Consider the following 57671-nt stretch of genomic DNA (forward strand, 5'->3'; position numbering starts at 1 on the left):
TCCGTAATGGCGGCCAATCTTTTGGCCCAACGATTTCCGTTTTGACTGGCCCAGTATCACCGTTATGCTTGGCCCAATGACTACCGTATTAGACACCATTTGATCCATCCATTTGATTTAACAAATGAATGGATCAAACGGGCAATATATAATCCCTTAATATTATTAAACACATTGTAAAAAAAGATTTAATGAATTATCATTTAAGGTTACGTTCTGGGGATAATCATTGTTTATTTAGTTATCAGTTTTTCAGGTAAACAAAGTATTTACCGGCAGCTGGCTGCGGCGCTGTTGTAGTTAATGCATTTGCGATGTAGCTTCTCAATCTGACACTTATAAAAGTTAGCTGGACGGGGGGAGAACCGGGACCCACATATACCAAAATTGCACAGATTATAAAACCTGTGGTACAAGTAGGTTTTATTATGATAAGTATATAATTAGCCGGTAAAGTGGGGTCAGGATTAGCACCTGGCACATAGGCATACCAATATCTAGGCATATAATAGGATACTTTTATACATCAAAAGTATCTCAAAACTTTAAGTTACGCCTACTCTGTTGCCAGGATTTTCGGCTTCCTCCTTATCACCTCAAACCTGCTGTTGTTGATTTTCCTGCAAAAAATCAGGCTGTCTCGGCGTACCAGAAGCAGGCACCGCAGACATTCGTACTTCCAGTGGCACCGGCGGAAAATCCGAAGCAGGTTGTCCTTTTCCTTTTGCCAGTGCCCTGATGATATAAAACAGTAATCCTGGTGTACCTTCTAAATCTGGTCGTCTCTCAGGGTCATCAGGAATTTCGTCAGCGAAGACAGCAGCTAAATAAGGGCCATCTACAGTATCCGGAGCTTTTTCTAAAATAGTATAACTATCAGGATCACAAATGTCCAGTTCATTATTAATAAATTGGTACCAAGGCATAAGGTTATATTTTAATATTAAGCCTACTCTGTTTCAGGGTTTTCGGCATGTCCCTCAAATTCCACATCCATCCAGTTTGAAGCATTTTTTTTATGTCTCGGATCTTCAAATGGTTTCAGTGTAGTATTATTTGCATGTAGCGTGGCAATAAAGCCTTCGGAATAATCATGTGCAATTATTTTAGCACCTTTATTCCATACATAATCATAATCTTCCCCAATGTTCACATCTCTAAAAGGATGTTTTTCCCAGAATGATCTGCGGTACGCCAGCGTAGCGCCGGATAACCAGGGTTCTTTTGTATTAGGATTTTCATAATTCCAGAATTTCTTGACTAAAGGAGAGAAAAACATAATCTTATTCAATCCGCAGATATCTGCATCGGAGCTTTCCAGTACAGTTAATTGTCTGCTGATCCAGTCGTGTGCATACCAGTCATCGTCATCCCAGTGCATAATGATCTCACCTCTGGATTTTTCACACGCATAATTGCGTTTTTTTCCAATACTGCCAATAGGTTCAGAATAGAAATATTTGATCCGGTGATGATCAGGTAACAGATGCCCTACAGATTCCTTTCCGTCATCTATAATTACCAGCTCTGCATTTCTAAAAGTCTGATTTAGAAAATGGCCGACCGCTAAAGGGACAAAATTAGGCCTGTTAGCCGTCAGCATGATACAGGATACATAAGGTGTCATGATTCAGTTTCTTGAGTTGGTTCTTTCCATCCTACGGCCTGTTTTTTATGTTTTGGATTCTCTACAGGTTTGATACTAGTATTATGTGCATGAAGAATAGCTACAAATCCATGGATATAATCCATCGCAAAGATTTTTGCGCCGGAATTCCAGACAAAGTCATAGTCTTCTCCAACCTGGATATCGATAAAAGGATGTTTTTCCCAAAAGTATTTGCGGTAGGCCATGGTAGCCCCGCATAACCAGGGTTTTTCTTGATCAGTATCCATATACATCCATCTTTTTTCTATGGAAGGGGAATAGAAAATCACCTGGTTCAGGCCGGTTATATCTGCACCAGATTTGTTCTGAGCTTCAACTTGCCGGCTGATCCAGTCTGGAGCATACCAGTCATCATCATCCCAATGCATGATAAATTCACCTTCGGCTTTTTCGCAGGCTTTATTTCTTTTGATCCCGATAGTGCCAATAGGTTCAGAATAGAAATACTTGATCTTCGGGTTGTCAGGAATGAGCGAATAAGCGGGCTCTTTGCCATCATCGATGATCACCAGCTCTGCATTCGGGTAATCCTGTGCTAAAAAATATTGAATAGCAAAAGGAATATATTTTTGCCTGTTGGCAGTAGGCATGATACAGGATACAAGTGGTAGTTCAATCATAAATATTGTGTTTTTTGTTGAAATTAAAATTAGAAAAAATAGAAGTGCAGCAACAGGGCCAGCTGTCCCATAAAGCAGATGAGTAAGTTTAGTGCTTCATTTTCTTATTAACTTGTAAGAACTAATCAAGCCAGGATTGTCTACATAAAACCCTAAATTCCATATGGATAACAAAAAGAATATCGATATCATTATTTTGAGTTATGCACAGAATGATGAATTAAAAGCAGTTACTGTTGACTGTATTCGGTCTTTAATCAAATCAGACGATCCTGAGGAGATTAAATTCAACATCATAGTAATTGAGTCACAAAAGCAATTGAAGCCTTTCCAGTATGAGGGTACCACTACAATATACCCGGATACAGAGTTTGGGTATAACAGGTATATGAACATTGGCATTGAGATGACTTCGTCACCTTTTATCTGTCTATGTAACAACGACCTGATCTTTCATGCCCAATGGGCTACCAATATGTTAAAGGCCTTTGAGCTTTATGATCTCCCGAGCGGTTCCCCGGCTTGTTCAATACACCATCCCACAGTAGGATTTAAACTCGATGGACGTATTTATTACGGTTACCGGACCAGGCACGAAATTGCCGGCTGGTGTCTTTTTTTTAAAAGGGATATTTTAAGGCTTACCGGAAAACTGGATGAGAACTTCAGGTTCTGGGCAGCAGATGATGATTATGCAACGATATTAAGGATTCTGAATCTAAGGCATGCGCTGGTTACCTCTTCTATTGTAGACCATGTCAAAAGCAAAACCTTAGAGAATCAAACAGAAGAGAGGCAGGAAGAACTTACTTTTGGACAGGTCTTTTATTACGAGAAAAAATGGAATTACCGTTTGGGCGCAAGATGGGTACCGGTTACATTAGTCTAGGCTAATCAATTTTTTAATGGTGTTAGCTGTCTCATCGTCTAACACCTCGCTTTTTTTGATAAAATATTCAAAATGTGTGTAGTTCCAGGTGTTTTCCCCATGGTAGATATAAATATAGAGAAAAGGTACTGCATCTATATGGTATAAAATCTTTCTGGCGTCCAGAAATTTAATGATATGGGTATCTTCTCCTTTATCCAGATGTGCATACTGATTTTGAAAGATGATTTCCTTTCTGCACATCAAACTGCCATCCCAGGTATAAGGGAAGGATAAATAGGCTTTTCCTGAAGTAAAATCATACAGCAGCACCCTTGTTAAGATACTTGCCTGGTAACCCTGACCTGTGGTTTGCATGCTATTGTATTGATAAGATAACCGGCTACCATGATACCAGTCATCATCATCCCAGATACAAATATAATCGCCGCTGCATTCCGCTATGGCTTCATTCCTGGCATTACCCACCGTTTCATCATTATTACGTTCCACCCTCAAAATATTAAGTTCTACCTGGTGCAGAACATGATTGATAACCATCGGTGTCTGTTTATCATTTTTAGGATAAGAAATCACCAGTTCCTTATTGGGATAATTTTGTGCTGCAAAGCAGGATATTGCCCTTTGTAGGACGATCGGCCGGTTGTTAGTGATACAGATACAGGAGATTAAAGGATAGGGTAAACTCATCATAATAGTTTTAATTAATGTTTCAGATATACAAACTTCCTTGCATTGTAAGGTTCAGCGGGCTGTATCATACGTGTAACCAGCGCCTCTTTAATATACTCCTGAAGGTTGGACGATAGTGGATCTGCCGGGTGCATTCCATTGTCTGTAGCATATATTGCACAGATCTGCGTGCCGCAAAGGCAGTCATGTTTAATAGTTATCCTGTAATAGGATAAGACATCGAGTGGGTCGCTTCCAATAAACGCGTACCATGATTTTGACATAATTTAAGTATTGTTTTCCGGCATAAAATTATAGAATTGATCATCGAAGGGCAGGGGCAGATGTCCCATAATCTTTGACGGCATCCTAAGATGGATTTGGTCAAATGTCCCAAAAAGCAAAATAGGGGTTCAAAAGTTTCTTTTCTTGGTAACTTGGGTTAACTAAATAAACCTTGAACCGCATTACTATGAAATTAATAGAGAAAATTGATCGTCATGAAGTCCTCAGGCGATGGGCAGTAGGTGAAGTCTATTCTGAATTTTTTAATCCCTTATATGAATCTAACCGTGAAGAAACACTGTCAATGCTGTTGTCAGGCAGTCATTATCTGGAAAGGGAAGGTATCAGTAATGTATTGGAATTTAAACAGGGACTGGTAGATTCAATATCGTTATATATCAACTGGTACAGGGCGCTTCTGGAAATCAATAAGTCAGACCTGGACATGGTGTATACCCTGCAGCTGCCTGGATGGGAGAGGAATACCGAGGGATCATTTTTAATTTCTGATGCCGCCAGGAATATACATCAGGTACCCTACCTGGATAAGAGAGTAACTTCTATTTATACCGCTCTTAAAAATAAAGAAGTTAAACTGGAGGGAATTACGCTCTTAGCAGTAGATAAGGTAGGGCCATATGTGGCCGTAGAAGGAACCGGGAGATTGACCAGTATCTATATGGCGCAGCAGCTGGAGCATTTAGACCTGATCGATCAAAATAGCGTGGAGGTTACGCTGGGTATATATTAATAGCTGAGAAATACTTATGGAGAATAAAATTATGGTAGATATGATCATTTTGAGTTATGCGCAAAATGAAGAACTAAAGTTAATGACAGAAAACTGTATCCATTCCCTGGTAGCTTCGGAAGACCCGGAGCATATTCAATTTAATATAATAGTTATCGAATCAGAGAAGGGTATCGCACCGTATCAATATGAAAATACTACTACGGTTTATCCTGATGAAATTTTCGGTTACCACAGGTATATGAACATTGGAATCAATATGACTTCATCCCCGTACGTTTGTTTATGTAACAATGACCTGATTTTTCATTCCTTGTGGGCAACCGAAATACTGAAAGCATTTTCTAAGTACTACGACCTCTCCAGCGCTTCTCCGTATTGCTCAATCCATCACAAAAAAATGGGATTTAATATGAATAATGGCATTTATCCGGGTTACCGCATACGTTATGAGGTTGCCGGATGGTGTATTTTTATGAAGCGGGATATCCTGTTAACGACAGGAAAATTAGATGAGAATTATGAATTCTGGTGTGCAGATAACGATTACGCCAATACTTTATATGTGCTCAGGATCGGTCATGCCCTGATCTCTACTTCTATTGTAGATCATCTGGAAAGCCAGACCTTAAACAGCCAGACTCAGGAACGCCAGGATGAACTCACGTCCGAAGAATTCTTTTATTACGAAAAGAAATGGAATCTCCGTTTAGGCACAGATTGGGAGAAGTTTAGCTAACTTCTCTTATGTCTTGGGTTCTCAAAGTATTTAACAGTCGTATTATGAGGATGTAATATGGCAACAAAGCCATCTATATAATCATGAGCAAAGGTTTTTGCTCCGGATTTCTTTATGAAATCGTCATCTTCTGCAGTCTGCATATCTTTAAACGGATGCTGTTCCCAGAATGATTTTCTATAACAGATGGTAGCGCCGTTTAGCCATCCCGGAGTATTAGGGTTATTCCTGTTAAGTGCAGTGCCTTTCCAAAAGGTATCAGTTACGGCTGAAAAGAAATTTACATGTTCGATTCCACAAATATCTGCTGATGAACTAAGAAGATAATCTACTTGTTTACTGATCCAGTCAGGAGCGCGCCAGTCGTCATCATCCCAATGCATGATCACCTCTCCATTTGCACGTTCACAAGCATAATTGCGCTTAAGTCCCGTTGTTCCTATAGGGGGTACATAAAAATAATATATTCTAGGATCATCTGGCAGGAGTTGAAAGATTGATTCTTTGCCGTCATCAATAATAATCAGTTCCGCATTAGGATAATCCTGCTCCAAAAAATTATTTAGCGCATAGGGAATATATTTTTGCCTGTTGGCTGTAGGCATGATACAAGATACCAGGGGTTGTTCCGTCATTGTTTTTTTAAATTAGAAATGAAATTTTTTGTCTGGAGTCAGATGCTCAATACACAAGCTCGATCTGTTGTTCGTAATAAATACGGATATTTTGTGCAGTTTCTTGATCTAACTGTTGGCTTCTGCTGGAGAAAAAATGATAATAGGAGTGATCAAGCGCATTTTTTCCATGATAAACAAATATATAGAGATACGGTGCATCATCAATTTTCTGTAATAGCTTGATTGATTCCAGCGATTTTAACAATGAGGTGTCTTCAGCAATGTTTGTGTTGGAGTAGGGATATCGTATGATCAAATCCTTTCTGCAGATCAGGCTGCCACCCCAATAGGAGGGAAAAGAACTATAGGCTTTTTGGGTATTAGCATTATACAGGAGAATATGGGACAGGATACCTGCCTGGAAATATTTACCCTGACCCTGAAGGCTGTTAAACTGGTGTGCCAGCCTATTCGTATAATATATGTCGTCATCATCCCAGGTACAAATATAATCACCCTCGCAATGATGGATCGCCAGATTTTTTGCTTTTCCGATAGAATCAGAAGCATTCCGTTCAACAGGTATAATATTAAGGTCAGAAGTTTCCAATAGCCTGTTTAACAGGTTTTTGGTTGCTATATCAGTGCTGGGGTAAGAGATCACCAATTCCCTGTTGGGATAATTTTGGGCGTCGAAATTGACAATAGCCTTTAAGAGTAACGATGGCCTGTTATCTGTAATGCATAAACAGGACACCAGTGGATGTGTGAGTTTTACCTTCATAGAACTTTCGCTTTTTTGTGTCTTGGATTTTCAAATTCTCTGATAACCGTATTTTTGGGATGTAAAAGACATACAAAGCCATCCCGGTAATCATGTATGTAAAGCTTTGCCCCGTTGTTTTGTATAAAGTCGTCATCTTCGCCCCGCTGCAGATCCTTAAACGGATGTTTTTCCCAGAATGATTTCTGATAGGCCATGGTGGCGCCATGAACCCAGTTCATAGGATTGGGCATGCCCTCGTATTGCCTTAAAACAGTGAAAAACTTGTTGGTAATGGGAATATAGTAGTGTACATGCTGGATACCACAGATATCTGCCCCCGAGGATAATAAAAAATGTACCTGCGCGCTGATCCAGTCTTCAGCATGCCAATCGTCGTCATCCCAGTGTACGATAATCTGGCCATTCGATTTCTCACAGGCGTAATTTCTTTTCAAGCCAATACTTCCAACAGGGTCAGTATAATAATACCAGATCAAAGGATGTTCCGGTATGAGGTGTGCTACCGATTCTTTTCCGTCATCAATAACGATCAGTTCTGCATTTGGATAATCCTGCTGTAAAAAATACCTGATTGCAAAGGGAACATACTTTTCCCTATTTGCTGTAGGCATGATACAAGATACTAGAGGAGGGTTCATAACTGCTTTGTTTTGCTCATCAATTTAGATAGGATTAGACTTTTAGGCTAGGGCCAGCTGTCCCATAATCTGTATACTGATTATTTTGAGAAGCTTAATTTTTAACTTAGGTATAAGCAATTTTATAAAATTATGAAGGTTAAATTTTTTTCTGACTACGAGCGTTCTGAAAATTTGTTACGCCGGTTCACCGCCAATTACAGGGTATATGATAATGAAATAACGTTTACCACAGCCGATGATTACGATTTTGCAGTGGCTTTTAACCGTTCGGATGAAACGATCAGGCAAGGGGCAAAGATCATTACTGTGATTCAGGAGCCATCCTGGAGCGAAGCTCATCAGTATAAGACTTTTCTCAGGGGTAGCGACTATATCATTGTACATGACACTGATCTTTTTGAACGGACTAACGGCGTAAAACTTGGAGGTAAAATAATTGAATCACCGTCCTATATGTTTTATGACGACCGTATCCACCATTCTTTTTTTGCCCATACAGAAGATATTAAAAAACAGAAGAAGCTGTCAATGATCGTTTCTGCATTGTATTTCAGCCATGCCAATTACCGCAAACGAATTGCTGTGCTGAGTAAGATCCTGGACTCAGATCTGGATATTGATATCTACGGAAGAGGATTCAATATATCTGATCCGAGATACAAAGGTCAAATACAGTATAAACATACTGCACTTTTGCCTTATGAATATTCCATCGCCATAGAAAACTGCAATGAGAAGAATTACATTTCTGAAAAATTTGTGGATTGTACCCTCTGTAATACGATGCCCATCTATAATGGTGCGCCAAACATTTCTGATGTGTACGATGACCGGTATTTCAGAACGATAAATATTGATAGCCCCGGGATTGTTGATGAGATCAGAGAGATCATATCCGAACCTGCACCAGCATCGGCAGTGAACAGGGAGATTTATTTTGACAGGTATAATTTGTACACCAAACTAAAGGAAATTATTTTCAATGATTGACCCTTTAAGAGATGGGTTAAATAGAGGAGGTAATCATGAATGGGTACAAGCATATGGTCATGCTGGAAAGCTGCGATTGCACGTTATATGTGTTATGGTGGAAGCTGGAAAATAATATAATTTCACAGGGTAACTAATACACCAATTATTATCTCTACATTTGTGCTTTAATTATAATAAAAATACAATGCAAGAAGGAGTAGTAAAATTTTTTAATGAAACTAAAGGTTTCGGATTTATTGTACCAGCTAATGGTGATAGTGAAATCTTTGTTCATTCAACAGGCCTGATGGCTAGCATCCGTGAGAACGATAAAGTTACTTATGATGTAGAAGATGGCCGTAAAGGTCTTAACGCAGTTAATGTTCAGTTAGTATAACTATACAGTATATTAATTAAAAAACCGGCTATTCACATAGCCGGTTTTTTTTATGGGCGAATATTCTTTTTATGTCTTGGATTTTCAAAGGCCTTTATTGTTGTATTCTCAGCATGTAGAATAGCTACAAACCCATTGATATAATCATGCGCAAATACTTTTGCCCCCGGTTGCTGGATGAAATCATCATCTTCCCCGGTTTGCAAGTCCTTAAACGGATGCTTTTTCCAATAGGTTTTCCAATATCCTAATGTTGCTCCATTCAGCCACACTCTTGAATTGGGATTATTTCTATTATGGGCATCTCCCTGCCAGAACTTGTTCATTATGGGAGAAAAATAGTGTACATGCCTGATACCCGTAATGTCTGCACCTGTTGTAAACAGGAAGTTCACCTGCTGGCTGATCCAGTCCGGAGCATGCCAGTCGTCATCATCCCAATGCATGATGATATCTCCCTCAGTCAGCCCAATTGCCACATTTCTTTTGATACCTATGGTTCCTAGCGGGTCATAATAGTAATACCTGATCCGGTCGTCTGCCTGGATCATATCTTTTATCGATGCTTTTCCATCATCAATAATCACCAGTTCTTTATTGGGATAATTCTGCTGTATAAAATAGTCTATTGCAAAGGGGATATATTTTTCCCTGTTGGCAGTAGGCATAATACATGATACCAGGGGTAGATTCATAGTTTTTTTAAGACAAATTAAGAAGGTTTGTCTGGTGATACCAGAGACAAAAGTCCCATAATGGGAGTATGCATTTAAGCTTAATAAACTATGCTTAAATTAGAAATGACCAATATGTTAATCAATGACGATCAAGTTTTTTTCTAACTACAGCTCTTCTGAAAGTCTGTTAAAAAGATTTATGGCTAATTATGTTGTTCAGGACAATTTACTGGATTTCACAATAGCAGAAAATTATGATTATGCAGTAGTCTTTAACCGGACGGATGAATTTATCCTCCCGTCTGCAAAAATAATTACAGTTATCCAGGAGCCGTCCTGGAGCAAAGTTCATGAAAATCCTTCCTTCCTGACCGGGAGTGATTACCTTATTATTCATGATGCAGAACTGTTTGAGCGGTCGCTGGGCTTGAAATTAGGAGGCCAGGTGATTGAATCCCCATCTTATATGTTTTACGATGACAAGGTGGATAAATCATTTTTTCATTATGCTGCGAGTACCGCTAAAGTAAAGAAATTATCAATTATCATATCCTATCTCAATAAGCCCACCGGCATTTATCAGAAGCGTTTCGGACTACTGAACAAAATATTGGAATCAGATCTTGACATAGATATCTATGGCTGGAGATTATCAATAGATGACCGTAGGTTTAAAGGATATGTGGATTACAAGTTCACAGCTTTACTGCCTTATGAGTACTCCATAGCAATAGAAAATTCTGAAGAGAAAAATTACATCACCGAAAAGTTTGTGGATTGTGTGCTTTGCAATACCGTACCGATATACCATGGGGCTCCAAATGTCAGTGAGGTGTACAATAACAGATATTTTAGAAAGATAAATCTGGATAGTCCAACGGTGATTGATGATATCAAACAGATTATAGCTGAGCCGCCACCATATAGTACGGTTAACAAAGCATTATATTTTAATAAATACAACTTGTACAGGAAGTTGAAGGAAATCATTCTTCCTGGCACTCCCTGAACATCCGCAATTCGACAAATAAGAATTTGCTTGTAAGCATCTATAACCTATAAAATAATACGAATGAAAAAATACCTAATCAGTTATGGCGATGATGCTTTTGCATCACAAAGAGAATTTTTTAGAGAGACCGCGCTGGCATCAGCATTTTTTGATGAGGTCACCATATTTACCCGTGGTGATATCAGGCAGGATTTTGCTGACCAGGTTGGTGAAACACTGGATCTTCGCAGAGGTGGGGGATACTGGTTGTGGAAACCATATTTCGTGAAGAAGGTGCTGGATAAAATTGAAGAAAATGATGTTCTGGTATATTGTGATGCGGGATGTATGATTAACATATCCGGAAAAGAACGTTTCAATGAGTATTTGAATATGCTGGCCGAGTCACCAACAGGAACTATAGATTTCGAACTGCCCCACAAAGAGTATGAATATACAAAACGCGAGGTGTTTGACTATTTCGATTCCTCAGAAGAAACCATTAATTCCAACCAGCTGATGGCTACAGTGGTAATTTTGAAAAAATGTGCCTATACCACTATGTTGGTTAATGAGTGGTACGAAGCTGCCTGCGATAACCCATTTCTGTTTACTGATGAGCTGATCGTACTTCCACAGCATGAGAATTTCATTTCCAACCGATATGACCAAAGTGTATTTAGTATTATTCGCAAAGAATACGGGGCTAATATTATTCCTGATGAGACATATTTTTTAGACTTTTTGCGGGAAGGGTTAAGGTTCCCTTTCTGGGCAACAAGGCTTAGGAGATAGAAACAGAAATTATTTGTATTTAATATTCGCAGGCGATGCTGCCGCTAAAACATTTTAACTTGATATAACTGTCTTTTAGATATTTATGCTTCTTTTTTTAGAGGTTATATCTCTATATATTCGTACAACCAAATATTAAAACATGAAACCATTAGTAACAATAATATTGTTATTTCAGTTAACGCTTTCTTTAGCTCAGAACAAGATTGCATCCCTGCCTGTATGGAAAGACGATAAAAATAAAATTAAATCAGACTGGCTGCTGAATAAGACCACTGCCCGGGCTGAAATTTACCAAAGTGCAGATCACAAGAACATCATTTTAGACAATGGGCTGCTTAAACGATCTTTCCGTTTACAGCCCAACCTTGCCTGTACCGATTTTAGCAACCTTAGCAATGGTCAGCAGCTTTTAAGAGCAGTAAGTGCTGAAGCAAGACTTACTATTAACGGCAAAATCTATAATGTTGGCGGATTGTACGGCCAAAAGGAAAAAGCATATTTAAAAGAAGAATGGATTGATAGTTTAACCTCTAAAGCTGCTGATTTTCAGTATAAATCTTATGCAGTATCGGCTATCACTCCATATGTAAACTGGAAATATACTGGTAAGCTATGGGCCGCCAATAAATTACAGCCTGCAGGTAAAATGCTGAGCTTACAATTTGAATCTGATTTGCCTGCATTGAAAGGCATCATTGTAGCGGTCAATTATGAACTGTATGACGGTATTCCTCTGGTTTGTAAATGGATTAAAATTGATAACAAAAGTTCGGTAAAGATAAAACTGGATAAAGTGGTAAATGAAATTCTGGCTGCTCATGAAGAGGAATCTTCCGTTGAAGGGGCTGCCTCAAAAATGATGACACCTCATGGAATATATGTAGAGAGCAATTACGCCTATAATAATGCGATGAATGCGCGTCTTTCCGATCAGACTACCAATTGGAAGACCGATTCAACTTATACCTCGCAGGTAAGTTATTTGTTAAAGACGCCTTGTTTACTGGAAGTTTATCCGCCTGTCGGCCCTGGCATAGAACTGTCCGACGGGCAAAGTTTTAAATCGATCAGAACTAACGAATTATTATTGGATAGTTACGACAGAGAGCGCAATGGACTTGGACAGCGAATGATGTACCGTAAACTCGCACCGTGGGCCACTCAAAACCCGATATATTTATTTGTTAAGAGTTTTGACGAAAGGATATTCAAAAATGCCGTAGATCAGTGCGCAGCTGTGGGTTACGAAATGCTGATCATTAGTTTTCACACCGGCTTTAATATGGAAGATATTTCTGAAGGAAATATTAAGTATTGCAAGGAACTTGCAGATTACGCCCACAGTAAAGGAATACAGGTGGGGGGCTATTCCTTACTGGCCAGCAGAAGAATCAGCGATGCTGAAGACGTAATTGATCCTAAAACAGGTAAGCCGGATGTGCATGCAATGTATGGGAAGTCGCCTTGCCTGGGGAGTAAATGGGGACTTGAATATTTTCGCAAATTGAAAGAGTTCCTCAAAAGAACGGGCTTCGATGAATTTGATCAGGATGGTGCTTATCCTGGAGATGTTTGTGCCTCCACTACACACCCTGGTCATAAAGGGTTAGATGATTCCCAATGGACTCAAATTGAGTTGCAAAAGGAATATTACAGATGGTGTGCCGAAAATGGAATATTTGTAAATACTCCGGATTGGTATTTCCTGGATGGTGGAAGTAAATGTGCGCTGGGATACAGGGAAGTCAACTTCTCTTTACCGCGCGCTCAGCAGATTATACTTAACCGTCAGAATATCTATGACGCTACCTGGGAGAAAATGCCCTCTATGGGATGGGGGTTTGTGCCATTGACCCAGTATCATGGGGGCGGTGCCGCGGCAACTCTAGAGCCGATGTCTGAGCATCTCGATGCATATGAGCAATTGATGATGCAATACTTCGGTTCTGGCGTCCAGGCATGTTACCTTGGTACAAGATTATACGACACTGATCAAACGAAAAAACTGGTGACTGACGTAATTACCTGGTATAAGAAATACCGTACAATATTGAATTCGCAGATTATCCATTTGCGAAGGGCTGATGGAAGAGACTGGGATGGTATCTTACATGTTGATCCTAATGGAAAGGAAAAAGGTTTGGCGATGTTATACAATCCGTTAAATGAACCGATCACCAGAAAGGTAAGCCTGCCACTTTATTATACCGGTTTAAAAGGTAAAGCAGCTATCAGGGATAAGGAAGGAATCTCCAAACCCTATTCCATTGATAAGGATAATAACGTAATTTACGATGTAGTGATTCCGGCTAATGGTTATACCTGGCTCGTGATCGAATAGATAATTTTAACATCTACCTATAAAACGCATCGGCAAATCTGCCGGTGCGTTTTTGTTTCAACCCCATGATAAACAGAATAAGGGTTAGTTGAGGTATGAGGCTTCGGAGCTGTAATAATTTCATATAAGTATTACAGCAATTCCCGTTTGTAGATTTCATCTGAAATTATGCAAAACAGAAGATATCCAACGGGACAAAAGTCACAATTTAAGCACTGCCTGCATCAGGGCAGTGCTTAAATCAAATGTTTACCTGGCGTTCTTCGTCACCAGCTTGATTTGGGCAACATAACCACCACTGCCAGCCATTTTAATAGTAACCGAACCTCTTGAATTAACGATCTGTTTGTTTTTCACAAGTATCGTAGGGTTAGTGCCAGCATCCTTTGCGTCGGTCCAGGAGGTCAGTTCATATACCCCTTTAGGAAGAAAATTCAGCTTAATCTTCAATACCCTTGGCAAACTGTTTGTCATTGCTCCAATAAAATAGTCATTTCCCGTTCTTTTGACCAATGCAATGTGTTCTCCCGGATAACCAGACAATACATGGATATCGTCCCAAACCGTAGGTACAACCTTCAGGAAATCTGCCCCAGGCTGATTCAATATATTATCAGGGTGTTCACAATTCACCGTCAAAGGGCTTTCATAGATGACAAACTTGGACAACTCTGCACAGCGTGTATTCATTACTTTGGTCGGAAGAGAGCCCTCCTTGAATTGTGCTTTGGTTATATTTAAGAATCCTCCCGGAGTATAATCCATTTGTCCGGCAAGCATCCGGGTGAAGGGCAGCGTCACATTATGTTCTGGTAATAACTTGGTGGAGAATTTTGACCATTCTTCGCCCATGACCCCTTCGCGGGTGATCATGTTCGGATAGGTCCTGATGATCCCGTCCGGTTTATAGGCTCCGTGGAAGTCAACCAGCAGGTGATGCGCTGCGGCTTCTTCGATGATCTTTTTGTACCAGTTTACCATTTCCTGATCGTCACGGTCCATAAAGTCAATTTTGATACCAGCAACGCCCCATTTCTCATATAAAGCGAAAGCTTCTTTAAAGTTGTTCTTCCTGTTTACATCTGAGCTGTAGATCCAAAGCCATAAGCGAACATTTTTTTGTTTGGCATAGTTTAAAAGCTCCGGCATGTCCAGTTGCGGGGCAGCTTTGGTAATATCAGCTTCTGTTTTATTAAATGCCCCGTACCACTGCCAGTCTACAATCATATAAGGCCATCCCTGTGCTGATGCCAGATCGATATATTGTTTAATAGTAGGCATATCCTGTTTCACTTCTCCGCTCCACCAGTGATCCCAGGCGCTCATCCCGGGTTTGATCCATGAGACATCTTTTAATACGCATGGATCGTTTAGATTTTGTATGATTTCTGATTCAATCAGGCTGCCTGGTGTTTTTCCCAGCATGATCACCCGCCATGGGGTATATAAATTATCGGAGAAGCGTGCTTTGATCCCGTCTTCCAGTTCAAAAGGCAGAGGAGATAGTTTCGTAACAAGGTTAACCTTGTTGGTGACGCCCTGTCTGTCCATGCCAATATAAAAACCGGGATAGTTATCAATTTTGGCCTCAGTTATCGCTGCATAATGAGTTTTGTCAACCTCCACCAGGAAAGGCAACCCTGCCTTTGTTAAAGGATCTATTGAACTTAATAGTTTTGGCAGGAACTGTTCTTCCTGTGGCGAAGAGTATTTTTTGTAATCTGCTACCCATCCTTTAGGATCACCTGAAAAGGAAAATCCGGTAAGTTCTTTGGTGATGTTCCTGTTGCCAATTCTGGCTTCTGGGAACAACTGGTACCTGAACGCAACACCGTCATCATAAGCGCGCAGTTCTATGTTTATTTTCCTTCGCAATTCGGATCTCTCTATAAAACTAAGCTGAAGGGATTTATAGTGATCTTTAACCTTTTCGTGTTTCGATCTGATAACAGGTGTCCATGTTTCGTTGAATTCTGCCTCTTTTTGATTGACAAGCTGAAGATCTGATCCCATATCAGGCTCATTCTGGAATTTAAAGCCCATAGGGGAGCTCATGATGATTAGCTTGTCTTTCATCAGCACCCGGTAAGTCAGTTTGTCCTGATTTTTAACTTCAATGTGGATGTCGCCCGATGGCGAAGTAAGTGTTATCGTTTGTGCATAGCTGAGTGCAGAGCTGGCGCCCAACAGTAAACAGAGCGTAAATTGTTTGATCATACGTAAGCTTAAATATTTGGTTATCCATTAGATAATGGTTTATAAAAATAAAGAATATCCATCTTTCATTAATGTTATGAAATGATTTTGCCCTTAAGTGCATTTGCGGACGTGGAATAAGCGAAACATTGATTACTGGTTAACATTCGATAACTGAATTTCTGTCATCTGTTCGATCACTATTTTGGGTCAATCTGCTAAGAATTTACAACGACCACCAGGTTTAACCCTCGTCTCTGAAAAATTCAAAAATTATCTCAAAATAATTTTCTTCACTTATACTATTGCTAAAACAGTTTAACATCAACCAACTGTTATACAATAATTTATAGCTATTTGTTGTTGTGGATTAACTATATATATTCGTTTAAACAATTAAAATTAAACAAACAATAATCAGCTCTAAAACGGCAATAATATGAAGAAATATTTAATTAGTTACGGTTGTGAAAGGTTTAGCCTGCAACGAGAATTATTTCGGGCGCTGGCAGTTTCCTCTGAATTTTTTGATGAGGTAAACGTATTCACTCCTGAAGATTTTGATATCGAGTTTGCCTCAAAAATGAGGAATACGCTAACGCTAACCAAGGGTGGAGGTTTCTGGTTATGGAAGCCTTATTTCATCAAAAAGATGCTGGATCAAATTGAAGAGGGTGATGTACTGGTCTACTGTGGTGCAAACTGTGTGGTCAACTCCTGGGGCAAACCCCGTTTCGATGGCTACGTAGAACGTCTGCTTGCTTCTGAAACCGGCTCCCTGGCTTTTGAGCTGCCATACAAAGAAAGTGAATATACAAAAATGGAAGTGTTTGAGCACTTCAATACATCAGACGAGCTGAGGAACTCGAAACAGCTGATGGCTACCATCCTGATGCTGAAGAAGTGCCCGCATACCACAATGATGGTGGATAAATGGTATGATACCGCTTGTGCACATCCTTCTTTATTTACTGATGAACTGCGGATACTGCCTCAGGATAGTGATTTTATTGCCCATCGTTATGACCAAAGCATATTCAGCGTGATCCGTAAGATGTATGGCGCTGAAATTATCCCGATGAACGAGTACTTTTTCGACTTCATCAGAGAATGCAATACTTTCCCGTTCTGGGCTACTTCAAGGAGCCAGCCATAAGCTTTTTCTAATAGAAATAAATACTTATAGTATGCGTTTGGCTTCATCTGTGCTTGTGAGCCCGTGGTAGGTCTGATGAAGGTACGAGGCCAGGCCGAGATATCACCCCAAAACTCGGACTTGCCACGTTTCTACCACGTAATAACCTCGGACCCACAGGCCGGAAACAAGCCAGAAGTAGGCCAAAACAAACTGGAAACAATAAAGCCTGCGGTTACTATTCTGGCTGCTGCGTCCTAATAATTAACCTGTTGATTAACAGATGAAAAAAAAATTCTAAGAACATATATTACCTGTTTTGTTTTTCAAAATAACTTTTTATATTTGAGTAACAGGATGATCAGTGTTCAGAATAACATCCCTGAGGTATCGTATAGCATACATCATAAAAAGAAAAAGTTCTGCTCCCTGAGGACTTGCTAACTAAAATTCAATCAGTTTGGTACGCAGGGAGCAGTTCTTTTTCGATCAGAAGATTTCCAGTGCATTCTGGATTTCCTGGTAGATCTTCTTCAAATCTTCATCACTGATACAATAGGGTGGTAAAATGTAGATCACATTTCCTAACGGGCGCATCAGGATTCCTTTATCCATGAAATAATCATATAGCAGGTTTCTGAGTTTAGAAAAGTAGGAAGTGCCAGATTCAGTCTGCCATTCTATCGCGATGATCGTCCCGGTTTGGCGCACAGCCGCAACTTTCTGGTGACCGCAGATTTTCAGCGAAAACTCGGCGTGCCTGTTACAAATCCTGCGGATGTTATCCTGCGCTTCGTGCTGTAACAATAGCTCTATACTAGCCAAAGCTGCGGTGCAGGCCAGAGGGTTTGCTGTAAAGGAATGACCATGGAATAAAGTCTTCAGTTTATCCTCCGACAAAAATGCGTTGTATATGTCCTCAGTACAAGTTGTGACCCCTAATGGCATCGTTCCCCCGGTAAGCCCTTTGGAGAAACACATCACATCGGGCTGTGTTTTTAAATGATCAGCAGCAAAATTCTTCCCTGTGCGGCCAAAACCTGTAAATACCTCATCCTGTATCATCAGAACGCCTTCTTCCAGGCAATGTGCCATCAGCTGATCCAATGCCGGAGCTTCGTACATCAGCATTCCTGCAGATCCCTGAACCAACGGTTCGTAAACGAAACATGCCAGTTCGGCGGCATGAACAGAGATAATTTCTTTCAGAACAGGCAGATTTTCTTCCGTAGGTGTATCAATAAAAATCACTTCGAACAAAAGATTATCGAATGGAGCCGTCCATGCGCTTCTTCCGCTGACAGACATGGCGCCAAAAGTGTCCCCGTGATAGCCATTGTTAAAGGCCAGTACTTTTTTTCTGGACTTTCCTTTGTTAAACCAGTACTGTACGCACATCTTCAGGGCAACCTCCACCGCGGTGGAGCCATTGTCAGTATAAAAAACTTTCTTTTGCCCCTCAGGAAGAATGGCCAGCAGGTTCTCCGCAAGGGCAATCGCCGGTTCATGAGTGAAGCCGGCGAAGATCACCTGGTCTAATTGCTGCAGTTGGGCAGTTACGCGTTCTACGATATAAGGGTGACTGTGTCCATGCAGCGTAACCCACCATGAAGAGACCGCATCGATATAGCGGCAGCCTTCTTCGTCATACAGGTATGCGCCTTTCCCACTTAAGACCGGGAGCGGTGGTCTGGCATTAAGTTGCTGTGTATAAGGATGCCATATACTTTCAGCATCTCTTTGAGTTAAGGTCATTGAACAGGTATTACTTGAACTGATTTGTCTTTCACCATTGGTTTTAATCCCAGCAGGTCGAACATCTTTTTGTCGTCATCCAGTCTCGGGTTTGGCGTAACCAGCAGTTCTTCGCTTTCGCTGGTGAAGATAGAATTTGCTCCGGCCATGAAACACCAGGATTGCTCTTCGGTGCTCATCTCGGCACGGCCTGCACTGAGCCTCACCATGGATTTCGGCATCAGGATCCTTGCGGTAGCGATCATCCTCACCATTTCCCAGGAATCAACTTTAGGAAGGTCGGCCAGCGGCGTGCCTTTTACGCGGGCCAGTGCATTAACCGGTACGGATTCAGGATGTTGGGGTAAGTTGGATAAAGTATGGAGCATATTGATCCGGTCGGCATGGGTTTCTCCAAGGCCAATGATTCCGCCGGAACAAACGCTGATTCCCGCTTTGCGGACGTGTTTCAGGGTATCTAACCGGTCGTCGTATGTACGGGTGGTGATGATCTCTTCGTAATATTCCTTGGAAGAATCCAGGTTGTGGTTGTATGCATATAAACCTGCTTCCTGCAGCCTTTTGGCCTGGCTTTCTGAGAGCATGCCCAAAGTGCAGCAAACTTCCAGTCCGAGTTCGTTCACGCCTTCAACCATTTCAAGGATGTTTTCGAAATCGCGGTTATCACGCACTTCGCGCCAGGCGGCTGCCATACAGAAACGGGAAGAGCCTGCATCTTTCGCGCGCTGGGCAATAGCCACAACATCCTGTTTAGACATTAACGATTTTACTGTGATGCCTGTATGGTAACGTGCGGCCTGTCCGCAGTAAGAACAATCTTCAGGGCAGCCGCCTGTTTTAACGGAGAGCAGCGTGCAAACCTGTACTTCGTTTGGTTGATGAAAGTTCCTGTGAACAGTGGCAGCCTGGTAAACGAGTTCAAGCAAAGGCTGATGGTAAATGCTTTCTATTTCCTGGATGCTCCAGTCATTTCTTATGGTTGAATAATTGTTCATATAACAATGGTTAATTTGTTGACAGATTGATGAGTTGTGTCGGTGCGGATGCGATCGCAGCTTTACTGAGGCGGGTAAATTGAGGCAGGTCGCTCCAGGTTGTAGCTGCTGGTAAATGCTGCAGGATAACTTCTTTAATGTCTTTTAAGAAAGGTCCGTTGAAGACCACATGTTTTAAAGGAATGTTTAAACTGGCAAGGGCATGCAGGCTGAGCAGGGTGTGGTTGATACAGCCCAGGTAATTGCGGGTAACAAGCACCACCTCCGCGTCAAGCTGTTTGATCAGGTCGGTCATCAGAAAAGAAGATGAAAGCGGTACGAACAAGCCGCCGACGCCCTCAATCAGTAAATCGTTATCAGTCCTGGGCAGCTTGAATGCTGATGAAACAATTTCTATACCCTGTGCTTTGGCCGACTTGTGAGGTGAAGCCGCCATTTCCAGTCTGTATTCCTCAGTATGGATAAATGTTTGCTGGTTTCTGATCAGCCTTTTCACCCGGTGGCTGTCGGTACGGTGCAGGTCGCCCGATTGCACCGGCTTCCAGTAATCGGTTTTCAGCTGCTCACAAAGTACCGCCGAAACAATGGTTTTACCCACGCCGGTACCGATGCCGGTGACGAATAAGGGTTTATTTTGCATGAGAGTTTTTACTGAGTTGATGGAAATGATCACAAAGTGCCAGGATTTCTTCGTCGCTGTTATGGGTATGGATACAGATGCGCAGCCGTTCCCTGCCTTCAGGTACAGTGGGACTGCGGATCGCTCTGACATCAAAGCCCCGTTTTTGCAGCTCCGTGCTGAATTGCATCACCGCGCTGTTGCCATCCAGAAATACACACTGGATCGCTGAGGGGTTCATGCTGCTGCGCAACTGTTCCTGCGGAGGCATATGGGCCTTCAGGAGCGACAATTTATGCTGCAGCTTTAGTTGTTCCCCTGGATGGGATAAAAGGTGCCTGTACGCAATCTTTATCGGTAACAGCTGTGTGAATGGAGCTGCAGTACTGTAGATGAAGGGCCGGGCAAAGTTAATGAGGTAATCTCTCAGCAGTTCAGTGCCTAAGATGATTGCGCCATGTAGGCCAAGGGCTTTCCCGAAGGTGACTACACGTGCAAATACGGCATGCTGGATGTGCAGTACATCTACCAGTCCGGTGCCATATACACCAAAAGCATGGGCTTCATCGACGATTAAACGGGCGCCATAGTCACGGCAGAGCCTGGCGATGTGAAGCAGATCGGCAAGGTCGCCATCCATGGAATAAACGCTTTCCACGGCTACGTAACAGTGGCCGGTACTCAGTTTGATCTTCTTTTCCAGGTCTTCCAGGTCATTATGCCTGAATTTAAACCTTTTTGCAAGGCTCAGTCTTGCGCCATCGATCACCGAAGCGTGGATCAGCTCGTCATAAATGATCGTATCGTTCTTTTGGGGAACGCTGTAGAACAGGGCCAGGTTAGCCGTATATCCTGAGTTAAAGATCAGTCCGTTCTCCGCATGGTGGATCGCTGCGATCTCCTTTTCAAGCTGTTCTGCAAATTTAGTATTGCCGCTTAATAGCCTTGAACCAGTGGCACCCAATAAATGCAGGGGATGTATTTTCAGTTCATTACTGATCTTTTTTTTCAGTGCCGACGATCGTGCGAACCCTAAATAATCATTTGAGCTGAAATCATATAAGCCGTTTTCATACTGTAGTTTACGAATCGTTCCTTTAGTTTTTATTAAATTCAATTTCTCTGCGAGAGAGTCTGTGATACACGTTGCTGTGAAATCATTTTTGACCACCATATCTGATGAAGATTTTGTTTCTTTATTCGTTATCTTAGTCATTTACGCAACCGGGCTTTCTTCCTTTATCGCGGTTGCGAGGTCATTGATCCAGTTCTGGTAAAGGTTTTTTTCTATCGAAATGATATGATTTGCATGAAACTCCCAGTCTGGCGAGAAGTTTTTCAGCTGTGCAGTCATCTCTTCCAGGTGTCCCTGTTCTTCCAGGATGATGGAACGGACGCTTACCTTGCTGCCCGCCTGTGTTAAGATGTCCTGATAAATGGGATAGATAAGGTCTGCCCGTACTTCAATGGCGTAAGTCACCAGCAGATAGGCCGCGAACTTTAGCTGAGCGCCCTTTAAATGCAGGTGTTCCATCAAGTAGCGGCTGGTAGCCATATCCAGTTTGTTCAGGTAGTACTTGCTGCTGTAGGGTGCCAGGAGGTAGTCCGGTTCATATGTCGGGCAGGCGCTTGCGCTCAGTTTGCCGACCTGTTTTTTGAGGTAAAAAGCATGGCGGTGCTCCTCTGCGGCATGTTTCAGCACCATATAGGTGGAAGTTTCGGGCAATTCGTTTGCTGAGATCTTCCTGGCGCCGATATTTTCCTGCAGGGATAACGTATTCAGGAAACGGGCATGCGTTTGATCGTCACTAACGATTTGTTTAAGGAGCTCTTCTAATTCCATGATGTCAATTATTTTATTCAAAAGTATTATCTTGCCGGATAGTTTAATGGTACCAGTTTGTAGTTTATGAGTAGTCCGGTTAAAATTCCTTTTAAAAGCGTGATCCGCATTGACAGGTCACTTGATCGCCCCGTGTATTTGCAGGTGGCCCACCAGATGATCAATGCCATTCAGCGCGGAGTCCTGCTCGATGGGGTTCAGCTGCCGGGCACGAGAAGTCTTTCAGAAGATCTGGAAGTGCACCGGAAAACGATCATCGCCGCATACGACGAGCTTGATGCGCAGGGCTGGACAGAAATCAGGCCCAATAAAGGTACTTTTGTACGGAATAAAGCACCCCAGGAGAGTATTCCGCTGAACCTGCTGAATAAAAAGCCGACCGGCAATACGGTTTCCCCGGGTAAAAAACAGGATCAGTACAATGAGCAGTTCCTGAACAGCTATCCTGCAAAAACGGGGTACGGCTTTAAGCAGAGTATTCTGCTGGACGTGCTGCCTGTAAATGCTTCAGCAGGACTTGAATTCAATGACGGGCTGCCTGATATCCGGCTGCTGCCGCTCGAGAGGCTGTCTAAGGTTTATGGAGGAATACTCAAAAGCAAGACCAACTACAGGCATTTCGGATATTCACACGTGGAAGGGAATGAGCATTACCGGGAAACCCTGGCCTTGTACCTGAACAATACCCGTGGCCTGCATATCAATAAAAACAATATTCTTACCACCCGCGGAATCCACATGAGTATCTATATGGCTTCCAGTATGCTGATCGAACCGGGCGACCTGGTGATCGTTGGTGACCTGAGTTATTACCTGGCAAATATGTGCTTTCAGCAGTGCGGAGGAAAGATCATCTCGGTGCCTGTAGACCAGGATGGGATCTCAGTAGAAGCTATACGTGAGCTTTGTAAACGTAAAAAGATCAGAATGTTATATCTTACGCCGCATCACCATTATCCTACAACAGTGACGCTGAGTGCCGAGCGACGGATAGAGTTGCTTCAACTGGCTGCCACTTACGGATTTATCATCCTTGAGGACGATTACGACTATGATTTTCATTATAACGGGAACTCTGTTCTGCCGCTGGCAAGTGCGGATACGAGCGGGATGGTGGTCTATATTGGCTCCTTTTGTAAGTCGCTCGCCCCGGGCTTCCGTTCAGGTTACCTGATTGCCCCGGAGAACCTGATCGTGGAGATGGCGAAGTTCCGCAGGCTGGTAGACCGCCAGGGGGATATGCTGATGGAGCAGGCGCTTGCCGAATTGCTGGAAGAAAGGGAGATCCAGCGGCATTTGAAGAAGGCAGTGAAGATTTACCAGGAGCGCAGGGATACGTTTGCTGCATTATTGCAGGACCAGCTGGGAGCGGAGCTGACCTTTGTTTCCCCTCCGGGAGGATTGTCTGTCTGGACGCACTGGAACCCTAAGCTCAACCTGATGCGGATCAGCAAGAACTGTATGAAAAGAAACCTGCACCTGCCGCAGGAACTGCTCTACCAAAATGACAGCTTTACCGCTATGCGGCTGGGCTTTGGAAACCTGACTATAGCAGAGCTGGAAGAGGCGGTGCAGATCCTGACCTTAGCAGTGAAAGAGAGTTAAATTATGATTATAGGGGGATAAAACTGATCATTTAGCTACTTATCATTTGATAGTATTTACTTTTTAAGTTATTGTATTTCAACGTTTAATGTGGTTCATATTTTTCTGCACTTCACTTATAAGATTTTTCGCTGGAGAGCCACTAATTACATCTCCCTAACCCTTCAGCTATATAGGTACAGGAGGTCATGACGACCCGTATACACACTGTATACTGCTTTATATTGATAACCTCTTTTCAGGGTGCTGGGCAGGTATCGATGGGGTGTTGATTCGGCATTTACCCGAACCAACCCCCCATCAATACCGTATCAAAAGCGAACCAAAACCGGCACAATGTAAAGCGCAATACAGGCTGCCCTATACTGATATTAGAAGACAATGAATTTTCGTTTTACTAGCTGGTGTATACAGCCTTTTAAAATGATATTAGAGGACATACAAAGAAAGAATGGACAGGCAGAGCAGACATAGGCCATCCTGTAAACGAGCCTATGCCATATCCCGGATTTTTTTTAAAGCACTTCTATTCCTTTTGCTTCAAGCGCCTCATAGATCGTCGCATTAACGCTGCTGCTGGTTCTTTCGGCCAGGGAGATGTCCTTACACCAGAAATAGATGGAAACGGTACTGCTGGTTTTGGTTTTTGGGCTGATAATGATCCTTGTCTCTTTACCGGCCATAATGTTGTCATCCGCGGCAATGGTTGATTTGATCAGTTCTTCCACTTCATCCCTGGAGAAGGGCTTGTTCAGTACAAATTCGATCTTTATCCGCATCTGGTTATTGGTGAGGGTCCAGTTGATAATGTTATTGGACAGGATATTTCCGTTTGGAATGATGATCTCGGCACCTTCGTCGGTCAGTAAAGTACTTGCCCGGATACCGATTTCCTTTACTCTCCCTTTTTTATCGCTCAGTTCCACTACATCGCCTATGCGTAACGTTTTATCAAAGATAAGAATGATCCCGGATACGAAATTGCTGACGATGTTCTGCAAACCTAAACCGATACCCACACCCAGGGCACCCAGTACCACAGTGATTTTATCGATCGGTAAACCGGAGGCCGCTACCGCAAGCAGGAAACCACCGATCAGCAATATCAAACGGGTAACGATTAGTTTGGAACGTTCGCCTTTGTTATCATCCAGGGAATCATCGCCGGTATCACCAAAGAAGTAAGCGATGTATTTCTGAAGGAAATTCGCTGTCCAGATAATGATCAGGAACAATACGATCCCGCCAAAAGTAAAGGCCAGTGTTCCTATAGTTCTTTTTTCGGTAAGGATGGTTAAACTGTTGTCATATAGTTCGTTAAATATATTAAGATTGACCAGGAATAAGGTCAGCCATACCAGGAAGGCAATGATGTCCAGCAAACCGCGGACACTTTTCACCACAGGTTCCCAGTCGAAATGTTCCGGGTAATGTTTGCGGATCCTGCTGCTTTTGATTTGTAATAAAAATGCCTCGGTGATCATTCCTGCAAGGATAATCAATGAAACAGCGTGCAGGAAAGCACTCACTGCAGTAGTATAAAAGATCTGGGTAAGTGTGAACCTGCCAAACAGGTTACAGAAAATAGCCAGCAGGTTAAAGCCGATAAAGATCAGGCCAACCGGCAGCAGGGTCTTATAGCGCTCTGTCCGTTTCTTCAGCTTCAGGTAAGTGAGAACGCCAAATGCTGTAGAGGCAATGCTGAATACCAGCAGGTTCCAGCGCTGGTAGCGCGGTGGCATTCCCAGCAGTCGCAGGACAACAGGGGCGATCAGCAGAATCACAAAGATGCACCACTGGAAGAATACGTCAGGTGGCAGCCTTTTATACAGAAGTGTGGTAAGGCTTATGGCCAGCAGGATATGTACGCCTTCAATATATAAGGCCGGTGCCAGCAAATCAAAAACAGGAGCAAGGGTCAGAATAAAAATAATGGAGATCTGGTAGGGTTTTGGCCGGATGAACAGGAACTGGAAGGATTCTACAGCATCCAGTCTTTTACGGTTGATCAGGCTTTTGTAATTGAAGAATACCCAGAAGAAGAAAACCACGCCGCTCAAAATCAGCAGCAGCCTGGCGCTCCGTGTATAGACAAAGTAATAGCCGGAGATCTGCTGTTCGCTTTTCATAAAACGCCTGAAACCCATACTCCGGTTTGCAGGCCGGTCAACACTTTCCCACAGATAACGTCTTTCTTTGCCAAACGCCTTTACGCCAACCGTCTTTAGCTGGTTGTCGGTAGCATATTTCAGTTCCTTTACATTGATAATATTGGCAGATGTTCTGGCCTGCAGCGAATTGATCAGACTTGTATTGGTCTTGATGAGGCTGTCCATCACTACCTTTTTATCCCTTAATTCCGTCAGCTGGATTTTGAAGATCCTTTTTAAAGAGTCTACAGTAAATATTTTGTGGAGTATCGTGTCTTTTCTGAGGCTGAGGATCTGTGTTTTTAACCCGTTGAGCTTCTGTTCGTAATGGTTAAGGTCTTCGAGGCAGTCTGTATTGCTGTTTTCCAATTCATCCAGCAGCGTCTGGTACATCTGCAGGTTTTGCAGGTTGAGCGACCGGTCACTCTGGCTGACGCGTTCCTTAATGAGTGCAATTGCGGCCTCGTCCTGTGTTAAATACGCAGAGATAGGGGCCATCTTATAAAATGAAGCCGTGGTCACCTTCACCTGGTTGATCGCTTCAAAGACCTTTTGCAATCTTGCCAGGTAGTCTCCCCGGGTCAGCACAGTCGAATCTGCAAGGTAAGACAGGTCGGCCGCAGCATTGGCCTTAGCCCTTTGCTGCGCTTTTGTACTTTGTGCAACAGCAACAGAACTATAAAAACAAAGACTAATGAGCAGGATCAGGAAAGAAGCGGGATATGTGATCGAAAAAGGTTTTTTTAACTCCATTTAAACTTAGGTAGGTTGCAATTACAAATGTAACAAAAGCCATACAATATAGCCAAGAATTGTTTTAACGGCTTTAGCGGGATATTGTTGCGGTGATTGACGATGTTTATCGTAGTGATTTAGATATTTATTAATGCGATTAAATCGGAAATAGAACTTTATTCAGAAAGATAGAATTGTTATATCAGGCAGAACGCCCGATATAACTAATTCAAGGTAAATAATGTGGATTTTTAATATCTTGATGACTAACCTCATTCAGGTAAACATACCTGAAAGGCTGATCAATACATTTCTTTTGTTTTCTGCTGCTGACTATGCAGAAGCAGAAAACAAATTTAAAGGTTTCAAGTAAAAGTTTTGACATTTATTTCAAAAAAAACTCCAATGGTTCTTTAAAACGTAAGAAATATTTCCTGAAATGTCCCTTGATTAGCAGTGGGAGAGGTTTGATGGTTACCTTACTACTATGGGTTGTGTGATTTTGAATGAGCTGCGCAATTCGGATCTGGCCTGCGCAGCTCATCAACTTATATGGCTTTCTCGTAGATCCTGTGGATTTTGTAAGGATCGCCTTTTATCGCTTTAATTGCATTGTTTACGGGATGGTTGTGTTCAAGAGTCCATCCGGCCTCAGCATATTCGAAATCCCGGGCTTTGTAATTTTTGATGATATTGGCATATAACACTGCCTCAATACCCATATGGCGGTATCCTTCAATTACGCCCAGCATGAAGATCCTTATACCTTTGATTTTTTTCATACCGAAAAGCAATTTGAATATGCCCGTAGGAAGCAGTCGGCCACGGGGGATTTTCTTTTGTATCTGGTTTACATCTGGAAGAGCGACAGCAAGACCTATAAACTTACCTTCTTTCTCGGCAACAAGTACGAAATCAGGATCGGCTATCATTTTAAGGTCTTTGGCGATGAATTCAAATTCATCGTCAGTAAGTGGCACAAAACCCATGTTTTTATCCCAGGCGCTATTGTATACCAGTTTGAACTTTGCAGATTCTTCCTTGAATTTCTTCATGTTCATCTTGCGGATGATGACCCCGCGGGTATTTAGTCTTTCCTCTAATTTATCAGATATCCGTACTGAACGGTCGTCATAAGAGGTTTTATTCCATCTCCATGAAATTAAATCCACCTGTTTTTTTAGTCCTGTGTTTTCTAAAAGGCCTTCATAATATGGGGCATTGTAAGTGGTAAGGATCAGGGGTGGGTATTCGAAACCTTTGATCAGTAGTCCGGCTGAATCATTGGTGGTGAGATTTACCGGACCAACCAGGTTAGTAATGGTGTTATCTTTTTCTTTCAGCCATTTTACTGCTGTATCGATCAGTATCTGTGCACTTTCAGCATCATTGATCACATCAAAGAAGCCGAAAAAACCATCTTTGGTACCATTGAATTCATTGTGCCGGTTATTCAGGATCGCAGCAACACGGCCGGTGATTTTGTCTCCGTCATACAGTAAAAAACACTGTAGTGAGGAGTGTTTGTGAAATGGATGGGTGGTCAGCAGGTCCCTTTGTGCAATGAACAGTTCGGGCACATAAACGGGATCATTTTTGTACAGATCGTGTGGGAAATCAATGAACGCAGCAAGTTCTTTTTTTGATTTAACCTCGACTATTGTCTTCATATATGTTTTTTGAGCAAGAATGATAAGCCTGTTATCGGCAAAGTGATTAAATATTGCGTCAAATATATTAAAATGACCAATATCTTTTACTATTATCCCCACATTAGGTTAGGTTTATTCTCCCCAGGCCGTGAGCATCAGGTTTCTGGCACCTCCGTAATTGCGGTGCTCACAAAGATAAATGCCCTGCCACATGCCTAAGGCCAGCCGTCCATTGCGGATAGGGATCATCAGTGAGGTATCCAGCAGTGCAGCCTTCAGATGGGCAGGCATGTCGTCAGAACCTTCATCGTCATGCAGGTAGTCCGGGTCATTCTCAGGAACAGCCTTGTTAAAGAACATCTCGAAATCATGCCTCACCGTAGGATCAGCATTTTCATTGATGCTCAGCGAAGCGGAGGTATGCTGGATAAACACCTGGCATACCCCTGTTTTGATTTCGTTGATCTGCGGAAAAGCCTGGAGAATATCCGCTGTGATCAGGTGGAAACCCCTTCGTCTTTCATGAAGGCGTATCTGTTGCTGGTAGATCTTCATAGCGCTAAATTAACAAATACTTTTGATGAAGCGCATAGAAGCGGTGCCGCCGGGTTGTTGGTTACTTTAAGTTTTCAATCTCTTTCACCTGAAGCTTGGTTAACTTTGCGATCTCATCAAATGAATATCCTTCCTGTTTCATTGCACCTGCAATTTCCTGTTTATTTTTAAGTGTAGCTTCCTCCGCCGCATAAGCGATGGAAGCCTCATAATCCCATTTCGCTTTTAAGTTCGATTCGTATATCATACGTTCCTCTCTGTTTAAGTTTGCTACTTCTGCTGTTTCAAATACTGTTTGAAAAACCTCGTTATTCAATACTTCCGGAATTTTATCCATACTATGCATATTCTTTAATAAATAAAACCATTTGTCTAATTCTGTCTTCAATTTTTCTTTAGGTGTATTAAAGTTAGGTAATTCCACAAACTTTAACCCAATATGATCATGAAAAACTTTTTCAGTATTTTTGTTAATGAAGGCAATGTCATGATAATACTCCCCGTTGCTGCTGTCTTCAAAGCTAAAATCCATGATGCCTATTAAGTGGACTTCTTTCATTTGTACATTCCAGTCCGGCTTTCCCGCAGGCAGCTGCTGACTAATCAGTCTTGACAGATAGAACATACATCGCTCCCTGAAATACTTTTGCTTGCCCCGCTGCATTTCAATGACAAACTGTTCTCCATCATCACCTGTGCACAGAAGGTCAAAGAATACCTTTTTGTATCCGATCGCATCGCCATATTTTTCAGTAGGGCCATATGTAATGTCTACAATCGTTTTGCTGCCTTCAAAAAGCGCATTCAGGAATTTAATCATAATTTCCTTGTGTGCCTCCGTACCAAATAAATGTTTGAATCCGAAATCTGTTAAAGGGTCTATATATCTGTTTATTCTGAGCGCCATAGCCGGGTTGGTTGTAAAGCAAATTTAGCACTCACTTCTTTAAAATGCGAATAATATTAATAATTAATTAATTTTAATTAATCAAAAATATAAAATTATCCGAAATAAATTGGATCTGGACAAGGTATAGCTATATAAATACATAAAATCAGACCCCAATCGTAACTCAATGGTAATTTCATCCCGCCTCAGCGATTTTGACTATTTTTTCTTGATATTTGACTACAATGAACCCGGCGTAATCACAATAAAAACCCGTAAGGCAATATTTCCCTGATCATCGCAGGCTCCATCTGACAAACGCATATACTGAACAAATGAAATTTGAAAATACGCTATCATACGCACAACAACTGGATGCACAAGACCCGCTGCATCCTTTAAGGGAAGAATTTTTATTTCCACAACAAAACGGCAAGCCTTTTATCTATCTGTGCGGAAACTCTCTTGGCTTACAGCCTAAATCTGCGAAAGAGGTACTGGGCAAACAGCTCGACAACTGGCAAAACCTTGCCGTGGAAGGCTGGTTTGAAGGAGAAACGCCCTGGATGTTTTACCATAAAGAACTCAAAGAACTCATGGCACCAATAGTAGGAGCCAAACCTGCAGAAGTTTGCCCGATGAACACCCTCACAGTAAACCTGCATTTGCTACTCGTTAGCTTTTACCGCCCGGATCAAAAAAAATTTAAGATCATCATGGAAGCCGGTGCGTTTCCGTCCGACCAGTACGCTTTGGAAAGCCAGGTGCGTTTTCATGGTTTCGACCCCGAAGATGCGATCATCGAAATTGCACCCAGGCCAGGAGAATATACGCTGAGAACGGAAGATATTACCCGGATCATCGCTGAAAATGCAGACCAGCTTGCCCTGGTGCTCTTCGGCGGTATCAATTACTTCAGCGGTCAGTGGTTTGACATGCCTGCTATTACAAAGGCAGGGCATGATGCAGGGGCCATCGTAGGCTTCGATCTTGCGCATGCCGCCGGAAATGTGCCCCTGCAGCTGCACGACTGGCAGGTGGATTTCGCCTGCTGGTGTACTTACAAATATCAGAACAGCGGCCCCGGGGGGATAGGAGCAATATTTATCCATGAAAATCATTTTGCCGACGATCAGATGAACCGCTTTGCAGGATGGTGGGGATACCAGGAATCTATCCGCTTTAAAATGGAGAAAGGTTTTATCCCGGAACCCGGAGCGGACGGATGGCAGGTCAGCTGTACCCAGGTGATGCCGATGGCCTTGTACCATGCTTCCCTGAAGATTTTTGAGCAGGCTGGATTTATGGAGCCGCTACGAAAGAAAAGCCTGAGTTTAACGGCCTACCTGATCTATGTGATCGGAGAGGTCAATGCAACGATTGGCACTGAACAATACAAGATCATCACCCCGGCCAATGAGAACGAAAGGGGCGCACAGCTTTCTATCATCGCCAAAGGAGATGCAAAAGCAGTGTTTAACAAGCTGGTAGAGAACAACGTGCTGGGCGACTGGAGAGAACCGAACGTCATCCGTTTCGGCCCTGCACCATTATACAATTCATTTGAAGATATTTACCGTGCCGGCGAACTGTTGTTGCAGCTGAGCAGAGAAGAAGCGATATGATCAATTACAACCCCAAAGCCTGGTTTACCTTTATCTTTCACGTCCATAAAGGCGATACTTTCAGGAAGTTATGGCCGCTGATCCTCAGTGTAGGTGCCTTCTCAGGCATAGTAGCGCTGCTGGAACTTCACTTTTTTAAGCTGTCGGAAAGTAATTCTGTCAGCAATATCAACATCATGCACAGTATTCTGGGCTTCGTGATCTCCCTGCTGCTGGTATTCCGTACCAATACGGCTTACGACAGGTGGTGGGAAGGCAGGCGGCTGCTCGGAGAACTGACCAACGTCAGCCGTAACCTGGCCATCAAGATCAAAGCACTGAAACTGGAAAAGGAAGAAATGGAGTTTTTCAACTATGGCATCCCTAAATATGCCTTTGCCCTGAAAGAACACCTGCGTGAAAAATTGTATTTTGGAAAGAACAGCTTCCTGATTGAAGTGGATGGCGGAAAACATATCCCCAACCAGATCGCCGGAAGCCTGACCTCCCGGATGTGGAACCTTTCCGCCGAAGGAAAGATTTCGGGCGAACAACTGATCATACTAAGTGCCGACCTGAGTCGTTTTACCGATATCTGCGGGGGATGTGAACGGATAAAAAAGACGCCGATCCCATTTTCCTACAGTGCATTTATCAAGAAATTCCTGTTCCTGTATGTGATCACACTGCCCTTTGGGTGGGTGTTCAGCCTCGGCTTTTTTGTAGTGCTGATCGTGCCCTTTGTGTTCTATGTATTAGCGAGTTTGGAGCTCATAGCTGAAGAAATAGAAGACCCCTTCGGACAAGATGCGAACGACCTGCCGGTGGACGAGATTTGTAACAATATAGAAAAACACATCGGGGAGATCCTGGGCTAAAATGGTAAAGATCGCATACCACCCGCTGTATGCCCATCCGCTGCCGGAAGGGCACCGTTTTCCGATGCTGAAGTATGAACTGATTCCGGCGCAGCTGCTCCATGAAGGGGTAATTACACAGGAGAACCTATTTGCTCCGGAGCAGCTGAAGGAGGAGACTGTACTATTGTCGCACGCCCCGGAGTACTGGACGCAATTGAGTGACCTGACGCTGCCCGCAAAGGAACAGCGCAGGATAGGCTTTCCGCTGAATGCGCAGTTGCTGGAACGCGAACTCAGGATTGCACAGGGAACAATAGAGGGGGCACTGCATGCAAAAGAACATGGCCTGGCCTTTAACGTGGCTGGCGGCACCCATCATGCAGGATCGGACTGGGGTGAAGGATTCTGCCTGTTGAATGATCAGGCGATTGCTGCTAATTACTTGCTGCATAAAGAGATATATAGCCGCATATTAATCGTCGATTTAGATGTACACCAGGGGAATGGTACTGCCGAGATCCTGCAGCATGAACCCCGGATATTTACATTTTCCATGCATGGCGAAAAAAACTTCCCTTTCAGAAAGGAGGTTTCAGACCTGGATATCGGTTTGGATGATGGCCTGGAAGATGAAGCCTACCTTTCTATTCTGGCAGACACCCTGCCGAAATTGTATGAACAGCACGAACCGGAATTCGTGTTCTATCTCTCGGGCGTAGATGTATTATCCAGTGATAAACTCGGGAAACTCGCTTTGACTAAAGCCGGGTGCCGGGAGCGCGACAGGATGGTATTCCAGTTTTGCAAAGATCATCGCCTGCCTGTGCAGGTAAGCATGGGCGGAGGGTATTCCCCGGAGATCAGGGATATTGTAGATGCACATTGCAATACCTATAAGGTAGGGATAGACCTGCTCGGGGATTGAGGCCGTTTAAGGTACTGATGAAATCAGCAGGTTGGCGGGGCAATGCTTCGTCAGGCAACAGCCTGAAAATGTTCAGCTTGAAAACTATACGCCCGACTAGTTTTGCACATCTGTTCCGTATCCAGATAATTTTGATGAGATTTATCGGTTCCAAACTGAATGATTGCTGATGAAGATTGTTATTGCAGAAAAACCATCCGTTGCACGTGAGCTCGCTAAAGTATTTGGCGCAACGGTTAAGAAAGACGGATACATTGAAGGGAAAGGATACTCTTTCACCTGGGCATTCGGGCATCTCCTGCAACTGGCACCTCCTCAGGAATACGGATTTATCGGCTGGAGAAGACAACACCTGCCAATGCTGCCGGCTAAGTTCAAGCTGTCAATCAGGAAGATTAAAACCAAAGACGGTTTTGTAGAAGATCCGGGTGTAAGGAAACAGCTGGATATCATCAAAAAGCTGTTCGACGAGTCTACTGAGATCATCGTGGCAACGGATGCCGGGAGGGAAGGGGAACTTATTTTCCGCTATATCTATTACTTCCTGAAATGTAAAAAGCCATTCAAGCGGCTCTGGATCTCTTCGCAAACTGACGAAGCGATCAAAGAAGGATTCCGGAACCTTAAGCAGGGTACGGATTACGATACGCTGTTCAACTCGGCGCATTGCAGGTCAGAGTCTGACTGGCTGGTGGGGATGAACGCTACACAGGCACTCAGTATCTCTGCAGGTGCACGTTCGGTATTGTCGCTCGGAAGGGTACAAACACCTACGCTGGCAATGATCTGTTCAAGATATATTGAAATAAAGAATTTTGTACCCCAGTTATACTTTCAGCTGGGCATTCAGCTGGATAAAGACGGACAATTGTTTAAGGCGGTGTCTGTGGCCAACTTCAATATAAAAGAAGAAGCCCAGGCGCTGTTTGATAAAATTGAGGATGTCCCTTCGGGTTTCCCTAACGGAGGAAAGATCCTCGATGTGGAGGCCAAACCGAGGAAAGAACCGCCACCGCTGCTGCATGACCTGAGCAGCTTACAACAGGAAGCCAACAAGCGTAAAGGGTATACGGCAGATCAGACGCTGAACCTGCTGCAAAACCTGTATGAAAGTAAACTGGTGTCCTATCCCCGTACCGGGAGTCGTTATATCGGGGATGATGTATTTGCCGGAGTGCCGCAACTGATCAGTCAGCTGACCACACATTCCTACTTCGGGAAATCGGCTGAGTTCCTGCAAACCATCCCGCTGAATAAAAGAAGCGTAAATGCAAAGAAAGTAACGGATCACCATGCCATATTACCTACAGGAGTGACACCGCAGGGCCTGAGCTCCGACAGACAGGCCATCTATAATATGGTAGTTGCCCGGATGCTTGAAGCCTTCCACCAGGAATGTGTAAAGGAAGTCACCAAAATCACCATTGAATCGGGTTCCATATTTATTGCCAACGGAACGGTGATCCGCTCTGCAGGATGGCGCTCGGTACTGAATGATAAAGACGAGGAGAAAAAGGATGAAGACAACCCATCACTTCCTACAGTGAAAAAAGGAGCAGAACTACCGATCGTGGAGAAGGTTTTCCTGGAAAAACAAACCAAGCCGAAGGCCTTATATAATGAAGCCTCGCTGCTGAAAGCGCTCGAAACCTCAGGTAAAGAGATTGAAGATGAAGAGCTCCGCTACGCAATGAAGGACAGTGGTTTAGGTACGCCGGCTACACGTGCATCGATCATCGAGACCCTGATCACCAGGGAGTATATACAGAGGGAAAAAAGGAACCTTGTGCCTACGCATAAAGGGCTTTCCGTATACGATGTGGTGAAGGACCAGAAGATCGCCCAGGCAGAACTCACAGGTTCCTGGGAGAAACGCCTGGAAGAGATCCGTTCGGGCGCCTCGGTGAAGGACTTTAAGGCGGAGATCTCTGAATACACGCGCTCCATCACCAACGAGCTGCTGGCGGCAGGGGCCGGACTGGCGGAAAAGCTGATGCCTAAAAAGGAAGACACTCCAGTAGTGTAAGGGAACACAGGGGCGTGTTTACAAAAGCAGACCTTACTGTAACGGAAATATTTCGCAATAAACAGCTCGCTGCTTCGTTTACGCCATTAACGATAGCCGTAAATTCCTGATAGAAGAAAAATTGATAAAGAACACTGGGTTCTGCAATATGCTTCGTAAGATCCCGAAGATGATCTTTTATAAAAAAGGGAATGCTGTTTTCGAACGTGCATTCCCTGATACCAGGGAATGGGAGAGAAATCTTAATATATCACCAGATACTACTAACTTCATTCATCTAAGATCAACAAAAGATTAATTTTTCTGCAACTGACATTTTTTATCGTAATTTTTTGTATTTTGTATGTCCTAAAATGAATGATGAAAAGATATAAACACTATTCTTTCGATCTCTGGCTCACACTGATCAGGTCTGATCCTGCTTTCAAACAGGAGCGGGCGAAGATCTTTCATGCCCGGTACAACCCCCTAAAAAAATCTTTTGACGAAGTTGTCACAATTTTCAGGAATGTGGATCTAATGTGCAACAGTATCAACGAAAGAACGGGCAAAAATATCGATGCCGATGAAATGTACCTGATGGTGATCAGCATCATGAACGACTATAAGCCCGGATTTGCAGCCGTGGATACTGAAGCACTATACCTTGAAATGGAAGCGTTATTGTTCAATTATATGCCTCACCTCTACTGCGGGAACACGGCAGACCTGCTGGGCAGTCTGAAAGAGTCTTCAACGCTGAGCCTGCTGAGCAATACGGGCTTTATCCGCGGGATAACGCTCCGGAAGGTCTTAGGGGCACTCGAACTGGACCAGTTCCTGGATTTCCAGCTGTACTCAGACGAAGTGCGGCTGTCAAAACCAAACAAAGCTTTCTTCCAGCTGATGCTGGACCAGCTCAACCGCAGGGAACAAGGCGGGCTGGAACTCCATGAGATCGTCCATGTAGGGGATAACCCCGTTGCGGATGTCCATGGCGCCAATCAGCTGGGCATACACAGTGTGCTAATTAACTCAAATCAGCAACCCATAACCTGTTTAAGATGAATTTAACAAAGTCATATGCTTTACATCAGATCCATCACGCGGAAATATTCGGATTTGATCCCAATGCCTATTCAAGGTTTAAGTTCGGGGATGACCTGGTCGCAAAGGAATTTGGTGAGCAGCTTGCTGCGGGCTTCATTTCCGGCTATCTGCAGGATAATTTTATTGAGAACCAGATCGTGGTGATCTCCAGTCCTTATTCTTTTATTCCTACGGCCACCTTTGCCATGAAGAACTACTTCATCCATCAGCTCAACCGCTGGATGGTAGATAACGGCGGGCTGGTAGTACAGGAGGCAAAGGTGCACCGCACGATCACCTATAAGGAAGACTACGGTGCCCTGAGCGCCGAGGAGCGCATGAACCTGATCGGGAATGACTCCTTTCATATCGACAAACACTTCCTGGACCATAAAACCCTGCTGTTCCTCGATGATATCCGCATCACCGGAAGTCATGAACGGATGATCCTGAAGATGGTAGATGAATACCAGATGAAGAATGATATCCACCTGCTTTATTTTGCTGAACTGGCGAATAAAGATATTCACCCCAACGTAGAAAATTTGCTTAATTATCACCAGGTAAAATCTATATTTGACCTTGACGGGATTGTTAAAAGTGGTTCCTTCTCTTTCAATACCAGGATAGTTAAATATATATTGAATACCGATTTCAGCAGTTTTTCTATATTTATTGCAAATCAAACAGAAGAGTTTATCAATATGTTGTATAATTTGGCATTAGGTAACGGGTATCATACGATAGATGCCTATACGCTAAACCTGAACTACATTAAAAATCAGATTAATACTAAAAAATATAAATTAATATAAAATGGCTATAAACTTGCAAAAGGGGCAGCGCGAAAATCTTGATGCCCCGAAATTTACTATAGGCCTTGGATGGGATACCAATAGTTCCGCTACAGGCACCGATTTTGACCTTGATGCTTCTCTTTTTTTATTGGGCGACAACAAAAAGATCGTATCTGATGAACACTTTGTTTTTTACAACAACCTGATCTCTCCGGACGGAGCAGTAGAACATACAGGCGATAACCTGACAGGGGATGGCGATGGCGACGATGAGCAGGTGAAAGTAGACCTGTCAAAGACAGATGCGAAGGTAACAGAGATCTGTATCGTGGTGACGATCCATGAAGCTGAATCCCGCAGGCAGAATTTCGGACAGGTAAGAAATTCCTTTATCCGTATTGTTGACGCGGTGACCAACCAGGAGATCCTGAAATATGAACTCGAAGAGGATTTCTCTATCGAAACCGCAGTGGAATTCGGAAGGATCTACAAACGTGAAGGAAAATGGAAATTTGAAGCTGTAGGAGTAGGGATGAAAGGTGGCCTGCAGGATTATCTTAATAAATATCAATAAGCAATTATGGCAATTAATCTTCAAAAAGGACAGCGTATCAGTCTTGAAAAAACCAATGGAACCAAATTACAGCAGGTTTGTATAGGGATCAACTGGGGAGCCATTGAAAAGAAAGGCCTGTTTGGCTTTGGTTCTTCTAAAGTTGCGGTAGACCTGGATGCAAGCTGTGCAGTCTATAATGAAAGCAAACAGCTGATGGAAGTGGTATATTTCGGTAACCTGGCTTCCAAAGACGGCTCAATCAAACATAGCGGGGACGACCGTACAGGTGATACCGGCGGGGATGACGGACTGGATAACGAGGTGATCACGGTAGACCTGTCCAGGCTTCCTGCAACAGCAAGTTATGTGGCCTTTGTGCTTAACAGCTTCCAGGGACAGGATTTTGCTTCGATCCCTTTTGCCTCAATCAGGATCTATGAAGGAACGGCCACACGCGTGAACGAGGTATTTGCAACCTATGATATTGCGCATGGTGCCGGTTTTGCCGGCCATGTATCAATGGTAATGGGGGTGTTCTACAAAAAGAACGGCGATTGGAAGTTCAACGCGATCGGGGAACCTACAAAAGACAGGAAACTGGAGCAAACCGTACAAACGGTAATGCAAAACTACCTGTAATTTAAATATTTTTCAGCTGATGCCGGTTTGTTTGAATCGGTTTCAGCTTCATGCTCAATTTTAATGTTATGGAAACAAACGCTCAGGAACTATCCAATACTACACCCGCTACTACACCTGCGAAATTAGATAAGGACGGAAATGTAGATCTTACTGCGCTTAGTCCGCAGGAGATATCAAAGTATAATGACCTCAATAAGTCGCTCGAGCCATCTGATGTCAATTCAATCCTGAACTATGGGGCGGATACACAGAATGCCATGGAGAAATATAGTAATGATTTCCTGGCTTCGGTGCGTACGTATAACAGTGGCGATGTGGGTGTACTGATCAATGAACTGCTGACGGAGCTGAATTATATTGACGTGTCTGAGCTGGAACAGGGTAGCTTTAAGTCTTTCATTTCAAAAATCCCTTTTCTGAAGAACCTCGTGGTGGATGTGAAAAAGCTTTTCCAGAAGTATGATGTAGTGGTGAATAATATTGATAAGATTACCAATAAAATCAAAGCCGGCAGACTGAACTCGCTGAAGGACAACAGTTCTCTGCAGACGATGTTTGAAAGTAACGTTTCCTATATCCACCAGATGGAGGAACTGATCATCTCCGGGCAGATCAAATACAATGAACTCAGTGTGAAACTTGCCGAAATGGAAGGAAGGCCCGCAGATTTTGAAGATTATGAGATCGCCGACCTGAGGGACTTCCTGAGCCGCCTGGACAAGAGGCTGGCGGATATGAAGATCGTGCGTTTCATCATGATGCAGTCCCTGGCACAGATCCGCCTGGTGCAGAACAACAATACTTCTGTAGCCGAGAAGGCACAATCGATCATTTCTACCACGATCCCGGTCTGGAAAAACCAGCTGACCATCGCCGTAGCCCTGCAGCGCCAGAAGGCAAATGTAGAGATGCAGAAGAAGGTGTCTGACACGACGAACACCATCCTGCAGAAAAACGCCGATATGCTCAAACAAAACAGCATTGATGTAGCTAAAGAGAATGAAAAAACTGTCGTATCTTTGGAAACCCTGAAGATGACTACCGCTTCGCTGATCTCCACACTGGATGAAGTGAAGAAAATTCATGAAGAGGGAGAGAAAAGCCGAAGGGTATTGGATACGGAATTGAAAAACCTGGAAACTGAACTCAAGAAAAACGTTACGCAGGTTAAATAGTTAAGGATGGATGAACATGCTGCCAGTATATTAAAGGAGTCTGATCAGATGATCAGCCGCCTGCAGCTCCTGTCTGTATTTTTTCAGGAGGAGGTAGTGTATAAAATATTCCTGCGCAGCCAGGTCATCCATCAGTTATTTGCTGATAACCCCCAGCTCCCCATTGATAAGCTGGAACTTTTTCACCTGCAGTTTACCACCAGTGTGATAGAACTGCTCAGAAAGATCAAGAAAAGCAACGAGAAAAACGTAACGCTCATTGATGACGAGATCCGGCTGAACAGGGAGGTGATAGCAAAACTGAACGAAACGCTGGTGAATGAGCAGAGCTTCATCGCCGGTAAACAGCGCCAGGCACTGAAGATCAATAACTCGCTGAGAAACCTTTACGAGGTGCTGTCAGACCTGACTACAGATTTCCCCTTCGTAAAAAACGTCAGTCAGTTCAGCGCGCGTTTTGCAAAGGATTTTTATTATACCATCTCTTCAGATCAGCTTGCTCAACTGATTGACTATGATTCAGGTACTGTGTATGCAAACCAATATGCTACTATTGAACGTAAGCTGATGGGGCTGCTCTGTAAGTATGATTTTAAAACTGAATTTGTATACGGGCTGAAGTCCGGAACGCTGATCATTGAGGTCTATAAATTCCTGGATACGGGCCAATATTTTCTGTTTTATCCCGCAAGGAACCTGTTTCTTTTTTGTACGCCTGAAGAACTGGCAGGGGCAGATTTCTCGGGCACATCATCTGAGAAAGTCCGCATGATCCAGGAGCTGGCCTATAAAAATGATAAGCTGCAAAGTAATGCCGCTTCGGTGAAAACCTATATTCCTGCCGGGATCATCAGGCTGCTGGAAGAGAACTATGCGAAAATAGCTGATATCGATTTCCTTAATAACCTGAATAATTTTGATGTTCAGGCCAATATCCTGAAGTCGATGCTGAATACAGATATGCTTTAGCCGATTGTTCCGGTTTACTGGCAGCAGCTCCGGTATTCCCGCTTTACCCTTACCGACCGTTTTGCTGTCAGCCTTTAATTGATCTTAACGGCAGCCCTTAATTTCTTTTTACTTTTTCAACAAGCAGGGCTAAAAGCTGTTCTGATATCTTTCCTGCTTTGCCGTCACCAACCGGCCTGCCGTCTATCTGAAGGACAGGTAAAATGTGTTTGGTGGTGCTGGTGATAAATGCTTCTCTGGCGTTCTGAAGTTCTTCCAGGGTAAATTCGCGCTCGGTGATCTTCAGCTCATGGTTTTCAAGGGACAGCAGGTTTTTACGCGTAACGCCCGGAAGTACGTCGCCCTTAGCGGTGATCACTTCCCCCTGTTCGCTCACGATAAAAAAGTTTGCCCTGGGAACTTCCTTCACCTGTCCGTTGTGGTGGTATAACACATCGTCTGCGTTGTTCTCTTTGATAAAGGGTTGCAGCCAGATGGCCATAGCATAATCAATGGTTTTCATCCTGGCAAGCTGCCGCTGATAATCGTAGGTAAGGAGGCGAATCCCCCGGGTATTCAGCTCCAGGTCCATCAGGAAGTGCTGCTGGGTGATAATCAGGTTCTGTTTGTCAGGAAGCAGATAACCATCAGTGGAATAGCCGCCGGTGAGCGTAATCCTGATCCCGGAATCAGGAAGATCATTTTTTTCCATCAGTTCCGCCAGTATCGACTTCAGTTCCTCCCGGGAATAGGCAATGTTCAGGTGCATTTTATGGGCGGAATGGTAAAAACGGTCCAGATGGTCCTCCAGGAAAATTGGTTTGCCACCAATAGTTTTAAAGAAGTCAAAGATCCCGTACCCACGCTGTATAGCCAGATCCGTGATCAGCAGTGCAGCCTTGTCTTCCGTTATAAAAGTATCATTGATGTAAACATATTTTGTTGCCATTAGCCTGTTGGGTTGAGGTTTTGCAATATTAATAAAAAATCCGCGCGCTCTACATCTTCAATACTTATATTCGTTGCCATTTGCTATTATTAATATTATAAACATTTTCGATGTATATCTTTTTCGCTATTTTATTTATATCTGTGGTATTGATCTATAGGTTACTCAATATTTCCGCATTCGGAAGCCTGCCAAAGGATGCAAGGATGGAAAGGATCGCCCAGCTCCCGATGTACAAAGACGGCGCCATAAGGAATCTGGTGCATACGCCGGATATACCGGAAGGAGTGACGTACTGGGACGTCATGAAAGCGATGATCAAAGGTAACCCGCGTAAAAAACCTCCGGGAATGCTGCCATTCGTTCAGCCCGAACTGCATTCTGTAGCGGGTACCAAGGTAACCTGGTTTGGCCATTCCTCATATCTGCTGCAGATCGATGAACTGAAGATACTGGTAGATCCGGTTTTCAGCCGTTCTACTTCCCCCTTTTCGATGGTTGGCAATAAAAGTTATGACGGAACGGACTTTATCCATGCAGAGGACTTTGATAAAATTGATATTCTCCTGATTACGCATGACCACTATGACCATATGGACATGCACAGCGTCCTGAAACTCAAAGATAAGACCGGACATATGGTGACCTCGCTGGGTGTTGGTGCCCACCTGGAACGCTGGGGTGTTTCTCCGGAAAAGATTACTGAACTGGCCTGGGATGAACAGGCAGATATACTGGGATTGAGGTTCACAGCTGCGCCCGCCAGGCATTTCAGCGGAAGGAAGTTTAAGCGCGGACAAACACTGTGGTCGTCCTTTATCCTGGAAACGCCGTTGTATAAACTCTTCCTCGGTGGCGATTCAGGGTATGAAAGCCATTTTAAAACCATAGGAGATCAATACGGGCCTTTTGACCTGGCTATCCTTGAATGCGGACAATACAATGAATACTGGCCTTATATCCATATGTTTCCTGAACAGGTGGTGAAAGCCGCAAAAGACCTGAAGGCCGAATGGCTGCTTCCTGTTCACTGGGCGAAGTTCTCGCTGGCGCTGCACGACTGGGATGAGCCTATCCTGCGGGTGCTGAAAAGCGCAGAAGCAAACCAGCAAAAGATGACTACGCCGCAGCTGGGTGAAACAATAGTGTTGGGCGCATATTATCCGGACAGCAAATGGTGGCTAAATGTGGCACCTGCTAAACAATAATTTTCCGGCTGTGTTATATCTTAAATTGTAAACATATGAAGACGGACCTGATAGAAATATTTCAAACGATTAGGGCGGCATTGCAGCCCTATACTGCCCTGGGCTTTAACAATAGAATCAATAGTGAAGAAAAATACGATCTTTGGTCTGAGAAAAATATTGAAATTGACGGGGAAAAACGGACGGAAACTTTTTTTGTTTCACTGGAAATAAAGGATGACCATGTAGCATTTGACCTGCTGCCGGAAGGACTGCCGCAACATGAACGTACCCTGGTGATCAAAGAACTGGATGAGCTTACGCAGAACCTGATCGAAGATAAAGTAGCGGCTGGATATAAAATATTTAAAGAACAGGAGTGGGTTTAAAAATTGCCGGCTGGCAGGAAAATTTAATAACGTGTTTAAAATTAAAGGGAATTATTGCAGCACCTGTTGTTTCCGGTAAAGCCCTGCTGTTAAATTTTGAGGATTCCGGCCAGCTGGTGTTGAATTTAATACCTGCTGAAAATAACTTTCAGCCGCAGGAGCTGCCGGACTTACAGCATGCATATCAGGCTGATGGCATACAGCTTGTACAACTCTGGGAGGATATCTGGATGACAAGGCCGTCGCAAGTGTTAAGCAGGATCTGTTCCATGCTTGGGAAGAATAGTCCGGTGCATGGCCGTAAAACCCAAATCATATCCCTTAACCAAACCGAAGCAGATCGCTTTTTTGATCAGTACCATTTGCAATCCTCGGCCACTGCGAGGTACAAATATGGCTTAACACTGGACGGTCGGCTCCTGGCGGCGGCGTCTTTTAGCGGAAAAAGAAAGATGACCAGGAAACAGGATAGTTATACTTCGGTTGAACTGATCAGGTTCGCCACCACCGAAGGAATTACTGTACAGGGCGGCTTAAGTAAACTGATCCGTCACCTGATCAAAACCATTTCCCCGAATGACGTGATGACCTATACAGACCTGGACTGGTCGTACGGCAAGGGATACGCCAAACTGGGTTTTGAACTGGTTGACACTTCGGCCCCTGCCGAAATATGGCTGAACAAAAAGGACATGAGCCGCTGTTTCCCTCACCGCTTGCCCGAAGAGATCAAAGCTGTGCTGCATACGCTGGATCCATCCGAAGAAACGGCCTATTTGAATTCCCTGCAATATATCCGCATCTTTAATACCGGCAATCTTAAATATATCTTATACCTGTAAGTCAATGTCATCAATAGCTATAAACCCTCTCCTGATCATTCTTGGACCAACTGCCTCCGGCAAGACCAGAATGGCAGTTTCAGTTGCCGAAACGCTGAACGGCGAGATCATCAGTGCCGACAGCAGGCAGGTATTTAAAGATATGGATATTGGTACGGGCAAAGACCTGGCGGAATATACTGTACAGGGAAGAGCCGTTCCCTACCACCTGATCAACATCAGGGAGGCGGGAGAGCAATACAATGTAAATGCCTTTAAGGATGACTTTTACCTCGCCTATGAAGGAATCCTCCGGCAGCAAAAACTGCCCGTACTCTGTGGCGGCACAGGTATGTATATCCATAGCATCCTGCAGAACCATCAGTATACAGCTATTCCGGTGAATACAGCATTCAGGGAACAACTGCCTGTTCATGATATTCAGCAACTCAGGCTTCTTTTATCGGGGTATTCGGCCACATCGACTGCCCATGCAGACCTTTCTTCGGCAAAAAGGCTGGTGAGGGCTATCGAGATTGCAGATTTCCTGCAGCACAATTCTTTCAGGGAAGAGCTTCGCCCGCAGATCGACCCTTTGGTTATCGGTTTAACAGGGGAAGTGAATTCCAGGCGGGAGCGCATACTGAAGAGGCTGAACGACCGTTTCAATGAAGGCTTAATTGAAGAAGTACAGGGCTTGCTGGAACGGGGAGTACCCGCTGAGGTACTCCTGTTTTATGGTATGGAGTATAAGTTTGTAACCGCGTACCTTCAAAATGAGCTCAGTTTCGAAGATTTGAAGGAGAAACTATACATTGCGATACGTCAGTTCGCCAAAAGGCAAATGACTTTTTTCAGAAAAATGGAAAAAGACGGTGTCGTGATAAACTGGCTGGATTCGGATCTGGAACCCGGCATGCTGAAGGAAAGCGTGTTTAAACTGTATAAGAAGAAGTATGGTGTGTAAAATGCTGTGTGATAATAATATAAATAATATTCTGCGTCAAGGCTAAGACCCTGATCTCTCTCATAACGATGCTGCTTGCTGTTTCTACGAAAATCTCTGCCGCAAAGATGAATGACCATTTTTTCCGGACTTAAAAAAATGTAATGCCGCTATTGGCATGCTGTTTGTAAATGTGGCCATAACAGAGTGATTCTGGAATTTACAACAAAATAAACAAGCAATGAAACCGTCATCAGCTTACCGCCTACAAAATGTAATGAATAAGCTGATGATAGCTTCATAAACGATCAAAAACAAATATATTCTAATGAAAAAATCTACTAAACTTTTTGCTTCTGCAGTAGCTGCAGTTGCATTATTGATCTCGACAAATGTAAGCGCACAAAAGATTGGCTTTGGTGCGAACTTAGGTATTCCTACCGATGGTGCTTACAGCTTTGCTGCCGGTATCGACGCACGTATTCAGTTCGATGTAACTAAACAATTATCAGTTCCTGTTGCTACAGGTTATACCAACTTTTTCGCTAAAGACAGAAGCTATTTCAATGGCGCCGCAATTGTGGACGTTCCTGATTACGGATATATTCCTGTGAAAACCGGTCTGAAATATTTCCTTGACCCAACAGGTTCAGGTGTATATGCAATGGCTGAAGTGGGTGCTGCTTTCGGTGTGACCGATAATGCTAAAACTACATTCCTTTATGCACCGACAATCGGTTACTCATGGAGCAACGGACTGGACTTAGGTCTTAAATACGAAAACACAGGTAAAGGTGACGCCTTGCGCCTGGTGGACGACAAAAACCGTACTGGTCAGATCGCACTACGTATCGCCTACGGATTTAAATTATAATAAAATATGAGTGCTCCCGTATGGGGGTATTGAGAGCAGCTCTGGTATTTAATCAGGGCTGCTTTTTTGTTGGTTGGAGTTGGATTTTAAGACCTGTTTATACGTCAATCAGGCCTTCATCTTTACCGATTGCAATATTTTCAAAAAGGCTTCGCGATTATGTTGAGCTTTTTTATTTATTTAGAATTAAAATAGTATTTTGAGCAAAAAACGGAATTGATGAAACCTGCATAGATTTCTTGTGACAAAAAAGCAACGAACAATCAGATGCGAACTTCGTTATCCTTTAAAAAATATAAAGCAATGAAAAAATATATTGGAATAGCGTTTTTGTCGGTCTTAATGGCCTGTACAAACGCTCCCAAAAAAGATGCTGCCCTGACCGATAGTATCACTAAAACCGATACAGCAACTGCTGCGGTGGATGTGCAGCTGGCCGATCCAAAGATTGCAAACATATACAATGGTTATATCAGTCTGAAAAATACACTCGTAGCGGGAAATGCCGTTGCGGCACGCCAGACTGCTGCAGATCTCTCCAAAGCACTCTCCGCTTTTGAAGGATGTGAGAACACAGCACTGATTGCGGATAAGATTGCCGGTACTGGAGATATTAAAATCCAGCGTAAGGAATTCACCCCGCTGAGCTCGGACGTGATTGCCCTGTTTAAACATGTAGACCTGAAGAAAGGTACTATATATGTACAGCATTGTCCGATGGCCAATAACGGTGACGGGGGAGACTGGCTTTCGTCGGAAAGCAAAATCCGCAATCCCTATTATGGAAAAGAAATGATGGATTGTGGCGGGGTTGTGGAAGAAATAAAACCTAAAAAGTAAGATCCTTTTTTAAAGAGTGACGGTCAGTGCATAACAATAATTTAACAGCTTTGTTATACTTGTTTATAGGCTATTGTCACGAGAATAGTTATTTTTGTTATTTATAAATTAAAAGATATATGTCAGATTTTGCAGAAATTAAGATTGATGGTAAAGTATATGAATTTCCCATTGTGACTGGTACTGAAGGAGAAAAGTCAATTGATATTTCAAAATTGAGGGATTTAACAGGTCACATTACTTTAGATCTCGGATACAAAAACACAGGATCTACCAAAAGTGCAATTACCTTCCTGGATGGTGAAAAAGGAATCTTAAAATACAGGGGTTATCCTATTGAGGACCTTGCTGAAAAATCTACCTTTCTTGAAGTTGCTTATCTGCTGATCTATGGCGACCTTCCCAAAGCTGATGAGCTGAAGAATTTCCAGTCGCAGATCACTAAACATACGCTGATCCACGAGGATATGAAAAAATTCCTGGATGGCTATCCGTCAAAATCTCATCCTATGGCACAGCTGGCATCACTGGTTTGCTCGCTGTCAACATTCTATCCTGAGTCACTGGATGCAAATTCATCACCGGAGACAATGAACCGTGAGATGATCAAATTGCTGGCTAAGTTCCCGACAATTGTATCTTTTATCTATAAAAAATCATTAGGACATCCGCTGATCTATCCTAAAAACAAATATGACTACGTAAGCAACTACCTGAACATGACCTTTGGCCAGCGTACCGAAGAGATCGAAATTGATCCGGTAGTAGTGAAAGCTATGAACACACTGCTGATCCTGCATGCTGACCATGAGCAGAACTGTTCTGCGTCAACAGTAAGAATGGTGGGTTCATCAGACTGTAATATCTACGCTTCTGTTTCTGCAGGTATCGCTGCTTTATGGGGCCCGCTGCATGGTGGTGCCAACCAGGCTGTGATTGAAATGCTGGAACGTATTAAGGAAGACGGGGGTGATACAGAGAAATGGATCAATAAAGCTAAAGATAAAAACGACCCTTTCCGTATGATGGGTTTTGGTCACCGTGTGTATAAAAACTTTGATCCGCGTGCAAAGATCATTAAAAAAGCATGTGATGATATCCTGGAGAAATTGGGTATCAACGATCCGGTGCTTGAAATTGCAAAAAAACTGGAAGAAGCTGCTTTGAGCGATCCTTATTTTGTAGAACGCAAGTTATATCCTAATGTGGATTTCTACTCAGGTATTATTTACAGGGCATTAGGTTTTCCTACAGATATGTTTACTGTATTGTTCGCCCTGGGCCGTTTACCGGGATGGATTGCACAGTGGAAGGAAATGCACGAAAACAAAGAACCTATCGGCCGTCCGCGTCAGATCTATGTTGGTCATACCGACAGGACTTTTGTAGAAGCTGAAAAAAGATAATATTTATAGCCGGGCCTGATTTCGATAGCGCTTAGTGATCTCTTGATATGGCCTAACGTGATTCTATAGCGCTTAGGGTTGTGATGGCTTCGCTGAAAAAAATGGTTCCCTCTTTCAATGCCTGCTGCGCTTCAGCAGCAGGCATTGAAAGAGGGAACCATTTTTTTTGGGATTGTCTATAGCATGATGGCCGGTAAGAAGGTAGATTCTGTGTCGTTCTGGTGCTGGTTCGTTAATTTTTTAGTAAATTAGAACCCAAACAACGCTATATAAATGGATTTTTTACACACTATTCTGGGAGATGATATTCAGGCCGGTCTCCTTATTATTTTAAATTTGATCGTTATAGAAAGCTTATTGTCTGTGGATAATGCGGCCGTACTGGCTACCATGGTGATGGACTTGCCTAAAGATCAGCGTGATAAAGCATTGAAATACGGGATTATCGGGGCCTATGTGTTTCGCGGGATCTGTTTGTTCCTGGCGGCGTGGCTGGTAAAAATATGGTGGCTTAAACCACTTGGTGGTTTATATCTTTTATACCTTGCCTTTGATTATTTCAGGAAGAAGAATGTGAAGGATGCTGCTGAAGAAGAAGAAATTGACAAAAGCAAAAGCTGGATTTATAAATCTACAGTAGGACTGGTGGGTACCTTCTGGGCAACGGTGGCTTTGGTAGAAGTGATGGACCTTGCATTTTCTATTGATAACGTTTTTGCAGCGGTAGCTTTTACTGACCATATCTGGCTGATTTATATCGGTGTATTCATAGGCATCCTGGCGATGAGATTTGTGGCACAGGCCTTTGTGAAGCTGATGGAGAAGTTTACCTTCCTGGAGACTGTGGCTTTTATTGTTATAGGGGTGCTGGGCATTAAGCTCACCTCTTCGTTACTTACTCATTTCTATCCGGAATCACCAATATCGCAGATCATAGAGGGCGAGAAAACGGATCTATTTGTTTCGATATTTACCGTGGCAATTTTTATCCTGCCAGTACTGAGCTCATTGTTATTCAATTTTCCAAAGAAAAACCTGCTTGATCACCCGGTATCTGATCAAGCAGAGGACGTACTGGATAAGTCTTAAGATTATCCGGTACATCTTCATAGTTGAGGTGAATCACTGTTACTGTAAAAGATCTGTCAGCGCATCAGCCTTGATCTGTTACAACATCAGCGCCCTCAGGTAGGCTTTTGCGTAATTTCCCCAGCCTTTCATGACATTGTCTAATATGGCCGCCAGCCCCTTATTGTCCACCGGTTTTCCTTTTAACGGAGGAACGATAACTGAAGGCTCAACGGTTTTGTCCGTGACCGTTTTTGCAAACCAGCTGATGTTATCATGTGGCAGTGCCACGCCGAGGATCATTCCGGGAAGGCCGGTGAAGGATTCGGGGCCGCCTGATACCGGAATCTGGTCTGTATAAAAGGCTACAACGTAGATGGAATCCATCACAATGGCATTCGCCCTTCTGCACATATAACCTGCAATTTCCCTGGTCTCGCTGGTCATCTTCCAGCTGATATTCCTGGTACTGTCTTTTACAATGAAATTCTCTTCGAAAACCTGTTTACGGGTGGTTTGGATATGGCTGGCAAAATCTATGTATATCGTATTGTTCTGGGTCACATCAGGGCTTGGCCCGAAAAAGGGGCTGGCAGAGCTCAGATCCTCGATAGGTTTAAACAGGGTTTTGTCCTTCGAGAAATAAAGGGTGCTTTTCAGGAGCTTAAATTGTGGGTTCGTCTTTTTGTACTGATCGAAGATTTGTTCATCAAAATTGCCACTTTGTTTGCCCATTTTTTTCTGAATGATTGCATACATGTTATTGCTGCGCTCAAATTCAATTACCCCTTCGGTCGGGAATCTGACATGCTGTGCCAGTATGCCGGTGCCTTGCAAAAGAAGGAGGATGATAAATAAATATCTGTTCATTGGTAAATATTTTGATTATTTCGTTGATGCTTATTTTTTGAATCCTTATTTTGTGGAGGAACCACCCATTTTACTGAAATCCCAGGATACTGAACCCATAAAATATCTCTTTATCGTTGTATAATTACTTTGTGTGATCATATTTCCATTTGCTGTTCTGTAGAAACCTATATTCTGGTTGAGGAGGTCGTTCGCCGAAAGGGAGAACTTCAGTCCTTCTGACTTGAGGAATTTTTTGCTAATCGTGGCATTCCAGATGAAGCGATGGAAATTGGTATCAAAAGATTGTGTTTTCGCCCTGTACTCATACTGTCCGCTGGTGCTTACTTCAAACTTTCCGGGAAGGAAAACTGTAAAATAGCCATCTCCCTTAAATCCCCAGCCATTATCGTTAATGGCTTTTTGTACGGAAGATTCATTTGTTGTGTAGGTTGGGCCGAAGAAAGTATACACGTCGTACTTTTTCTCCTTTGATTTAAACATATAGATCTGACCTGAGTAGGTAGAGGACTGGATCTTGTTGAGCTCGGTATTGATATAGTTGTAGGAGGTACTCTGGTTGATGTTGGCGTTGATTCCAACGGTCAGATTGATTGCTTTTATTTTCCGGTCTCCCGATAGGGAAAGATACAGCGAGCTCGCACTCTTGCCACGGAGATTGATGGATTGAAAAGTACTTTTACCCGCAGAATCAGTAGTGGTATTGCTGACGATCGGGTTTGAGGTAACGTTGTAACTCGCGTAACCGGAAATGCTTTGCCCGCTGATAATCCTATAGGAATAATAATTGGCCTCGATGGAATTTCTGAAGGAGGCCTTTAAGTCGGGATTACCCTGGATGATGTTAAGCGGGTCGTTATTTACCCTGACCGGCTGGATCTGGTCGATAGTGGGTTGGGTATTGGTTCCGTTGTACCAGATACCCAGAGATTTTTGTTGCGAGAATTTATACATATAGTTCAACTGGGGTGACCAGTTGATGAAATCTCTTCTGAAAACAGATTGATGATACAGGTCTTTTTGTTTGAAATTTACACTGGCGATTTTAGTTCCGAAATTTACTGTGGTTTTATTGTTCTTGAAATTCAGGATTGCACCTCCCTGGTTGGAGAGCTGATTGAACTGGTAATTGTTGCTGTATAAGGTATCGAGCAGGTCATAGGCACCTCCTGCGAATGGATTAAAGGATTTTCTGTTTGCGCTGCTGTTATTGATACCCAATCCGTAGTTGAGTACTACGGTCAGGTTTTTGCCAATGGGTTCTGTATAAGCGAGATTGGAATTGAAAGCAGAAGTTTTAACGAGGCTTGTTTTAAACTGATCAACCACCGTATCGCTTTCCAGTATGCCTTCGGTGTTGTAAAATTCGCTTTTAGATTTCAGGAAACCTTTGCCGTCTGTCTGGGTAATGGACTCCCAGAGATTAAGCGACAGGCTGCGGCGTGGCTTCTTCAGTTTTTTTGTCCACAATGCTTTTGCATTGAAGGCCTTATTGTCTGCGTCATTAGAGATACTTCTGTCAGTTTCGTTGAGCAATATGCCGTTTCCCCTCTGGCTATTGGTAGTAAAACCACTCCTGGTCTCGGTATTTTTTAACATTCCATCTACCGAGATCTTCAAGGTAGAGGAGGTATCCAGCTTGATGGTGTAAGTGCCGTCGGCCTTCTGACGAAACATATAATTATCAAAATGCTCGTTGGAATTTGTTATTTGAATCCCGGAAGGAAGATTATTCTGCACCATCGTAGTTCTGTCGCCTTCAACATTTAAAGAGCCAATCTTGTAATTGACGTTGACAGACTCCTTATTACTGTTCCATTTTGCATCGTAATGTGTTCCGCCGGTTTTTGCGACAGGGATACCCTGATTGTCATATCGTCCGCTGAATGATGACAGTTCATCATTGCCGTCATTAGATACGGAGATATACTCTTCCCCGAAATCCAGGCTTTCAGATCCGTATTTGTTGCTGTCCTGCCAGCCGAGGCCAATCTTGCCTGTATTAGCCAGGGTACCATAGGCGGAAAACTTCTTTTTCCCTTTAAAGGCATTGAGCATGGCCTGCGTCTGGTAATAACTGTCGGTAGCACCACCGGCTTCCAGCTTGCCAAAATATCCGTTTTTCTTGTCGTCCTTTAGTTTCAGATTGATCGTTTTAGTTGTTTTGCCATCGTCTACACCGGTAAACGCAGCCTGATCACTCTTTTTGTCAAAAAGCTGTACTTTATCTATCATGTCTCCCCTCAGGTTTTTGGTGACAAGGGTAGGGTCATCTCCAAAAAACTCCTCCCCATCTACCAGCACTTTGCTTACGGTTTTTCCCTGGGCAGTGATCTTTCCATCTTTATCTATCTGGATGCCTGGCAATTGTTTCAGCAGGTCTTCGACTTTAGAGTTTGGCTGAATATTGTATGCAGCAGCATCGAACTCCGTGGTATCGCCTTTTATCCTAATGGCTGCTGCCTTGCCTTTAATGATCACATCGGCCAGAAGCCTCGCTTTGAGGGTGAGCCTGATGTTTCCGAAGTCGGCGTTCTTTTTGATACTGTCCAGGCTAAACGGCTCTACATAATCTGCATATCCCGGGTAGGTGACGAGCAGAAATAACTTTCCTTTTGGAAGGCCGTTCAATGAGAAAGTTCCATTTTCATCGGCACGGGTAAATTTGACGAGTGTAGAATCTTTGCTGCGAAGCACACTGACGGAGGTATTCATCAGTTTCTTGTTGCCTGCAGTATCTACTACTGAACCCCTGACCGTATAGGGAGTTTGAGCGAAGGCGGTAAACGAAATCAGACCGAGGAGGACCAGGGATAAATAATTTAGTTTCATACAGGGCTATTGTTAAGCCTAATATATAACTAAATACTTAATGGTAAAAACATTATACTATTAAAAAATGTTAAAATATGTTATTTTATGAAAATTTAACATATTCGGTAGCCAGGTGCTGATGAAGTTAATATAATTTTAACCGGTTTAGCTGTGAATGACCGTATTTTTACGGTAATGTCCTGACACACATGAGTTACATCAAAATACCTGCAATAGATGCTGAAAGGTAGGAAGCAAGTGTCCCACACATCAGTGCTTTAAGGCCCAGCTTTGCCAGATCTGAACGGCGCTCAGGAGCCAATTCTCCGATACCGCCAATTTGCATACCTACGCTGCTAAAGTTAGCAAATCCGCAAATAGCAATACTAATAATTAAGACACCTTTTTCTGTAACAATAGGCACAGCTTTGGTGGTTAAATTTTTAAAGGCTAAGAATTCATTTACCGTTAATTTTTGTCCGAGCAGGGTAGCAGCATTGCTTACATCTGCCTCAGGGATGCCCATTGACCAGGCAAAGGGATAAAATAATTTACCAAAGATCCAGTCCAGCGACAGGTTGAAGTCGGGATTGAAGAGGTGGCCGATATGAACAAAGATATAGTCGACCAAAGCAATTAGTGCGATAAAACCGATCAGCATGGCAATCACGTTCATTGCAATTTTGAAACCTTCACCGGCACCATGTGAGATGGCATCGATCAGGTTGGTGTATTCACTTTTTACTTCCAGTTTAACCTTTCCCATGGTTTGAGAGACTTCAGTCTCCGGATAAACGATCTTGGCGATAATCAGTGCGCCGGGGGAGGCCATCAGACTGGCCATGATCAGTTTTGGTGCCAGGTTCATTCCTGCCTGTGCGCCCATATTGGCATATACGATCAGGATGCCGCCTGCAATACAGGCCAGACTGCCGCTCATAGAGGCCAGCAGTTCACTTTTGGTCATCCCTTTCAGGTAGGGTTTAATCATTACCTGTGCTTCTATCTGGCCTACGAATGCACTGGCGACGTTACTCAGGGCTTCTGCACCACTGACACGCATTACGAAGTTCATTCCTTTGGCAATCACGGCCACAATGCGCTGCATGATACCGAAATGGTAAAATATGGCAACCAGTACGCATACGAGAATAATTGTAGCTGTAACGTTGAAAGCAAATACAAAGCCGTCTGGTGCAGTATATGGATGAGGCTGTCCGTCATAACCGATAACTGCAATACCACCATAAACGAAATCGACACCTTTTTTCGCAAATTGCTCAATTTTTTGCATTCCTCTGCCGAGAAACTCAAAGAAGTGCTGTACGGGGCTTACCCGCAGAATAAGTATTGCAATCAAGACCTGGAGCGTAAGTCCGCTGGCAACGAGCCTGTAATTGATCTTTTTCTTGTTATTGGAAAAAAGATAAGCGAGGCTTAATATTAAAATGATACCGATGATTCCGTGAAAACGCTCCATAAAAATTGATCAAATATGATTTGTTAGGGTATAGAAAAATAAAGATGTAATATAAATGCGGGTAATTTGTTATTGGGACGAATTTCTTTTGTTCAGTTCATCCCTTATTCTTGCAGCTTTTTCATAAGCTTCCTCTGTAATGGCTTCCTGCAGTTTCTGGTTTAATTCTTCGATGCTCAGGTTGCTGTAACCTGTTCCCGGAAGTGAGGTATCAATATCTTCCTGTCCCTGTTCCTTGCTCAGGTTATCCATATTTTCAAGGAATACAAAATCATTTCCTTCAATCACAATACCAGCGGAGGACAAAATAAATTCATAGGTATAGATAGAGGAATTGAAGCGTACGGCTAAAGCGATGGCATCAGAGGTCCGGGCATCTATTTCCTGTATTTTATCTCCGTCAGTACAAATCAGTTTTGCGAAAAATACGCCGTCCACCAGGTTATAGATCAGGATTTCCTTGATCTCGATGTTATAGGTCTGGGCGAATGTTTTGAAGAGGTCATGCGTTAAGGGCCTGCTTGGGGTCATTTTCTCGATCTCAATAGCAATGGCCTGTGCTTCGAACGCACCGATGATGATCGGTAAACGTCTTCTGCCATTTACTTCTCCAAGTACCAGGGCATAAGCTCCGGATTGGGTCTGGCTATAGGATAAGCCAACAATATCTAATTTTACTTTTTTCATATAATAGAATACCTGGCGGAGATTTGCACCTCCGTGGGTATTATTAAACTTGATGTGCTTTTAATGCCTCAATTAATTTTGGAACTACCTCAAAGGCATCGCCAACGATTCCGTAATCCGCCACTTTGAAAAAAGGAGCTTCAGGATCTTTGTTGATGACTACGATTACTTTTGAAGAGCTTACGCCTGCCAGGTGCTGGATAGCACCGGAGATGCCGATGGCGATATATAAGTTCGGACTGATCGCAATACCGGTTTGCCCTACGTGTTCCGAATGTGGTCTCCAGTCTGCATCAGAAACAGGTTTAGAGCAGGCCGTAGCTGCGCCAAGCAAGCCAGCCAGTTCTTCGATCATTCCCCAGTTCTCAGGTCCTTTCAGGCCTCTTCCGGCTGAAACTACCAGTTCTGCATCAGGCAGGGAAACTTTGTCTGTAGCCCTTACGATCTCTTTTACGATAGCTGCAAGGTCTGAAGACTGAACCGCTGGAGCGAAGGCTTCAATAACTGGTGTTACAGGAGATTCTTTTACGCCAAAAGCATTTGGGTTCAGGGCGATCACCTTCACTGCTGAAGTAAGTGCTGTGATGGCAAAGGCTTTTCCTGAGAAAGCATTTTTCTTTACCAGGAATTTTCCGCCATCCAGATTTGGAAGTTCTATGGCACCGTCAACCAGTCCGGCTTTAAGTTTTACAGCAATACGTGGGGCCAGTCCTTTTCCGGAGAAAGAGTTTGACAATACGATCACGTCAGCACCTTCTTTTTGTGCGGCTTCAGTAATGACAGCAGCGTAAGCCTGGTTCACAAAATTCTTTAACTCATCGCTGGTTACGCTCAGTACCTTCTCCGCACCGTACTTGCCTAATTCCTGCAGTTCGTTTTCAGCAATATTGCCTATCGCTACTGCGCTAAGGTTTGTCCCTGTTTGAGCTGCGACAGCTTTCGCGTAAGAAACCGCTTCAAATACAGATTTCTTAAACTTACCATCGACTTGTTCTACATATACTAAAACTGACATATTCTTTTTAATTTATATAGTGCCAGCCGGGCTGATCCTGAGCTTTAGCGCAAATGATCTGGTTCTTCCGGCCTTTACTGCTGTTTAATTCAATTGGTTTATCAATAAATAGGTTAGATCACTTTTGCTTCTGTATGCAATAACCCGATCAGGCTTGTTGCGTCTTCTGCAGGAATTAACTTTACTGCACCACGCGGGGCAGGGGTTTCAAAGGAAACTACTTTTGCCAGTTCCTCAATTTCTTTGGCTTCAACAACTACCAATGGTTTGGTTCTGGCAGACATGATCCCCCTCATGTTCGGGATTTTAGGTTCAGCAACACCTTCGGCACAGCTGGCTATGAATTTGCCGCTTACGGTTACAATTTCCTTACCACCTTCAATCTCACGTTCGATAGTGGCTGTAGTTCCGTCATAATCAAGTTTTTTAATGATAGATACAGAAGGGATAGCTAAGAACTCACCGATCATTGCAGCTACCTGGTTACCATTGTAATCTATAGACTCACGGCCGGTCAGGATCATGTCAAAATCGGCAGTTTTAACATATTCAGCAATCTGGTAAGCAGTAAAATAGGCATCACGCGGAGCAGCATTAATCCTCACCGCATCATCTGCACCAATAGCCAGTGCTTTCCTGATGGTTGGGTCAGTTGCACTTTCACCAACGTTTACTACAGTTACCGTGCCCTTGCCACCTTCACAAAGTTCTATCGCTTTTGATAACGCAATTTCATCGTAAGGGTTTACAATAAATTGTACTCCCGAAGTATTGAATTGGGTATTATCGCTGGTAAAGGTTATTTTTGTGGTTGTGTCGGGCACATTACTGATACAAACTAATATTTTCATAATTTATATATTGATTTAAGGTCTGATTGATAATGAATGTTTATTTGTTATATATTGAAGCGCTTTCTGCTTTTTATACTTATGTTCGGCAATTGAATATGCAGCTTCTTCAAAAAGTCTTTTTGCAAATCTAATTAAAAAAGCAGGGAATTAAAATGCAAAGTACCCGATTAAACAAGTTATTGGCGTTTTTAACCACAGAACCCAATGACCCATTTATCTTATACGCACTGGCGACCGAATATAACTCGTTAAAGGAGACCGGACAGGCCTTTCATTATTACCTGAAACTGGTAGAGGAACATCCTTCCTATGTAGGTACCTATTACCACCTGGGTAAATTGTATGAAAAACAGGGGGAGAAAGACAAAGCTGTAGCGATCTATCAGCTTGGCATGCAGCGCTCGAGGGAAAAAGGGGACAGGCATGCGTTTTCAGAATTGCAGGGGGCGTATAATATGGCGGCTGGTCTTGATTATGAAGACGATTAATCAGGACTGATGGCAAAGCGGCAGCTACTGTTTTTACGAAACGTTTTCCTGTTTACTTTTACGGCATTTGGTGGTGCACAGGCACATATATCCCTTTTGCTGAAGTATTTCGTGAAGGACATCCAGTTTATCTCAGAAGAGGAACTACTGGAACTGAACGCCCTGGCACAGATTCTGCCGGGACCGGCCTCTACACAAACGCTGGTTGGAATTGCACATAAGGTTGGGGGATTAAAATTGTCGCTGGTCACCTTTCTGATCTGGATCATTCCCTCGGCAGCAGTCATGACCTTCGCCGGGATCAGTTTCGCGCAGCTGGACCAAAAGGAAAAATTCATTGTGATCTTAAAGTATATCCAGCCCATAGCCCTTGGTATTGTTGCTTTTGGGGCGTATAACCTTTCCAG

General features: G+C 43.2%; 56 protein-coding genes (1 of these 56 running past the window's edge). 30 read left to right on the forward strand and 26 right to left on the reverse strand.

The features are described from left to right. Nucleotides 1–596: 596 nt before the first annotated feature. The 3 genes from BLW16_RS21005 to BLW16_RS21015 are packed head-to-tail and all read right to left on the reverse strand — an operon-like array spanning nt 597 to nt 2289. On the reverse strand, nt 597–926 hold the full coding sequence (locus BLW16_RS21005; protein WP_090559854.1) for a hypothetical protein: 330 nt from the start codon (nt 924–926) through the stop codon (nt 597–599). A 23-nt stretch (nt 927–949) separates the two neighbouring features. Further along, nucleotides 950–1627 (reverse strand): glycosyltransferase family 2 protein, encoded by a 678-nt coding sequence (locus tag BLW16_RS21010; RefSeq protein WP_090559855.1) that lies wholly within the window; start codon nt 1625–1627, stop codon nt 950–952. After that, entirely contained in the window at nt 1624–2289 is a 666-nt protein-coding gene (locus tag BLW16_RS21015; protein ID WP_090559856.1) for a glycosyltransferase family 2 protein, read from the reverse strand. Before BLW16_RS21015 ends, BLW16_RS21010 begins: the two co-directional genes overlap by 4 nt. 163 nt (nt 2290–2452) lie before the next feature. On the opposite strand from BLW16_RS21015, the gene BLW16_RS21020 reads away from it, so the two are divergent. Beyond that, nucleotides 2453–3178 carry a glycosyltransferase family 2 protein gene (locus BLW16_RS21020; RefSeq protein WP_090559857.1) on the forward strand — a complete coding sequence of 242 codons (726 nt, stop codon included), beginning with the start codon at nt 2453–2455 and terminating at the stop codon, nt 3176–3178. Here BLW16_RS21020 and BLW16_RS21025 read toward each other — a convergent pair. Further along, nucleotides 3170–3871: a glycosyltransferase family 2 protein gene (locus tag BLW16_RS21025; protein WP_090559858.1), complete on the reverse strand. Its 702-nt coding sequence runs from the start codon at nt 3869–3871 to the stop codon at nt 3170–3172. The two genes, BLW16_RS21020 and BLW16_RS21025, sit on opposite strands and share 9 nt — an antisense overlap. An 11-nt stretch (nt 3872–3882) precedes the next feature. After that, nucleotides 3883–4134, reverse strand: coding sequence for a hypothetical protein (locus tag BLW16_RS21030; protein WP_090559859.1), 252 nt, complete (start codon nt 4132–4134; stop codon nt 3883–3885). Nucleotides 4135–4322: 188 nt separating this feature from the next. Between BLW16_RS21030 and BLW16_RS21035 the strand changes: the two genes are divergently transcribed. Further along, nucleotides 4323–4886 (forward strand): hypothetical protein, encoded by a 564-nt coding sequence (locus BLW16_RS21035; protein WP_090559860.1) that lies wholly within the window; start codon nt 4323–4325, stop codon nt 4884–4886. 16 nt (nt 4887–4902) lie between these two features. After that, a complete protein-coding gene (locus BLW16_RS21040; RefSeq protein WP_090559861.1) occupies nt 4903–5625 on the forward strand; it encodes a glycosyltransferase family 2 protein in 723 nt (240 codons plus the stop codon). On the opposite strand, the gene BLW16_RS21045 is transcribed toward BLW16_RS21040, so the two are convergent. Genes BLW16_RS21045 through BLW16_RS21055 form a run of 3 tightly spaced genes read right to left on the reverse strand, consistent with a single transcriptional unit; the run spans nt 5622 to nt 7667 of the window. Continuing rightward, nucleotides 5622–6260 carry a glycosyltransferase family 2 protein gene (locus BLW16_RS21045; RefSeq protein WP_090559862.1) on the reverse strand — a complete coding sequence of 213 codons (639 nt, stop codon included), beginning with the start codon at nt 6258–6260 and terminating at the stop codon, nt 5622–5624. The two genes, BLW16_RS21040 and BLW16_RS21045, sit on opposite strands and share 4 nt — an antisense overlap. A 46-nt stretch (nt 6261–6306) precedes the next feature. Further along, a complete protein-coding gene (locus BLW16_RS21050) occupies nt 6307–7026 on the reverse strand; it encodes a glycosyltransferase family 2 protein (RefSeq protein WP_090559863.1) in 720 nt (239 codons plus the stop codon). Further along, on the reverse strand, nt 7023–7667 hold the full coding sequence (locus tag BLW16_RS21055; protein ID WP_090559864.1) for a glycosyltransferase family 2 protein: 645 nt from the start codon (nt 7665–7667) through the stop codon (nt 7023–7025). Before BLW16_RS21055 ends, BLW16_RS21050 begins: the two co-directional genes overlap by 4 nt. A gap of 132 nt (nt 7668–7799) precedes the next feature. Here BLW16_RS21055 and BLW16_RS23560 point away from each other — a divergent pair, with 132 nt between their 5' ends. Continuing rightward, complete coding sequence (locus BLW16_RS23560) at nt 7800–8660, forward strand: glycosyltransferase family 10 domain-containing protein (RefSeq protein WP_217631616.1); 861 nt, start codon at nt 7800–7802, stop codon at nt 8658–8660. A 187-nt stretch (nt 8661–8847) separates the two neighbouring features. Further along, nucleotides 8848–9039, forward strand: coding sequence for a cold-shock protein (locus BLW16_RS21065; RefSeq protein WP_090559865.1), 192 nt, complete (start codon nt 8848–8850; stop codon nt 9037–9039). A gap of 50 nt (nt 9040–9089) precedes the next feature. On the opposite strand, the gene BLW16_RS21070 is transcribed toward BLW16_RS21065, so the two are convergent. Continuing rightward, complete coding sequence (locus BLW16_RS21070) at nt 9090–9734, reverse strand: glycosyltransferase family 2 protein (protein WP_090559866.1); 645 nt, start codon at nt 9732–9734, stop codon at nt 9090–9092. Nucleotides 9735–9858: 124 nt separating this feature from the next. Here BLW16_RS21070 and BLW16_RS21075 point away from each other — a divergent pair, with 124 nt between their 5' ends. The 3 genes from BLW16_RS21075 to BLW16_RS21085 all read left to right on the forward strand — a co-directional run bounded on the left by BLW16_RS21075 (nt 9859) and on the right by BLW16_RS21085 (nt 13846). Continuing rightward, nucleotides 9859–10725 carry a glycosyltransferase family 10 domain-containing protein gene (locus BLW16_RS21075; protein ID WP_139298378.1) on the forward strand — a complete coding sequence of 289 codons (867 nt, stop codon included), beginning with the start codon at nt 9859–9861 and terminating at the stop codon, nt 10723–10725. Nucleotides 10726–10788: 63 nt separating this feature from the next. Further along, entirely contained in the window at nt 10789–11502 is a 714-nt protein-coding gene (locus tag BLW16_RS21080; RefSeq protein WP_090559867.1) for a hypothetical protein, read from the forward strand. 142 nt (nt 11503–11644) lie between these two features. Next, nucleotides 11645–13846, forward strand: coding sequence for an alpha-galactosidase (locus tag BLW16_RS21085; RefSeq protein ID WP_090559868.1), 2202 nt, complete (start codon nt 11645–11647; stop codon nt 13844–13846). Nucleotides 13847–14095: 249 nt separating this feature from the next. Here BLW16_RS21085 and BLW16_RS23565 read toward each other — a convergent pair whose 3' ends face one another. Continuing rightward, a complete protein-coding gene (locus BLW16_RS23565) occupies nt 14096–16063 on the reverse strand; it encodes a glycoside hydrolase family 97 protein (protein ID WP_217631617.1) in 1968 nt (655 codons plus the stop codon). A 418-nt stretch (nt 16064–16481) separates the two neighbouring features. On the opposite strand from BLW16_RS23565, the gene BLW16_RS21095 reads away from it, so the two are divergent. After that, entirely contained in the window at nt 16482–17198 is a 717-nt protein-coding gene (locus BLW16_RS21095; RefSeq protein ID WP_090559869.1) for a hypothetical protein, read from the forward strand. A gap of 468 nt (nt 17199–17666) precedes the next feature. Here BLW16_RS21095 and bioA read toward each other — a convergent pair whose 3' ends face one another. The 5 genes from bioA to BLW16_RS21120 are packed head-to-tail and all read right to left on the reverse strand — an operon-like array spanning nt 17667 to nt 22389. Beyond that, the gene (bioA, locus tag BLW16_RS21100) at nt 17667–18932 is read right to left on the reverse strand and encodes an adenosylmethionine--8-amino-7-oxononanoate transaminase (RefSeq protein WP_090559870.1); all 1266 of its coding nucleotides are present in this window, start codon (nt 18930–18932) and stop codon (nt 17667–17669) included. Then, nucleotides 18929–19927, reverse strand: coding sequence for a biotin synthase BioB (gene bioB / locus BLW16_RS21105; protein WP_090559871.1), 999 nt, complete (start codon nt 19925–19927; stop codon nt 18929–18931). Before bioB ends, bioA begins: the two co-directional genes overlap by 4 nt. Before the next feature lie 10 nt (nt 19928–19937). After that, nucleotides 19938–20567 carry a dethiobiotin synthase gene (gene bioD / locus BLW16_RS21110; protein WP_090559872.1) on the reverse strand — a complete coding sequence of 210 codons (630 nt, stop codon included), beginning with the start codon at nt 20565–20567 and terminating at the stop codon, nt 19938–19940. Then, entirely contained in the window at nt 20557–21762 is a 1206-nt protein-coding gene (locus BLW16_RS21115) for an aminotransferase class I/II-fold pyridoxal phosphate-dependent enzyme (protein ID WP_245735406.1), read from the reverse strand. The genes bioD and BLW16_RS21115 overlap by 11 nt, the downstream gene beginning before the upstream one ends. Continuing rightward, nucleotides 21763–22389, reverse strand: a complete 627-nt coding sequence (locus tag BLW16_RS21120; RefSeq protein WP_090559873.1) for a hypothetical protein — start codon at nt 22387–22389, stop codon at nt 21763–21765. A gap of 66 nt (nt 22390–22455) precedes the next feature. Between BLW16_RS21120 and BLW16_RS21125 the strand changes: the two genes are divergently transcribed. Next, nucleotides 22456–23994, forward strand: a complete 1539-nt coding sequence (locus BLW16_RS21125) for an aminotransferase-like domain-containing protein (protein ID WP_090559874.1) — start codon at nt 22456–22458, stop codon at nt 23992–23994. A gap of 515 nt (nt 23995–24509) precedes the next feature. On the opposite strand, the gene BLW16_RS21130 is transcribed toward BLW16_RS21125, so the two are convergent. From BLW16_RS21130 to BLW16_RS21145, 4 genes are all read right to left on the reverse strand, one after another. Then, a complete protein-coding gene (locus BLW16_RS21130) occupies nt 24510–26897 on the reverse strand; it encodes a mechanosensitive ion channel family protein (RefSeq protein ID WP_090559875.1) in 2388 nt (795 codons plus the stop codon). A gap of 530 nt (nt 26898–27427) precedes the next feature. Then, complete coding sequence (locus BLW16_RS21135; RefSeq protein WP_090559876.1) at nt 27428–28549, reverse strand: hypothetical protein; 1122 nt, start codon at nt 28547–28549, stop codon at nt 27428–27430. 114 nt (nt 28550–28663) lie between these two features. Next, nucleotides 28664–29086, reverse strand: a complete 423-nt coding sequence (locus BLW16_RS21140) for a secondary thiamine-phosphate synthase enzyme YjbQ (protein WP_090559877.1) — start codon at nt 29084–29086, stop codon at nt 28664–28666. Between the two features lie 61 nt (nt 29087–29147). After that, on the reverse strand, nt 29148–29993 hold the full coding sequence (locus BLW16_RS21145; RefSeq protein WP_090559878.1) for an Rpn family recombination-promoting nuclease/putative transposase: 846 nt from the start codon (nt 29991–29993) through the stop codon (nt 29148–29150). Nucleotides 29994–30310: 317 nt separating this feature from the next. On the opposite strand from BLW16_RS21145, the gene kynU reads away from it, so the two are divergent. The 10 genes from kynU (at nt 30311) to BLW16_RS21195 (ending at nt 40597) form a co-directional block, all read left to right on the forward strand. Then, nucleotides 30311–31600: a kynureninase gene (kynU, locus tag BLW16_RS21150; protein WP_090559879.1), complete on the forward strand. Its 1290-nt coding sequence runs from the start codon at nt 30311–30313 to the stop codon at nt 31598–31600. Then, on the forward strand, nt 31597–32457 hold the full coding sequence (locus BLW16_RS21155; RefSeq protein ID WP_090559880.1) for a bestrophin family protein: 861 nt from the start codon (nt 31597–31599) through the stop codon (nt 32455–32457). Before kynU ends, BLW16_RS21155 begins: the two co-directional genes overlap by 4 nt. 1 nt (nt 32458) lies before the next feature. Further along, on the forward strand, nt 32459–33364 hold the full coding sequence (locus BLW16_RS21160) for a histone deacetylase family protein (RefSeq protein WP_090559881.1): 906 nt from the start codon (nt 32459–32461) through the stop codon (nt 33362–33364). A gap of 169 nt (nt 33365–33533) precedes the next feature. Further along, nucleotides 33534–35390 carry a DNA topoisomerase gene (locus BLW16_RS21165; protein WP_090559882.1) on the forward strand — a complete coding sequence of 619 codons (1857 nt, stop codon included), beginning with the start codon at nt 33534–33536 and terminating at the stop codon, nt 35388–35390. A 357-nt stretch (nt 35391–35747) separates the two neighbouring features. Then, entirely contained in the window at nt 35748–36437 is a 690-nt protein-coding gene (locus BLW16_RS21170; protein WP_245735407.1) for an HAD family hydrolase, read from the forward strand. Then, nucleotides 36434–37273, forward strand: coding sequence for a phosphoribosyltransferase family protein (locus tag BLW16_RS21175; protein ID WP_090559883.1), 840 nt, complete (start codon nt 36434–36436; stop codon nt 37271–37273). The genes BLW16_RS21170 and BLW16_RS21175 overlap by 4 nt, the downstream gene beginning before the upstream one ends. 1 nt (nt 37274) lies before the next feature. After that, nucleotides 37275–37829: a TerD family protein gene (locus tag BLW16_RS21180; RefSeq protein ID WP_090559884.1), complete on the forward strand. Its 555-nt coding sequence runs from the start codon at nt 37275–37277 to the stop codon at nt 37827–37829. Nucleotides 37830–37835: 6 nt separating this feature from the next. Beyond that, the gene (locus BLW16_RS21185) at nt 37836–38450 is read left to right on the forward strand and encodes a TerD family protein (RefSeq protein WP_090559885.1); all 615 of its coding nucleotides are present in this window, start codon (nt 37836–37838) and stop codon (nt 38448–38450) included. Between the two features lie 68 nt (nt 38451–38518). Next, on the forward strand, nt 38519–39628 hold the full coding sequence (locus tag BLW16_RS21190) for a toxic anion resistance protein (RefSeq protein WP_090559932.1): 1110 nt from the start codon (nt 38519–38521) through the stop codon (nt 39626–39628). Nucleotides 39629–39634: 6 nt separating this feature from the next. Continuing rightward, the gene (locus BLW16_RS21195; RefSeq protein ID WP_090559886.1) at nt 39635–40597 is read left to right on the forward strand and encodes a hypothetical protein; all 963 of its coding nucleotides are present in this window, start codon (nt 39635–39637) and stop codon (nt 40595–40597) included. A gap of 97 nt (nt 40598–40694) precedes the next feature. On the opposite strand, the gene BLW16_RS21200 is transcribed toward BLW16_RS21195, so the two are convergent. Next, a complete protein-coding gene (locus BLW16_RS21200) occupies nt 40695–41525 on the reverse strand; it encodes an aminotransferase class IV (RefSeq protein ID WP_090559887.1) in 831 nt (276 codons plus the stop codon). Between the two features lie 110 nt (nt 41526–41635). Here BLW16_RS21200 and BLW16_RS21205 point away from each other — a divergent pair, with 110 nt between their 5' ends. From BLW16_RS21205 to BLW16_RS21240, 8 genes are all read left to right on the forward strand, one after another. Beyond that, nucleotides 41636–42733, forward strand: coding sequence for an MBL fold metallo-hydrolase (locus BLW16_RS21205; protein ID WP_090559888.1), 1098 nt, complete (start codon nt 41636–41638; stop codon nt 42731–42733). A 35-nt stretch (nt 42734–42768) separates the two neighbouring features. Continuing rightward, nucleotides 42769–43101: a hypothetical protein gene (locus BLW16_RS21210; RefSeq protein WP_090559889.1), complete on the forward strand. Its 333-nt coding sequence runs from the start codon at nt 42769–42771 to the stop codon at nt 43099–43101. Next, the gene (locus BLW16_RS21215) at nt 43092–43943 is read left to right on the forward strand and encodes a hypothetical protein (protein WP_090559890.1); all 852 of its coding nucleotides are present in this window, start codon (nt 43092–43094) and stop codon (nt 43941–43943) included. The genes BLW16_RS21210 and BLW16_RS21215 overlap by 10 nt, the downstream gene beginning before the upstream one ends. Nucleotides 43944–43947: 4 nt before the next feature. Next, nucleotides 43948–44889, forward strand: a complete 942-nt coding sequence (miaA, locus tag BLW16_RS21220; RefSeq protein ID WP_090559891.1) for a tRNA (adenosine(37)-N6)-dimethylallyltransferase MiaA — start codon at nt 43948–43950, stop codon at nt 44887–44889. Between the two features lie 307 nt (nt 44890–45196). Next, nucleotides 45197–45742, forward strand: a complete 546-nt coding sequence (locus BLW16_RS21225; protein WP_090559892.1) for a hypothetical protein — start codon at nt 45197–45199, stop codon at nt 45740–45742. Between the two features lie 303 nt (nt 45743–46045). Next, nucleotides 46046–46582, forward strand: a complete 537-nt coding sequence (locus tag BLW16_RS21230; RefSeq protein ID WP_090559893.1) for a DUF3347 domain-containing protein — start codon at nt 46046–46048, stop codon at nt 46580–46582. Nucleotides 46583–46701: 119 nt separating this feature from the next. Continuing rightward, nucleotides 46702–47988: a citrate synthase gene (locus BLW16_RS21235; RefSeq protein ID WP_090559894.1), complete on the forward strand. Its 1287-nt coding sequence runs from the start codon at nt 46702–46704 to the stop codon at nt 47986–47988. A gap of 273 nt (nt 47989–48261) precedes the next feature. Then, nucleotides 48262–49077 (forward strand): TerC family protein, encoded by an 816-nt coding sequence (locus BLW16_RS21240; protein WP_090559895.1) that lies wholly within the window; start codon nt 48262–48264, stop codon nt 49075–49077. A 78-nt stretch (nt 49078–49155) separates the two neighbouring features. On the opposite strand, the gene BLW16_RS21245 is transcribed toward BLW16_RS21240, so the two are convergent. From BLW16_RS21245 to BLW16_RS21270, 6 genes are all read right to left on the reverse strand, one after another. Next, nucleotides 49156–49926: a GLPGLI family protein gene (locus BLW16_RS21245; protein ID WP_090559896.1), complete on the reverse strand. Its 771-nt coding sequence runs from the start codon at nt 49924–49926 to the stop codon at nt 49156–49158. Between the two features lie 45 nt (nt 49927–49971). Continuing rightward, complete coding sequence (locus BLW16_RS21250) at nt 49972–52758, reverse strand: TonB-dependent receptor (protein WP_090559897.1); 2787 nt, start codon at nt 52756–52758, stop codon at nt 49972–49974. Between the two features lie 196 nt (nt 52759–52954). Continuing rightward, the gene (locus BLW16_RS21255; protein WP_090559898.1) at nt 52955–54220 is read right to left on the reverse strand and encodes a NupC/NupG family nucleoside CNT transporter; all 1266 of its coding nucleotides are present in this window, start codon (nt 54218–54220) and stop codon (nt 52955–52957) included. A gap of 69 nt (nt 54221–54289) precedes the next feature. Beyond that, complete coding sequence (locus BLW16_RS21260; protein WP_090559899.1) at nt 54290–54907, reverse strand: bifunctional nuclease family protein; 618 nt, start codon at nt 54905–54907, stop codon at nt 54290–54292. A 43-nt stretch (nt 54908–54950) separates the two neighbouring features. Then, a complete protein-coding gene (locus tag BLW16_RS21265; RefSeq protein ID WP_090559900.1) occupies nt 54951–55922 on the reverse strand; it encodes an electron transfer flavoprotein subunit alpha/FixB family protein in 972 nt (323 codons plus the stop codon). 113 nt (nt 55923–56035) lie between these two features. Next, nucleotides 56036–56773: an electron transfer flavoprotein subunit beta/FixA family protein gene (locus BLW16_RS21270; protein ID WP_090559901.1), complete on the reverse strand. Its 738-nt coding sequence runs from the start codon at nt 56771–56773 to the stop codon at nt 56036–56038. Between the two features lie 155 nt (nt 56774–56928). Here BLW16_RS21270 and BLW16_RS21275 point away from each other — a divergent pair, with 155 nt between their 5' ends. Together BLW16_RS21275 and chrA are read left to right on the forward strand one after the other, a co-directional pair. Continuing rightward, nucleotides 56929–57264, forward strand: a complete 336-nt coding sequence (locus BLW16_RS21275) for a tetratricopeptide repeat protein (RefSeq protein WP_090559902.1) — start codon at nt 56929–56931, stop codon at nt 57262–57264. A 9-nt stretch (nt 57265–57273) separates the two neighbouring features. Further along, a protein-coding gene (gene chrA, locus BLW16_RS21280; protein WP_090559903.1) for a chromate efflux transporter crosses the window boundary here: on the forward strand, nt 57274–57671 show its 5' portion. The gene runs 802 nt beyond the window's last position; the window shows 398 of its 1200 coding nt (coding positions 1–398); its start codon is at nt 57274–57276; its stop codon lies beyond the right edge, outside the window.

This window comes from Pedobacter hartonius (assembly GCF_900107535.1).
In the GTDB taxonomy this organism is placed as follows: Bacteria; Bacteroidota; Bacteroidia; order Sphingobacteriales; family Sphingobacteriaceae; genus Pedobacter; species Pedobacter hartonius.

What these genes read in the sequence shown, in the direction of transcription:
- BLW16_RS21200 (WP_090559887.1), bottom strand. Translation starts at nt 41,525, where the DNA reads ATGGCAACAAAATATGTTTACATCAATGATACTTTTATAACGGAAGAC.
- BLW16_RS21155 (WP_090559880.1), top strand. Translation starts at nt 31,597, where the DNA reads ATGATCAATTACAACCCCAAAGCCTGGTTTACCTTTATCTTTCACGTC.
- BLW16_RS21235 (WP_090559894.1), top strand. Translation starts at nt 46,702, where the DNA reads ATGTCAGATTTTGCAGAAATTAAGATTGATGGTAAAGTATATGAATTT.
- BLW16_RS21025 (WP_090559858.1), bottom strand. Translation starts at nt 3,871, where the DNA reads ATGATGAGTTTACCCTATCCTTTAATCTCCTGTATCTGTATCACTAAC.
- bioD (WP_090559872.1), bottom strand. Translation starts at nt 20,567, where the DNA reads ATGCAAAATAAACCCTTATTCGTCACCGGCATCGGTACCGGCGTGGGT.
- BLW16_RS21020 (WP_090559857.1), top strand. Translation starts at nt 2,453, where the DNA reads ATGGATAACAAAAAGAATATCGATATCATTATTTTGAGTTATGCACAG.
- BLW16_RS21085 (WP_090559868.1), top strand. Translation starts at nt 11,645, where the DNA reads ATGAAACCATTAGTAACAATAATATTGTTATTTCAGTTAACGCTTTCT.
- BLW16_RS21250 (WP_090559897.1), bottom strand. Translation starts at nt 52,758, where the DNA reads ATGAAACTAAATTATTTATCCCTGGTCCTCCTCGGTCTGATTTCGTTT.
- BLW16_RS21080 (WP_090559867.1), top strand. Translation starts at nt 10,789, where the DNA reads ATGAAAAAATACCTAATCAGTTATGGCGATGATGCTTTTGCATCACAA.
- BLW16_RS21260 (WP_090559899.1), bottom strand. Translation starts at nt 54,907, where the DNA reads ATGAAAAAAGTAAAATTAGATATTGTTGGCTTATCCTATAGCCAGACC.
- BLW16_RS21270 (WP_090559901.1), bottom strand. Translation starts at nt 56,773, where the DNA reads ATGAAAATATTAGTTTGTATCAGTAATGTGCCCGACACAACCACAAAA.
- BLW16_RS21070 (WP_090559866.1), bottom strand. Translation starts at nt 9,734, where the DNA reads ATGAATCTACCCCTGGTATCATGTATTATGCCTACTGCCAACAGGGAA.
- bioB (WP_090559871.1), bottom strand. Translation starts at nt 19,927, where the DNA reads ATGAACAATTATTCAACCATAAGAAATGACTGGAGCATCCAGGAAATA.
- BLW16_RS21125 (WP_090559874.1), top strand. Translation starts at nt 22,456, where the DNA reads ATGAGTAGTCCGGTTAAAATTCCTTTTAAAAGCGTGATCCGCATTGAC.
- BLW16_RS21180 (WP_090559884.1), top strand. Translation starts at nt 37,275, where the DNA reads ATGGCTATAAACTTGCAAAAGGGGCAGCGCGAAAATCTTGATGCCCCG.
- BLW16_RS21015 (WP_090559856.1), bottom strand. Translation starts at nt 2,289, where the DNA reads ATGATTGAACTACCACTTGTATCCTGTATCATGCCTACTGCCAACAGG.
- BLW16_RS21240 (WP_090559895.1), top strand. Translation starts at nt 48,262, where the DNA reads ATGGATTTTTTACACACTATTCTGGGAGATGATATTCAGGCCGGTCTC.
- BLW16_RS21245 (WP_090559896.1), bottom strand. Translation starts at nt 49,926, where the DNA reads ATGAACAGATATTTATTTATCATCCTCCTTCTTTTGCAAGGCACCGGC.
- BLW16_RS21255 (WP_090559898.1), bottom strand. Translation starts at nt 54,220, where the DNA reads ATGGAGCGTTTTCACGGAATCATCGGTATCATTTTAATATTAAGCCTC.
- BLW16_RS21275 (WP_090559902.1), top strand. Translation starts at nt 56,929, where the DNA reads ATGCAAAGTACCCGATTAAACAAGTTATTGGCGTTTTTAACCACAGAA.
- BLW16_RS21170 (WP_245735407.1), top strand. Translation starts at nt 35,748, where the DNA reads ATGATGAAAAGATATAAACACTATTCTTTCGATCTCTGGCTCACACTG.
- BLW16_RS21140 (WP_090559877.1), bottom strand. Translation starts at nt 29,086, where the DNA reads ATGAAGATCTACCAGCAACAGATACGCCTTCATGAAAGACGAAGGGGT.
- BLW16_RS21050 (WP_090559863.1), bottom strand. Translation starts at nt 7,026, where the DNA reads ATGAAGGTAAAACTCACACATCCACTGGTGTCCTGTTTATGCATTACA.
- BLW16_RS21205 (WP_090559888.1), top strand. Translation starts at nt 41,636, where the DNA reads ATGTATATCTTTTTCGCTATTTTATTTATATCTGTGGTATTGATCTAT.
- kynU (WP_090559879.1), top strand. Translation starts at nt 30,311, where the DNA reads ATGAAATTTGAAAATACGCTATCATACGCACAACAACTGGATGCACAA.
- BLW16_RS21145 (WP_090559878.1), bottom strand. Translation starts at nt 29,993, where the DNA reads ATGGCGCTCAGAATAAACAGATATATAGACCCTTTAACAGATTTCGGA.
- BLW16_RS21045 (WP_090559862.1), bottom strand. Translation starts at nt 6,260, where the DNA reads ATGACGGAACAACCCCTGGTATCTTGTATCATGCCTACAGCCAACAGG.
- BLW16_RS21130 (WP_090559875.1), bottom strand. Translation starts at nt 26,897, where the DNA reads ATGGAGTTAAAAAAACCTTTTTCGATCACATATCCCGCTTCTTTCCTG.
- BLW16_RS21175 (WP_090559883.1), top strand. Translation starts at nt 36,434, where the DNA reads ATGAATTTAACAAAGTCATATGCTTTACATCAGATCCATCACGCGGAA.
- BLW16_RS21185 (WP_090559885.1), top strand. Translation starts at nt 37,836, where the DNA reads ATGGCAATTAATCTTCAAAAAGGACAGCGTATCAGTCTTGAAAAAACC.
- BLW16_RS21055 (WP_090559864.1), bottom strand. Translation starts at nt 7,667, where the DNA reads ATGAACCCTCCTCTAGTATCTTGTATCATGCCTACAGCAAATAGGGAA.
- bioA (WP_090559870.1), bottom strand. Translation starts at nt 18,932, where the DNA reads ATGACCTTAACTCAAAGAGATGCTGAAAGTATATGGCATCCTTATACA.
- BLW16_RS21010 (WP_090559855.1), bottom strand. Translation starts at nt 1,627, where the DNA reads ATGACACCTTATGTATCCTGTATCATGCTGACGGCTAACAGGCCTAAT.
- BLW16_RS21190 (WP_090559932.1), top strand. Translation starts at nt 38,519, where the DNA reads ATGGAAACAAACGCTCAGGAACTATCCAATACTACACCCGCTACTACA.
- BLW16_RS21120 (WP_090559873.1), bottom strand. Translation starts at nt 22,389, where the DNA reads ATGGAATTAGAAGAGCTCCTTAAACAAATCGTTAGTGACGATCAAACG.
- BLW16_RS21160 (WP_090559881.1), top strand. Translation starts at nt 32,459, where the DNA reads ATGGTAAAGATCGCATACCACCCGCTGTATGCCCATCCGCTGCCGGAA.
- BLW16_RS21095 (WP_090559869.1), top strand. Translation starts at nt 16,482, where the DNA reads ATGAAGAAATATTTAATTAGTTACGGTTGTGAAAGGTTTAGCCTGCAA.
- BLW16_RS21030 (WP_090559859.1), bottom strand. Translation starts at nt 4,134, where the DNA reads ATGTCAAAATCATGGTACGCGTTTATTGGAAGCGACCCACTCGATGTC.
- BLW16_RS21040 (WP_090559861.1), top strand. Translation starts at nt 4,903, where the DNA reads ATGGAGAATAAAATTATGGTAGATATGATCATTTTGAGTTATGCGCAA.
- BLW16_RS21115 (WP_245735406.1), bottom strand. Translation starts at nt 21,762, where the DNA reads ATGACTAAGATAACGAATAAAGAAACAAAATCTTCATCAGATATGGTG.
- BLW16_RS21210 (WP_090559889.1), top strand. Translation starts at nt 42,769, where the DNA reads ATGAAGACGGACCTGATAGAAATATTTCAAACGATTAGGGCGGCATTG.
- BLW16_RS21165 (WP_090559882.1), top strand. Translation starts at nt 33,534, where the DNA reads ATGAAGATTGTTATTGCAGAAAAACCATCCGTTGCACGTGAGCTCGCT.
- BLW16_RS23565 (WP_217631617.1), bottom strand. Translation starts at nt 16,063, where the DNA reads ATGATCAAACAATTTACGCTCTGTTTACTGTTGGGCGCCAGCTCTGCA.
- BLW16_RS23560 (WP_217631616.1), top strand. Translation starts at nt 7,800, where the DNA reads ATGAAGGTTAAATTTTTTTCTGACTACGAGCGTTCTGAAAATTTGTTA.
- BLW16_RS21265 (WP_090559900.1), bottom strand. Translation starts at nt 55,922, where the DNA reads ATGTCAGTTTTAGTATATGTAGAACAAGTCGATGGTAAGTTTAAGAAA.
- BLW16_RS21065 (WP_090559865.1), top strand. Translation starts at nt 8,848, where the DNA reads ATGCAAGAAGGAGTAGTAAAATTTTTTAATGAAACTAAAGGTTTCGGA.
- miaA (WP_090559891.1), top strand. Translation starts at nt 43,948, where the DNA reads ATGTCATCAATAGCTATAAACCCTCTCCTGATCATTCTTGGACCAACT.
- BLW16_RS21195 (WP_090559886.1), top strand. Translation starts at nt 39,635, where the DNA reads ATGGATGAACATGCTGCCAGTATATTAAAGGAGTCTGATCAGATGATC.
- BLW16_RS21135 (WP_090559876.1), bottom strand. Translation starts at nt 28,549, where the DNA reads ATGAAGACAATAGTCGAGGTTAAATCAAAAAAAGAACTTGCTGCGTTC.
- BLW16_RS21075 (WP_139298378.1), top strand. Translation starts at nt 9,859, where the DNA reads ATGACGATCAAGTTTTTTTCTAACTACAGCTCTTCTGAAAGTCTGTTA.
- BLW16_RS21230 (WP_090559893.1), top strand. Translation starts at nt 46,046, where the DNA reads ATGAAAAAATATATTGGAATAGCGTTTTTGTCGGTCTTAATGGCCTGT.
- BLW16_RS21005 (WP_090559854.1), bottom strand. Translation starts at nt 926, where the DNA reads ATGCCTTGGTACCAATTTATTAATAATGAACTGGACATTTGTGATCCT.
- BLW16_RS21225 (WP_090559892.1), top strand. Translation starts at nt 45,197, where the DNA reads ATGAAAAAATCTACTAAACTTTTTGCTTCTGCAGTAGCTGCAGTTGCA.
- BLW16_RS21035 (WP_090559860.1), top strand. Translation starts at nt 4,323, where the DNA reads ATGAAATTAATAGAGAAAATTGATCGTCATGAAGTCCTCAGGCGATGG.